This is a genomic window from Mesorhizobium sp. M0938, from assembly GCF_040319125.1.
GTDB lineage: Bacteria > Pseudomonadota > Alphaproteobacteria > Rhizobiales > Rhizobiaceae > Mesorhizobium > Mesorhizobium robiniae.
This window is the reverse complement of sequence record NZ_JAMYNS010000031.1, coordinates 1-41,989: the sequence shown is the minus strand read 5'-3', so window position 1 is coordinate 41,989 and position 41,989 is coordinate 1. Positions and strand designations below refer to the sequence as shown.

At 58.4% G+C, this 41,989-nt stretch carries 24 protein-coding genes and 17 pseudogenes; 25 read left to right on the top strand and 16 right to left on the bottom strand.

Going from position 1 to position 41,989, the window contains the following annotated elements:
- Nucleotides 1-240 precede the first annotated feature (240 nt).
- A pseudogene (locus NKH73_RS31200) lies at nucleotides 241-505 on the bottom strand (transposase); the annotation flags it as partial.
- A gap of 177 nt (nucleotides 506-682) precedes the next feature.
- On the opposite strand from NKH73_RS31200, the gene NKH73_RS31195 reads away from it, so the two are divergent.
- The 3 genes and pseudogenes from NKH73_RS31195 to NKH73_RS31185 all read left to right on the top strand — a co-directional run.
- Nucleotides 683-1,720: an IS110 family RNA-guided transposase gene (locus NKH73_RS31195; protein WP_352939058.1), complete on the top strand. Its 1,038-nt coding sequence runs from the start codon at nucleotides 683-685 to the stop codon at nucleotides 1,718-1,720.
- A 389-nt stretch (nucleotides 1,721-2,109) separates the two neighbouring features.
- Nucleotides 2,110-2,266: pseudogene (locus NKH73_RS32670) on the top strand (AAA family ATPase); the annotation flags it as partial.
- A 229-nt stretch (nucleotides 2,267-2,495) separates the two neighbouring features.
- Nucleotides 2,496-2,732, top strand: a pseudogene (locus tag NKH73_RS31185) (transposase); the annotation flags it as partial.
- Here the strand turns inward: NKH73_RS31185 and NKH73_RS31180 are convergent.
- A pseudogene (locus NKH73_RS31180) lies at nucleotides 2,729-3,717 on the bottom strand (IS110 family RNA-guided transposase); the annotation flags it as partial. The pseudogenes NKH73_RS31185 and NKH73_RS31180 sit on opposite strands and share 4 nt — an antisense overlap.
- A 75-nt stretch (nucleotides 3,718-3,792) precedes the next feature.
- On the opposite strand from NKH73_RS31180, the pseudogene NKH73_RS31175 reads away from it, so the two are divergent.
- A pseudogene (locus NKH73_RS31175) lies at nucleotides 3,793-4,116 on the top strand (IS66 family transposase); the annotation flags it as partial.
- Between the two features lie 86 nt (nucleotides 4,117-4,202).
- Here the strand turns inward: NKH73_RS31175 and NKH73_RS31170 are convergent.
- The 4 genes and pseudogenes from NKH73_RS31170 to NKH73_RS31155 all read right to left on the bottom strand — a co-directional run bounded on the left by NKH73_RS31170 (nucleotide 4,203) and on the right by NKH73_RS31155 (nucleotide 7,879).
- Nucleotides 4,203-5,006: an amino acid kinase family protein gene (locus NKH73_RS31170; RefSeq protein ID WP_352939050.1), complete on the bottom strand. Its 804-nt coding sequence runs from the start codon at nucleotides 5,004-5,006 to the stop codon at nucleotides 4,203-4,205.
- A gap of 810 nt (nucleotides 5,007-5,816) precedes the next feature.
- A pseudogene (locus NKH73_RS31165) lies at nucleotides 5,817-6,121 on the bottom strand (ectoine synthase).
- Nucleotides 6,122-6,128: 7 nt separating this feature from the next.
- Nucleotides 6,129-7,436, bottom strand: a complete 1,308-nt coding sequence (ectB, locus tag NKH73_RS31160) for a diaminobutyrate--2-oxoglutarate transaminase (protein WP_352939047.1) — start codon at nucleotides 7,434-7,436, stop codon at nucleotides 6,129-6,131.
- A gap of 185 nt (nucleotides 7,437-7,621) precedes the next feature.
- Nucleotides 7,622-7,879 (bottom strand): hypothetical protein, encoded by a 258-nt coding sequence (locus tag NKH73_RS31155; protein ID WP_352939044.1) that lies wholly within the window; start codon nucleotides 7,877-7,879, stop codon nucleotides 7,622-7,624.
- Nucleotides 7,880-7,935: 56 nt separating this feature from the next.
- On the opposite strand from NKH73_RS31155, the gene NKH73_RS31150 reads away from it, so the two are divergent.
- A complete protein-coding gene (locus tag NKH73_RS31150; protein ID WP_352939041.1) occupies nucleotides 7,936-9,108 on the top strand; it encodes an IS256 family transposase in 1,173 nt (390 codons plus the stop codon).
- 380 nt (nucleotides 9,109-9,488) lie between these two features.
- On the opposite strand, the gene NKH73_RS31145 is transcribed toward NKH73_RS31150, so the two are convergent.
- Complete coding sequence (locus NKH73_RS31145; protein ID WP_352939038.1) at nucleotides 9,489-9,623, bottom strand: DUF2604 domain-containing protein; 135 nt, start codon at nucleotides 9,621-9,623, stop codon at nucleotides 9,489-9,491.
- A 588-nt stretch (nucleotides 9,624-10,211) separates the two neighbouring features.
- On the bottom strand, nucleotides 10,212-11,564 hold the full coding sequence (locus NKH73_RS31140; protein WP_352939035.1) for a CapA family protein: 1,353 nt from the start codon (nucleotides 11,562-11,564) through the stop codon (nucleotides 10,212-10,214).
- 1,015 nt (nucleotides 11,565-12,579) lie between these two features.
- Here NKH73_RS31140 and NKH73_RS31135 point away from each other — a divergent pair.
- From NKH73_RS31135 to NKH73_RS31115, 5 genes and pseudogenes are all read left to right on the top strand, one after another.
- A complete protein-coding gene (locus NKH73_RS31135; protein ID WP_352939032.1) occupies nucleotides 12,580-13,791 on the top strand; it encodes a M20 family metallopeptidase in 1,212 nt (403 codons plus the stop codon).
- Between the two features lie 41 nt (nucleotides 13,792-13,832).
- Nucleotides 13,833-14,303 (top strand): Lrp/AsnC family transcriptional regulator, encoded by a 471-nt coding sequence (locus tag NKH73_RS31130; protein ID WP_352939029.1) that lies wholly within the window; start codon nucleotides 13,833-13,835, stop codon nucleotides 14,301-14,303.
- 249 nt (nucleotides 14,304-14,552) lie between these two features.
- Nucleotides 14,553-17,060 carry a GcvT family protein gene (locus tag NKH73_RS31125; RefSeq protein ID WP_352939026.1) on the top strand — a complete coding sequence of 836 codons (2,508 nt, stop codon included), beginning with the start codon at nucleotides 14,553-14,555 and terminating at the stop codon, nucleotides 17,058-17,060.
- A gap of 732 nt (nucleotides 17,061-17,792) precedes the next feature.
- Nucleotides 17,793-18,583, top strand: a pseudogene (locus NKH73_RS31120) (aldehyde dehydrogenase family protein); the annotation flags it as partial.
- 1,040 nt (nucleotides 18,584-19,623) lie between these two features.
- Nucleotides 19,624-20,907, top strand: a complete 1,284-nt coding sequence (locus tag NKH73_RS31115; RefSeq protein WP_352939064.1) for an NAD(P)/FAD-dependent oxidoreductase — start codon at nucleotides 19,624-19,626, stop codon at nucleotides 20,905-20,907.
- Between the two features lie 582 nt (nucleotides 20,908-21,489).
- Here NKH73_RS31115 and NKH73_RS31110 read toward each other — a convergent pair.
- Nucleotides 21,490-21,885, bottom strand: a pseudogene (locus NKH73_RS31110) (transposase); the annotation flags it as partial.
- Between the two features lie 162 nt (nucleotides 21,886-22,047).
- Between NKH73_RS31110 and NKH73_RS31105 the strand changes: the two are divergent.
- The 4 genes and pseudogenes from NKH73_RS31105 to NKH73_RS31090 form a co-directional block, all read left to right on the top strand.
- A complete protein-coding gene (locus NKH73_RS31105; RefSeq protein WP_352939023.1) occupies nucleotides 22,048-22,785 on the top strand; it encodes a helix-turn-helix domain-containing protein in 738 nt (245 codons plus the stop codon).
- Between the two features lie 92 nt (nucleotides 22,786-22,877).
- The gene (locus tag NKH73_RS31100) at nucleotides 22,878-24,146 is read left to right on the top strand and encodes a site-specific integrase (protein ID WP_352939020.1); all 1,269 of its coding nucleotides are present in this window, start codon (nucleotides 22,878-22,880) and stop codon (nucleotides 24,144-24,146) included.
- Nucleotides 24,143-26,143 carry a tyrosine-type recombinase/integrase gene (locus NKH73_RS31095; RefSeq protein WP_352939017.1) on the top strand — a complete coding sequence of 667 codons (2,001 nt, stop codon included), beginning with the start codon at nucleotides 24,143-24,145 and terminating at the stop codon, nucleotides 26,141-26,143. The genes NKH73_RS31100 and NKH73_RS31095 overlap by 4 nt, the downstream gene beginning before the upstream one ends.
- Before the next feature lie 198 nt (nucleotides 26,144-26,341).
- A pseudogene (locus NKH73_RS31090) lies at nucleotides 26,342-26,599 on the top strand (integrase core domain-containing protein); the annotation flags it as partial.
- Between the two features lie 18 nt (nucleotides 26,600-26,617).
- Here the strand turns inward: NKH73_RS31090 and NKH73_RS32665 are convergent.
- A pseudogene (locus NKH73_RS32665) lies at nucleotides 26,618-26,692 on the bottom strand (IS6 family transposase); the annotation flags it as partial.
- A 290-nt stretch (nucleotides 26,693-26,982) separates the two neighbouring features.
- On the opposite strand from NKH73_RS32665, the pseudogene NKH73_RS31085 reads away from it, so the two are divergent.
- Nucleotides 26,983-27,084: pseudogene (locus NKH73_RS31085) on the top strand (AAA family ATPase); the annotation flags it as partial.
- Between the two features lie 61 nt (nucleotides 27,085-27,145).
- On the opposite strand, the gene NKH73_RS31080 reads toward NKH73_RS31085, so the two are convergent.
- Together NKH73_RS31080 and NKH73_RS32660 are read right to left on the bottom strand one after the other, a co-directional pair.
- Entirely contained in the window at nucleotides 27,146-27,277 is a 132-nt protein-coding gene (locus tag NKH73_RS31080; RefSeq protein ID WP_352939014.1) for a hypothetical protein, read from the bottom strand.
- Between the two features lie 535 nt (nucleotides 27,278-27,812).
- Nucleotides 27,813-28,112: pseudogene (locus NKH73_RS32660) on the bottom strand (ATP-binding protein); the annotation flags it as partial.
- A gap of 307 nt (nucleotides 28,113-28,419) precedes the next feature.
- Here NKH73_RS32660 and NKH73_RS31065 point away from each other — a divergent pair.
- Nucleotides 28,420-28,599, top strand: a pseudogene (locus NKH73_RS31065) (DDE-type integrase/transposase/recombinase); the annotation flags it as partial.
- Here NKH73_RS31065 and NKH73_RS31060 read toward each other — a convergent pair.
- From NKH73_RS31060 to NKH73_RS31050, 3 genes and pseudogenes are all read right to left on the bottom strand, one after another.
- Nucleotides 28,575-28,718, bottom strand: a pseudogene (locus tag NKH73_RS31060) (IS6 family transposase); the annotation flags it as partial. The pseudogenes NKH73_RS31065 and NKH73_RS31060 overlap by 25 nt on opposite strands.
- Nucleotides 28,719-28,959: 241 nt before the next feature.
- Nucleotides 28,960-29,673 carry a GNAT family N-acetyltransferase gene (locus tag NKH73_RS31055; RefSeq protein WP_352939005.1) on the bottom strand — a complete coding sequence of 238 codons (714 nt, stop codon included), beginning with the start codon at nucleotides 29,671-29,673 and terminating at the stop codon, nucleotides 28,960-28,962.
- Nucleotides 29,674-30,127: 454 nt separating this feature from the next.
- Nucleotides 30,128-30,763: pseudogene (locus NKH73_RS31050) on the bottom strand (IS6 family transposase).
- 542 nt (nucleotides 30,764-31,305) lie between these two features.
- Here NKH73_RS31050 and NKH73_RS31045 point away from each other — a divergent pair.
- Nucleotides 31,306-33,456: a CocE/NonD family hydrolase gene (locus NKH73_RS31045; RefSeq protein WP_352939002.1), complete on the top strand. Its 2,151-nt coding sequence runs from the start codon at nucleotides 31,306-31,308 to the stop codon at nucleotides 33,454-33,456.
- A 481-nt stretch (nucleotides 33,457-33,937) separates the two neighbouring features.
- Here the strand turns inward: NKH73_RS31045 and NKH73_RS32655 are convergent.
- A pseudogene (locus tag NKH73_RS32655) lies at nucleotides 33,938-34,120 on the bottom strand (thiamine phosphate synthase); the annotation flags it as partial.
- A 144-nt stretch (nucleotides 34,121-34,264) separates the two neighbouring features.
- Here NKH73_RS32655 and NKH73_RS31035 point away from each other — a divergent pair.
- From NKH73_RS31035 to NKH73_RS31000, 8 genes and pseudogenes are all read left to right on the top strand, one after another.
- On the top strand, nucleotides 34,265-34,528 hold the full coding sequence (locus NKH73_RS31035) for a hypothetical protein (RefSeq protein ID WP_352938996.1): 264 nt from the start codon (nucleotides 34,265-34,267) through the stop codon (nucleotides 34,526-34,528).
- Between the two features lie 355 nt (nucleotides 34,529-34,883).
- A pseudogene (locus NKH73_RS31030) lies at nucleotides 34,884-35,364 on the top strand (transposase); the annotation flags it as partial.
- Nucleotides 35,365-35,678: 314 nt separating this feature from the next.
- Nucleotides 35,679-37,262: an ABC transporter substrate-binding protein gene (locus NKH73_RS31025; protein WP_352938994.1), complete on the top strand. Its 1,584-nt coding sequence runs from the start codon at nucleotides 35,679-35,681 to the stop codon at nucleotides 37,260-37,262.
- Between the two features lie 13 nt (nucleotides 37,263-37,275).
- On the top strand, nucleotides 37,276-38,214 hold the full coding sequence (locus tag NKH73_RS31020) for an ABC transporter permease (protein ID WP_352938991.1): 939 nt from the start codon (nucleotides 37,276-37,278) through the stop codon (nucleotides 38,212-38,214).
- A gap of 1 nt (nucleotide 38,215) precedes the next feature.
- A complete protein-coding gene (locus tag NKH73_RS31015) occupies nucleotides 38,216-39,100 on the top strand; it encodes an ABC transporter permease (protein WP_352938988.1) in 885 nt (294 codons plus the stop codon).
- Nucleotides 39,097-40,110 carry an ABC transporter ATP-binding protein gene (locus NKH73_RS31010; protein ID WP_352938985.1) on the top strand — a complete coding sequence of 338 codons (1,014 nt, stop codon included), beginning with the start codon at nucleotides 39,097-39,099 and terminating at the stop codon, nucleotides 40,108-40,110. The genes NKH73_RS31015 and NKH73_RS31010 overlap by 4 nt, the downstream gene beginning before the upstream one ends.
- Nucleotides 40,107-41,153, top strand: coding sequence for an ABC transporter ATP-binding protein (locus NKH73_RS31005; RefSeq protein ID WP_352938982.1), 1,047 nt, complete (start codon nucleotides 40,107-40,109; stop codon nucleotides 41,151-41,153). The genes NKH73_RS31010 and NKH73_RS31005 overlap by 4 nt, the downstream gene beginning before the upstream one ends.
- Before the next feature lie 370 nt (nucleotides 41,154-41,523).
- Complete coding sequence (locus NKH73_RS31000) at nucleotides 41,524-41,919, top strand: amidase family protein (RefSeq protein ID WP_352939061.1); 396 nt, start codon at nucleotides 41,524-41,526, stop codon at nucleotides 41,917-41,919.
- Nucleotides 41,920-41,989: the final 70 nt, after the last annotated feature.

Genomic DNA, 41,989 nt, shown 5'->3' with positions numbered 1-41,989 from the left:
AAGGCTCTTCCGGTCGCGTTCCTTGCGCTCGGTGTCGACCAAGCGCCCCAAAACAACCCGCAAGTAGGAGCAAGCTACGGTAAACACGCGGAAAATCGGCGTTTATGGACGGACACTAATTAGAAGAAGTCGATAGTCGACGATGATCTCGCAGCTGTAAGGGAACGCACGAACTTTCAACCGGCTGTTCCGATAGAGGAAACGAGCAGGCGCATTTCGATCATTGCGGACTTAAGCTAACAGGAGGTCGTATTTCAGACGCTCCATCAAGAGCCGTTCCGAGCGGATCGAATAGAAGGCGTGCAGCAGCATCGCCCTGAGCAGCTTTTCCGGTGGGATCGATGGTCGACCGATCGGCGAATACAGTGCAGCGAACTCGCGCTCCAGCGCCGACAGCGCCTCATTCACGATCGCCCGAATGCGGCACAGCGGATGATCGCGTCGCACCCGCGCTTCAAGGTCCACATAGCTGAACAACCCCTGACCGCTCGTCTCCACCGCGCACGATAAACTCCCACCTCTTGGTGGTCAGAGTGAATCACGAACCCGGGGCTGTCGCGAGCCCTTTTTCAACAGATGGGGTGATTGGGATCAGCCCCGAGCTGAAATGAGGCGGCTGCTCCTGTCGGGATGTGAGAACGTGGTCGATGTAGATCGCCACAAACATCAGGAAGGAGCAGCCATGAAGTATTTTGCCGGACTGGACGTGTCTTTGGAAGAGACCGCGATTTGCGTGGTTGACGAAGCCGGGCGGATCGTGAAGGAGGCGCGTGCGGCGAGCGAGCCGCAGGCGTTGAGCGAAGCGCTGCGGAAAGTCGATCTGCCGCTGGAGCGGATCGGGCTGGAAGCGTGTTCGCTGACGGCCTGGCTTCATGAAGGGATGTGCGCCGATGGCCTGCCCGCCATCTGCATCGAGACCCGGCAGGCCAATGCGGCGATGAAGACGATGCCGAACAAGACGGATCGGAATGACGCCCGCGCGCTGGCGCAGATCATGCGCACCGGCTGGTATCGACAGGTGCATGTGAAGAGCCGGCAGTGCCGTCTCTGGCGTTCCCTCCTCGTCGCCCGCCGCACGGTGCTGAACGAAATGCGTACCATCGAGAACGTGGTCCGGGCGATCCTGCGGGAGGCCGGCATCAAGCTGGGCACGCCGTCGCGAACCGCCTTCGCCGGTCGTGTGCGCGAGTTGGCCGGCACAGATCCGGTTGTCATGCCGCTGGTCGAGCCACTGCTGACGATCCTCGCCACAATGCTCGGAGAGTTCGCCCGCCTGACGAAGCAGGTCCTCGGTCTCGTTCGCAAGGAAGAGGTCTGTCGGCGGCTGATGAGCGTTCCCGGCGTCGGACCCATCACCGCGCTCGCCTTCCGGGCCACGATCGACCGGCCGGAGCGGTTCAGCCGTTCGAGGAATGTCGGCGCGCATCTGGGCCTGACCCCGGCGCGCTACCAGTCCGGTGAGACCGACATCCAGGGCAAAGTCAGCCGCTGCGGCGACGAGCTTGCCCGTACTGCCCTCTACGAAGCGGCCCACACACTGCTTGTGCGCAGTAAAAAGTGGTCGAGCCTGCGCGCGTGGGGCATGAACGTCGCCAAGCGGCGCGGTATGGCGCGGGCCCGGGTCGCGGTTGCCCGCAAACTCGCCGTCATCCTGCATCACATGTGGGTTGATGCGACAGAATTCCGCTACGGCAAGGAGCCCGGTCCCGTGTCGGCATGAAATGGACAACGGACAAATGAAGAAGGAGCGGTTTCGCCCAGAAGGGTGATCCGGATCGTTCCCGTGGGACGATGGGCAAGGCGATCTCGCTAGCAGGCACGATCCTGGGGCGAACTCTCCCAAGGTCGTTCAACAGATTGAGACGCCTCGCTCTACTGACCCCATCATGCGGCGGCCCTGCGCCGACCGCGAAGAGAAGCGAGTGACCCACGGAGCGACATCGTCCGGAAAAGAAAGCAGGAGGAGCTTGACCTCAAACCCCAATCAGAGAAGCCTGCTAGGCTAGCAGTCGCTCAAGGCACGCTGGCCAAGCCAGGTTCTTTCGATCCATTTCTTGAAATCCTCCGAAAACGGGGGGCGCTGCACGAGGCGTATCGACCATTTGAAAAATTCGGATCCGCCACGATCTCTCGGACCGAAGATGTCCGCGCGCTCGAGGCACTCGACCATGTCGAGCGACGCATCGAGCATGGGGAATTGTCGGCACTGCAGGCGATCGACATCCTGCTGTCGGAAGAACTGCCGCTGCGCGAGAACAGCCGCATGACTCTCGTAGCAAACGACGATCCCGCGATCGATCAGGGCCGATGTTCCCAGCCGTTACGGCGATTTTCGCGCAACCGAAGTCTGCGACGTGCTCGAGGTTCCACGATGCCGGTGGTGACGCTGTGCAAATCAATCATCGGCCAGATGCACTAACTCAGCCTTAGAGACCGTTTTGAAAATCGGCTGGCTATGGGTTCCGTCTGAGGCTTGGTTATGATTCAAGCTGTTGATGTGGACAGAGCAGAGCCGTGGGCGGATGGCCCAGATTGCCAAGAAGACCAAGCGCTACCCGTCTGATTTGACGGACGAAGAGTGGGAGCAGTTCGCACCGCTGATGGCCAAGCCTGGGCGTCGCGGCCGTCCGCGCGAGGTTGATTTCCGGGAGGTGGTCAACGCCGTGCGCTACCTGGTCCGCTCCGGTTGCGGTTGGCGGATGCTGCCGATCCATTTCGGCCCCTGGCACAGCCAGGCAAGCTCGACCATCGTCGTTCGCAGCCGCGGATTGCCTGCCTTCGACACGCCTTGTTCGTGATCGATCGTGCCGCTCTTCCATGGGGAAGGTGCCAGTCCCGCGTAGGCGGCCACCTGCCTGCGGTTGTTAAATGCCGGAACAGCCCTTCCGCATGGAGGATTGTCGCGAATTCCGGCCCGATACCCTTCAGCTTGAGCAACATCGCCGCCGGCGTCGAGGCGTCCACCGCCATGGCAGCGAGCAGCGCGTCGCGCTCGGCCTCCACCGCCTTGATCTGGCCGAGCAGCAATTCGAGACGGTCAAGCTCGCGGCCGATCTGGGCCTTCATGCGGGCCGGCAGGGCGCGGCCATCGCCGGTCCGCAGTTCTTCCAGGCGATCACGCCGGTCGCGGCGCAAAGGCTCGTAGTCGCGGATGCCCTGGCGGAAGAGCAGGCCTTTGATGCGGTTGACGTGCTCGACCCGTTCGGCGACCAGCACCTTGCGCTCGCGGTTGGTCCGGCGGCGATCCTCATTCTCGGGCGTCGGCACCCGGACCATCGAGCAGACGCGCGGCTCACCCCGCTTGACGGCCAGCAGGGCGCGGATCAGCGCCTCGCCATCGAGCCGATCCGTCTTGGCGCGACGGTGGCGGCGCGACACCGCGATCGATGCCGCATCGACGATGTGACTTTCGATCCAGTCCTCGCGGTTCAGCACCCGGTCGATCCAGAAGCCGTCCAGCCCCGCCTCCTGGATCACCACCAACGGATAAAGCGTGCCGGTGCGCGCCTCGGCCTTGCTGCGCAGCCCGGTGAGGCAAACGAGCAGCCCGGCACTGTCGCCGCCGGCGACCATGTGGCGCTACATCTTCTCGCTGCCCGGTACAATCGAGGTGACTAGCCAGGTCGATCTGGACAGCTCCAGCGAGACGAAGATTGCGCCAAGATCCACGCGGACAGCGGCTTGTAGCTCGGATTGATCGGCGGTCGAAAGATGCATGAAGGGCCTCCAAAGAGCGAGTTGCGATGGCCCACTCTGCCAGAGTGCGGGCCACGATCCACTCCCCATGGGATCTGCCGCCATTGTGACCGTACCGGCATCAACACGCCGGTCGTGACCGCGCCGATGCCCGCACAACCCTTGCCGGGCAGCATCGCCACGGCCGCTGGCCTTCGCGCTCGTTACAAATACGTCGACGGCACGCCGCTCTACCGCCTGGCGCAGGCCTTCGAGCGCGCGGGTGTTCCTGTCAGCCGTGGCGCTCTGGGCCACTGGGTGATCGGCTCGAGCGAAAAGCATCTCTCCCGCATCTATGACGCCCTGAAGCTGCGGCTCAGATCGCAGCCCCTCATCCATGGCGACGAGACGACTGTTCAGGTCCTGAAAGAAAAGGATCAGAGGCCGCCAGGCATCCGCTAGCGCTTGCACAGCAATGAACGTTAGGCTCTGGAGATTTAGGTCGCTTCCGATGGCCGAGACAATGCTCACCTTCTTTGTGACAATTCAGCCGTCGGAAAGCTTTCCTCTAGAGCCTGGACAGCGGGCGCGATTACCTCGGGTGCCGCAGAGAGATAATGCGTGATGGTATTTGCGTTTGATGCCTTAGTGACGACGCGGACGTCATAGCCTTTCAACTTCTTGAGAATCTCCGCATCATATTCGTTCACACCCACCATATCCTGCTCGAAAAACTCTAGGGCGTACACTCCTCTGAGGCCGGTGATAATCTCTGCCTGCGGTGTGTTAGAGACGTAGCCGCGCGTAATGACGGTTCCTTCGTCCCCAGGTTCGAAGGTATTCTTGAAATGAAGAGGTATATTCGCATGGCGCAGCTCCTTGGCTGCAGCCGGATGTATCGCCTCCACTTCGAGGTTAGAGAGATGATCGGCGACATCATAGTTGGTGTGGCCGATGGTGCGGACCCGTTCAATGCCGACAATCTTGGGGTCAGCTGTCGAAAGATGGTACTCCTTGTGGATTATTGCCTCCCTGGCGCCTGTGAGTACGGCGATCCGGGCGAATGTAAGCTCGGTGTAGCCACGGCCATAAATCTGCACCAGGCCACCTGGGCATCGGCTGTAGCCCGTGATGATCGGCAACTGCTTGCCGAGGTCGATCGCGGATAGCGCCGTCTCGATTCGCGCGTCAAGGCTCATTTCAGTTTCGTCAAGCCAGCCCGTGATGTCCACGAAGATTGCCTCCACGCCAAGTGTCCTGAGGAGCAGTGCCGTGTTGTGGGAACTGTGGGCTTCGCCCTGCGCGGCGAGAACCTCGCGCACCGTATCCAAGTGCTCTTCGAGCCTGAAGGGGCCATATGAACAAAGCCGCTGCAGATCCAATAGGCAGCTACGCACTCCTTCAATGCGGTCGCGAACAAAATCATCGGCGACGCGCCATCCGGCGAGCGGCCGAAGACTTCCGCATTGATCCTCCTCATCTCACGACGGACCTCTGCGATCGCTTCGACCAAAGCCGATCTTGATCTGTCGCCCGCAAAACGCGCATAGGCGCCGGGCTTGCCAGTTTTCTTGTACTCGAGGAGCAGATCGGTCATTCCACTATAAGCGGATATGACGAATATCCGGTTGTAGAGTCCGCTCCCCTTGCGTCCTCCGACTAGGACGTTCTCGAGTACGGCAGCGGTGTTGGAGATCGACGTGCCTCCAATCTTCTCGACAGAGTGGGCGCTAGGCTCGCGGTTAGGCAGGAGATTCAGCTCAAAAATCCTTTTCGGCGAGGTGGGTTGGTCAGTTGACAACCTGCAGCACCAGCAAGCCGCCCATAGCCGCTATTTCGCGGCAAGACGTCTTGCATGCGAGCTGACGCCCACACACTCTTCTCCTTCTGACGTCGCTCGCAGCGCTGCCATGCCCTGCGAAGGTTCTCCGAAACGCCAGGATGGGCGGTAGATCGAATCCACGCGTCGTCGTACTTTCCTGGTCTGAGGATGTGCTAGCGCAGGGGAAGCCACGACCTCTGGCATGACGAGCGACTGCGGAGAGGCGGAGGAGCCGAATACTCTCCATGTCCGACGCTCATTAACCTTCTCTGTGTAGCGACATCAGATCGCCTCAGAGTCGAGAGGATACGCGCCGGTCTCATCGTACACCTCGCTGCCGGCCAACGGAGGGACGAAGACGCAGGTGCTTATCGAACGCGTAAATGATGTTCGGTCGCACGACATGGACCTCATCCGCTTGGGAACCCTCGATAGAGCCCGTTCCCGAGATGCAGTAGATCGCCTCAAGGTGGTTCCCATAATGCATCTTGAGCCGGGCGTCCGAATAAATCCTAGTGATATGCCCATCCCATCGTTCTTGAGGAGCAACCGCACGCTTTCCCAACTCGTCGTCTCGACCCGCCGGGCTGTCAGTTTCTCCTCATTGAAATCCCTGACGATCATCATCACCTCAAGCTCCCGAGTTCACTGGGCTGCCGATCACGCTGTCGATAGCGTGATCGAGGATGTCGAGGCCTTGGCGAAGCTGATTCTCCCCAACGACGAGGGGTGGCAGGCATTTCACGACCTCGTCTTTGGGACCGGCGGTCTCGACGATGAGGCCCCTCTGGAATGCGGTCCTGACGACTTCACCGGCAATCTCGCCGGACTTCAGATCTATGCCCCGCATCATGCCACGACCCTTAGCTGACACGCGGCTTGGGTCGTATTTCTGCGCGATCTGATCAAGGCGGCTTTTAAGCAGATTGCCTTTCTCCTCGACGGACGCTGCAAAGCTGTCCGTTCGCCAGAAGTGCTCCAGGGCTGCCCGGGCGGTCACGAAAGCATGGCAATTCCCGCGGAACGTCCCGTTGTGCTCTCCCGGTTCCCACTTGTCGAGTTGTCGATCAATTAGGACGAGGGCCATAGGCAGGCCATAACCCGATATCGATTTGGCCATTGTGACGATGTCCGGTCGGAGACCGGCCGCCTCGAAGCTGAAGAACGCATCGGTCCGGCCAACACCCGCCTGAATGTCGTCTACGATCAGCAGAGCTCCGTGTTTGCGCGCAATGGCCGCCACCTTGCGCAGCCACTCCGTCCCGGCGACATTGAGGCCGCCTTCGCCCTGAACTGTCTCGACAATAACCGCCGCCGGGGCGTCCACGCCGCTGGAGGGATCCGAGAGCAGGCGGTCAAGGTAGTCAGCGGTGTCCACACTGGACCCAAGATAGCCGTCATAGGGTAGCCGCGTCACGCCGCCAAGAAGCTGGCCAGCGGCTGCGCGGTGATATCGGTTGCCGGTGCAGGAGAGAGCGCCAAGGCTCACGCCATGAAAGCCGTTGGTGAAGGCTATGATGTTGGGCCGACCAGTGATCTTGCGAGCTAACTTGAGGGCAGCCTCGACCGCGTTGGCGCCGGTCGGACCGGGAAACTGCACGACGTAGTCTAGTTGTCGCGGCCTAAGGATCGTCTCGTGGAATTCTCGCAGAAAAGACTCCTTAGCTTCGTTATATAGATCAAGGCCATGCGTGATGCCGTCGCCCGCAATGTAGTCTGCGAGCGCGGACTTCAGCTCAGGGGGGTTGTGCCCATAGTTTAAACTTGAGCAGCCCATGAGAAAGTCGAGATAGGCCGTCCCATCTCGCGCAAACAGCTGAGCCCCTCGAGCCCTCGCGAAAACGACGGGAAAGCTGCGGGCGTAGCTGCGAACTTCAGACTCAAGATGGTTGAAGATCGCGAATTCCTCCTCGCGATCCGGTGCACTTGGGTCAGTCATCGTTGCCTCCCTATTTGGGTATTGGTAGGTAGACCGGCGGGAATGCCTGCAAATGCGGTTCGTGGTCGAACCCAGGAGCTTGCCGGATTGGCGCGCCCAGGTCCTGAGCCACAGCTGCGAAGAACAACTTGGACGAACACCAGTGCCGCCTCGCGTCGCGTTTCACGAAGAGGACTTCTCAAAAGTCATGCCAATTGCGCCTTGGGAGCCTTAGAATATTCTTCTGAGTTTTGTTCAATGATTTGAACCGGAGTGCAGCAGGAAACCAAGGCGAAACAATGTGTCGCGGATCCAACAAACACGACAATGGTGTCGGTTGCCCGGCATTTTCTCAGGCATGGCGGGTCGTGCCCCGCTGAGTGGTGTAACTCGGCGGTGACGAAGCCGCTCGCGAGCGCGCCCTCAACAGCGCTGAAGCGAGCGAGCGTCGTAGCGGCGGTCATCGATGTTCCCGGTAGGGTCGGGTTGCTGACACCAACCTGATTCGAAGGAACCATCGATGACCGACGACATGATGAACCTGCGGACACTCGTGGAGAAGACCCCCGACGCCGATATCTTGCGCGAGATGATCGGCTTTGCCGCCGAGCGGCTGATGGAGCCGGAGGTGGGCGCCGCCACCGGCGCTGGCTATGGCGAGAAGAACCCGCTGCGCATGGCTCAGCGCAACGGCTACCGCGACAGAGACTGGGAGACGCGGGCCGGCACCGTCGAGCTGCGCATCCCCAAGCTCAGGAAGGGCTCCTATTTTCCCGGTTTCCTCGAACCGCGCCGCATGGCCGAGAAGGCGCTGACCGCCGTCATCCAGGAGGCCTATATTCAAGGCATCTCGACCCGTTCGGTCGACGACCTGGTCAAGGCGATGGGGATGAGCGGCGTCTCCAAGAGCCAGGTGAGCCGGCTGTGCGAAGAGATTGACGGCAAGGTGAAGGCCTTCCTCGACAGACCCATCGAGGGCGACTGGCCGTACCTGTGGATCGATGCCACCTACCTCAAGGTGCGCCGCGGCGGACGCATCGTGTCGGTCGCCGTCATCATCGCCGTCGGCGTCAACAGTGACGGCCGGCGCGAGGTGCTGGACATGGAGATCAGCACCTCGGAGGCCGAGCCGATCTGGACGGAGTTCCTGCGCAAGCTGACTCGGCGTGGCCTGCGCGGCGTCAAGCTTGTCGTCTCCGACGCCCATGAGGGCATCAAGGCGGCGGTCTCGAAGGTGCTGTGCGCCACCTGGCTGCGCTGCCGCATCCACTTCATGAGGAACGTGCTGGCCCATGCCGGCAAGAGCGGCCGCCCTGTCGTCTCCGCCTTCAGCGCCACCGCGTTTGCCCAGGAGACGGCCGAAGCCGCAAGCGGCAATGGCGCGCCGTGGCCGACCAGATCCGGCCCAAAGGTGCCGAAGCTCGCCACCATCATAGACGAGGCCGAGCACGACGTGCTCGCGTACATGACGTTCCCGAAAGAGCACCGCGTCAAGATTCACAGCACGAACCCGATCGAACGTCTCAACGGCGAGATCAAGCGCCGAACCGACGTCGTCGGCATCTTCCCCAATGACGATGCCATTGTCCATCTCGTCGGCGCGTTGCTTGAACAGAATGATGAATGGGCCGTGCAGCGGGCGCGCTACATGACTCTTGTGTGGATGCCAGCCGTTTTGCAAGGAAGATTTTGAACCTTTGAACGCGTGATCGAGTGCGGTCTTGTGTCAGGCCTTGATTTGTGGCCATGACGAGCCGCGGGCCGGTATGGTGATAGCGGATCAGGTCCAAATCTAGCCGGTCAAGACCGAAATCCAGCACGCCGCCGAACTTGGCCTCGTCGCCGCGCAGGGACGCGGAAAGGTTGAAGACATCATCGCCGCAGTCGAGGCTGACGTCGACGATAGCCTGCCGACTTTGGCAAAGGCAGCCTTGAGACCGCTCGTCGCGCAATTGCGCACAAACGGAAAAGCGATTGCCGAGCTCGACGCCGAGATCAAGGCTTGGCACACGCAGAACGAAATGAGCCGGCGACTGGCGACGATCCCCGGGATAGGTGTGCTGACCGCATCCGCTAGGTGCGAACGACGTGAAGCGGCTGGTGGGGATTGGCTTCGACCCGCGTGGGTTGGCCGTTCACCACAACGGTGATCTCGATATTTCCTGGGCCGCTGCCATGATTATCGCCCTTACCCGAATCCGTGGACATTGTCCTACTCCTGTGGCTTGCCAACGGGCCCTAAGGCGCTAGTGCCGACCTATTGGTGAGCGGACTGGCGGTCTTTGATCGTCCACTCGGCGCCCCGGACCGCGAGTACGGGAAAGACAGGGATAAGCTACCGAATTGGTGCTAATTTCTTTTTATGCGTGACTTGAGCCGCAAGTAAAGGGGCCGGAATATCTCTTCACAACAATAATGACTAGAGCAATGCAAAAATATTGGCGACATTGATGTGCCAGAAGGCGGTCTTTTTCCGCTCTAGCTGGATACGACAAGGCCTGGGACGCTCCAGCTTGTTCCATCTGAGAAGTGGCTGCGCGATCTGCGTGGGGCGAACGCAGCATGGCGTCGAAGATGTTCGATGAAAAACTGCCATCGTTCGACGAGGTCCTTGTCGCACTGTATTTAAAGGGGTTCTGCCTCAATCTTGCATTTTTAGGGCCATAGCCAACTCCGGGCGAGGGTCCCCCTGAACCGGCCTCGCGCTCCCCACCCATCCCCTCTGCGAAGACAAGTTTCGATTTATCGGCCAGTTTATCCTTGAAACACTGTTGAAGATAACACGGAGTAATCGACTCAAACTGCGATGAGACCGATATCACCGACGATTGTGATTTTAGTTCCGAAAGGCTTTGAAAGACTTTGCAGCCGTTCGAGAATGGACTTCGATTGCTGAGAACTTGCAAGGCTCGGTATTCCGCGTTTTGCCAATCGTTTGGAATGTCCCAGCTCCACAGGGTACAGCCGGAGTTCCTTGAGCTGGTTGCGTTCAAACCTCGTAACCGTGATAATGCTCTCGTAGAAGACCGGATCCGTAAAACCGGGAGCTGTGTCGTATCCACTTGTCATCTCGGCGACCGTCACCTCGGCGTCAGTATGAAGCCGTGGATCCTTCCCATAAGTCTCAAACATGTCGATACCCATTGGAGTTCGAAGGTCATCGATCATGAAGTTGGCGAGGCTGTAGAAAATGGGCCTGCCATTATAGACTTCAATGCCGCGAAGTTGATGAGGTCCATGAGCTACATAGGCGTCGGCGCCGGCATCAATCGCAGAGCGTGCGAATGCCTGTTCATAGTCTGCAGGCTGCTGGCTCCAATTGCCTGGCTCATGCCCGTGGTTCGCGAGAATGCAGAAATCGGAGTATTGCTTACCACGGCGAACATTCCGCAGAATGGTCTCGACATCCTTCGGGTTCGGCGCGTAGCTAAAGCCCGGAGTGCTGCCGGCAATATATGTCGTCTCGGCCAAAATGACTTTGTCGAGGTGCTGCTGGGACAGCTTGTAGCCTGGCAGAGCGTCCCGTACCCGCCTCAAATCCTCCAACATCGTTTGAGGTACGACCACATTTCTGGTGAGACGCAGGGGGTTTATGCCTGGCCTTCCCGGAGCCTCCGCTGCCGGATCGGCTGCCCTCGACTGAGGCGTAAATGTTGCAGCGCATGACACAAGGCCGACTCGACCACGGGGTGTTTCAAGGAAGCGTGCGGCGGCCGCTTGTGACAGATTCTCGCCAGCGCCCGCGTGGACTATGCCGTTCTTGTCGAGGGTCTCTATGGTTTCTCGCATGCCCTCGATCCCCCAATCGAAGGTATGATTGTTCGCATAGCTGACGATGTTGAATCCCATCTCCTTTAGGTCGGGACCGAGCGTTGGCAGGCTTGCGTGATAAGCGCCACCAAATTCCGCCTGTGGACTGCCCCTGAAGGATCGAATATCGAAGATATTCGTCTCCATGTTTCCCAACGTTGCGTCTGCATTGCGCAGAATTTCAATGACCTTATCAAATCCTGGGTGTCCGCCTTTCGTCAGCGGTCTTGTAACGATGAGGTCGCCGACGGCGACCATCGTGAAACCGTCATCCACGCTCGTTTCCAAAGACCCGACCAAGTCATAACTGTTTAAATGTTCTTCAGCCTGTGTCGTCACGATAGATCCTTTGAGAGAAAGAGTGTCAGAACGGACGCAACCTGCGCTCGCGTTTGCCTATAGAGAAAACGGCGTTTTGCCGTTCAAGCGACCCGCTTCCGGCTGATGGTTGTTCAGCCTCTTCCAAAGATGCTTGAAACGTCGGCACGCTCAATTAAACCCCAACCGATCGCCGCAATTCCGCATTCTAAGCGACCATCTCGCGGAAATTACCTATCGTTCGTCGTGATGTGAGAGATTTTCGCACACGCACCCCCGCGCGGGGTATTGGGGGACAGAGCGCGAAGCTGCTCCGGATCGCTCCTGAGAACCGGCGCGATGCGGAGCGGTTTTGCAGGATCGGGTAGCCATCATCGATGTCAGTGCGACGAGTTTCGCGAATCGGCGCGCAGCGGAAACTGAGATCGCGCAAAGGCTTGGCCATATAGATATTGTCCCATATTTGTGAACTGACCCCAAAAAGTTCGATGTTTGCGTGGCGGCCGGCTTCGACGAGATGGATGAAGTCACCGGCGATGGTTCCGCGGAATTGCTCGACGACGGCTCGATCGAGATCACATTCGCATACCACAACGGCGACGAAGCCATCCTCAAGGCAATACGACAGTATGCCTACCCATTGCTAGACGCGGTGCCGCGACTTCAGAGGCAAACGCGGCCTCAGGCAAAAAAGATGGCCGAGACAGCATCCGAACCTTTCGGTCGGTTGCCAATTCTACTAAGGGTCCACGAAACCGTTTGGCAAAGCCACTCTGTGGCAAAATGCGACATAATTCGCCCAATACCCTGGAAACGGCGCGGGGGCGCCGCGCTACTACGATGAAATACGCGGAATAAACGCACGTGCTCTCAATATAGTGATACCCATTCAAGCATTCAGGGAACAAACGTCGACTATGAGCAAATTCGCTGATGGTACGCTCAGCATCGCCTTTACTCCCAAAACTAGAGGCGATGGCCGCACTGTCGTGCATACTCACCGCGGTGCGGCACCTTCTCCAAACATGAGACTTGCATGGTTTCTCAGCTGACAACAGAACGGCTCGGCTCGGCGCTCGACAGCGCCGAGCGGGACGCCATCATCGAGCTTCGCCAGGCGATGCATCGGGAGCCGGAACTCTCCAACTGTGAGTGGAAAACGCAAGCTCGAATTCGAGAGATCCTTGACCGCCACGGGCTGAGCGGGTCCGTCCCTTTCCACAATACCGGCCTTTACGTGGATATCCACGGCCAGGCGAACGGCTTGTCGCGGTCAATCGCCGTTCGAGGCGACATTGACGCCTTACCTATCCAGGAGACGCGCGACGACGTCCCTTTCCGTTCACAAGTTCCAGGCGTCATGCACGCATGCGGCCATGACATCCACGCCTCGGTGGCGCTAGGAACAGCGTTGGCTTTGCACCGCCAGCGGAACCGTTTTTCCGGCAGGGTCCGAGTCTTCTTCCACCCAGCCGAGGAAGCGGAGCCGGTTGGAGGGCGCTCGGTCACGAGCGAAAACCTGCTCGGTGGTTTCGACCACGCTATTGGGATCCATATAAACCCTAACCTCCCGGTCGGTGTCTTCAACGCCCTGCCCGGTGCGGTGAGCAAGTCAGCGGACCAGTTCTTAATCACATTCATCGGCCAGATGGCGCACGGGGCCATGCCGCACAAGGGGGTCGATGCCATCGCCATTGCCGCCGCGTTTATCTGTGAAGTTCAGAAGGTCGTGTCACGCGAGTTCCCAGCCCGGGACGCAACGGTCATCACGATCGGCAAGATAAAGGGTGGAGAAGCGGCGAACATCATTTGTCCCGAGGTGACTGTAGAAGGCACGATCCGGACGCGGACGCGCGACCGAAGGCAAATTATCAACAAGAGGGTGGCAGAGCTGGCACACGGGCTGGCTGCACTTCACCACGGCCGAGCCCGCGTCGACCAGATCAGTGGAGAGCCTGCCGTAGTCAACCATCCTGGGCTCGTCGCGCGTTTTCAGAAAATCGTTGTGGAGGCAGAGGGCCAGACCGCACTGTCGACTGACCAGCAGGAAGAAGTCAGCGACGATTTTGGCTATTATTCGGAGAGGGTGCCTTCGATTTACTTCTGGTTCGGCAGCCGCGAGCCCGGCAATGAGTCGTTTCTGCACACACCGACCTTCGGCGCATCGGACAACCTTCTGGCTCCAACCACAGACGCGGTGGTCCGTCTTTGTTTGGACGTACTGGCAGACGATCCCACCACCGGTTAGAAGTCGCGAGGAGCACTTTTCCGCTACGTCAGGGGCATCTTTTGAGTACTGAAGACATCGATGATTACGACAGAAAAATCCTCGCGATCATCCAGCTGGAGGCCGAGCTTCCAGCGTCGACGATCGCCGAAGAGGTGAACCTGTCCGCCTCGGCGGTCCAGCGTCGCATCAAGCGCTTGAAGGACTTGGGGGTGATAGTCGCCACGGTTGCCGTGGTCGACGGCAAGAAAGTCGGCCGTCCGCTAGTGTTCCTGGCTGCCATCGAGGTTGAACGAGAACGCAAGGATTTGCTCGGCCAGCTTAAGAAATGGCTGCTGGGGGAGAGCTATGTCCAGCAGGCATTCTACACCACAGGAGCATCCGACCTGACCGTGGTTATCACAGCGAAAGATGTCGAGGAGTACGACCACATCACCCAAATGATGGTTGAGATGAACCCGAATATCAAACGCATCAACACAAGTGTCTGTCTGCAGCTCTACAAACGCGGAAGTGTAATCCCCACAGACTGACCGGAAGGCCGCCCACGCTTTTTTTGCAGCGACAAGGTTGGACGCGAAACTATCCGCAGAAACGGTGTCTGCCCGCCAGGCGCAAGCCGTAGGCCAAGTCCACGAACTTTCGGCGAGGGACGGCGCCTGATAGCCGCAACACCTGCCCTTTCGTCGCGGCCAAGGCTTTAACTCCGCGCGAAATATGCGGAATATCCGCGTGGAGGGCCCGCTAAATTTCGTCACGGTATATGCAGGAGGGCGCGCGAGTTGCAGCGGCCCTTCATTCAATCACAGGGTTCCATGACACATTTCCCATTCTTGCGCCCCCGCGCTACAGCAGCCCGTCACCATGAGATAGTTATTCTGGGAGGCGGCATAGCTGGCGCGAGCGTTGCGTATCATCTCGCGAAGCTGGGCAAGAAAGATGTTGCGATCTTGGAGCGGAACACGCTGACTTCAGGCACCACTTGGCATGCGGCTGGCCTGATCATGCAGACACGTGGCACACATTCGCTGACCGAAATTGCGAAATACAATGCTGAGCTTTATGACGCCCTTGAAGCCGAAACAGGCCAGGCTACCGGGCTGAAGCGCAACGGCACACTCGGCGTCGCCCGGACCAAGGATCGTCTCCACGAGACCGCCCGCAACGCGTCGGTCGCCAAGAGCTTTGGACTTGAAGCCCATATGATCTCCCCGGCGGAGGCCAAGGCGCTTTATCCGGCAATCGACGCTTCAATCATCGAGGGCGCGGTGTTCATCCCCCGGGACGGGCAGACAAACCCGATCGACACGTGCATGGCGCTGGCGGCGGGAGCGAAGCAGAATGGGGCCCGCATCTTTGAGAACCAAGAGGTAAAGGACCTTTGGCGGACGCCGGACGGTCTCTACCAGCTCCAGACCGACGATGGGGTCATCGAGGCGGAAACCTTGGTTTTGGCTTGCGGGCTCTGGACACGGGACCTGGCAGCGCGGTTGGGCGCACGCGTCCCCCTGTACGCGGCCGAGCATTTCTACGTGGTCACCGAACCTATGGACTTCATCCGGCCGACGCTTCCAGTCCTGCGCGATACCGATGGTCACGTCTACCTAAAGGAAGACGCAGGCAAGCTCCTGATCGGCGCCTTTGAACCTTGGGGCAAGCCTGTCGCGATGGAACGCCTACCGAAGGGGACGGCTTTTATTGAACTCTGGGAGGATTGGGATCATTTCGAGTTGCCGATGACAAAGGCAATCGAGATCCTTCCCGATCTTGCCAATGCCGGAATTGCGAAGTTTTTCAATGGACCGGAGAGCTTTACGCCTGACCTGTTGTTCATGATCGGTGAGGTCCCGGGACTGAAAAACCTATACGTTTCGGCCGGTTACAACTCTGAAGGTATCGAGTATGGCGCCGGGGCTGGCAGGGCGTTGGCCGAATGGATCGTCGCCAAATCCCCGCAGATGGACATTAGCTTCGTCGACGTGGCTCGGTTCCACCCATTCCAGATCAACAAGCGTTACCTGCATGATCGCACCGCCGAGGTGCTCGGCCTTCACTACAAGATGCATTGGCCCAGTCATCAGCGGGAAACCTCGCGCGGGGTCCGCAAGAGCGCCCTCCATGATCGTTGGGCGAAACTTGGCGCGAGTTTTGGTGAGGGCATGGGCTGGGAGCGTCCAATGTGGTTTGCCGGAGAAGGCCAGCCCATAGAGAATGTCTATTCGTATGAGGAACCTAACTGGTTCAAGCACACCGCTGAAGAATGCCGTGCCGCGCGTACCGATGCGGTGCTGTTCGACCAGAGTTCTTTCGGCAAGCACCTTGTCCAAGGCCGGGATGCCTGCCGCTTTCTCCAATGGCTCTGCGCCGGCAATGTCGACGTTGCAGTTGGCAAGCTCGTCTATACGCACATGCTCAACAAGAAGGGTGGCATCGAAACCGACGTCACCGTCAATCGGCTTTCGGACACCGAATACCTCATCATTTCATCAGCCACCGTCCATCCACGCGACACCGCCTGGATCCGCAAGCATATCACCAGCGAATGGAGCGTGACGCTCACGGACGTCACCTCGGCTTATGCAGTGCTGTCGCTCCAAGGGCCAAAATCCCGCGAAATACTGTCCAAGGTCACGGATATAGACCTTATGAACGAGGCCTTTCCGTTCGCGACGAGCCAGGAAATCGATGTCGGTTATGCGAGAGTTATCGCCAACAGGCTGACTTATATCGGAGAACTGGGCTGGGAGCTCCATGTTCCCACAGAGATGGCCCAGCATGTTTTCGATGTCCTGTGGGCGGCAGGAGCTGGGCACGGGTTACGCGCTGCTGGCTATCATGCGCTCGAGCACCTCCGCTCCGAGCGAGCCTATCGCGAGTATGAACTGGACCTTACCCCGGTGGACACCTTGCTCGAAGCCGGGCTCGGATTTACCATCGACTGGTCGAAGGCCGGTGGATTCCAAGGCAAGGATGCCACAGAAGCCCAAAAGGCAGCCGGGACACCGCGTAAGCGGCTCTTGTCGTTCAAGCTGCGGGATCCAAAGCCCCTGCTCTTCCGCGAGGAGCTCATTCGCTACAATGGCGGCATTGTCGGCTACATTTCCTCTGGGGTCCGGAGCTTTACCTTGGGCTCTTCGATAGGACTCGGCTACGTTAACCACGCCGATGGCGTCAGTCGGGAGTGGATCGACTCGGGAAGCTGGCAGATCGAAGTTGCTGGCAAGCTTTATGATGCAGACGTCTCGCTCCAGGCCTTTTTCGATCCGAAGGGCCTCAGAACCAAGGTATGACGGGCTCGAGGCTCTCAGAGAGGCTTAGAGAGGCTTAGAGAGGCTTAGAGAGGCTTAGAGAGGCTTAAGACGAAAGTAAGCAGACGTCTGTTCAGCCTCTGTCTAGGTCTCAGATTTTCCCTACAGGCTTTTTCTTCAGCAGTCGGCCTCACGGCTTGCCAACGAAGTGCTCGAATCGGAGATTTACGATTGGCGAATTGTGTCTGACGACGGACACCCTGTGAGATCGAGTAGCGGGCTTACGATCTCCGTCGATGCGTCGCTCAAGGAGGAACGCGGCCTTCGTGGCAAAATGGGCTTTTTCCCCTCGGTCGCTGTAATTTGCAGGGGTAGCTACCCCCTTCCCGTAAATCGAGCCGTGCATGGCTGGTTGCGGGGATGCCGGGCTGGAAAACGTCTCTGGTTGGAATCGCGAGCGGGGTTCTTCAGCATCGCCCAGACCGGTCTGGCGGATGGACGATGATGTGCAGTGCACTGGGAACAGTTCCCTTCATTCGTCGAAGATTTCCAAGTGTTGCAGCGGTTCAATCTGCTTATGAGATCGACGGAGACACGTGAGGCTTGCTGGAAGCCTTCCTTGGCGGGTCATTGCACGACAGACAAAGATAAAATGGAGAAATCCGCAGAAAATGCCCGGTTCGCAGGAAAACGCCTAGATGGCCTGGAATTGCGCCGCCACCAACCGCTCGCGCGGTTAGTTTGATGTAAAATCGAAAACTGACGGAGTTACACATGAAAGGTTCAGCAACCGGCGCACTAAGGGGGCTCAAACGGCAGGACCTTCTGCAAAAATACGCCTATATTGCTTGGCTCTCCAGGGCTGAGACACTCGCGGTGCTGGACCCGACTACTGACGAGGAACTGGCTCTGGTGGCAGCCTGTGACACCTCTGACGTGGACAACGCAGTCAACTTTGCGAAAACCGCTTTTCTGCGTTGGCGCGATGTACTTCCTGTGGAACGGGGCGCACACCTGCGGAAATGGGCCGCTGGGATGCGTGAGAATGCGGAAGACTTTGCCGCGATCATGACCGCCGAGCAAGGCAAACCCTTGGCCGAGGCGCGAGGTGAAATTTCATATGCCGCTAGCTTTCTTGATTGGTTTGCAGCGGAGGGCGAGCGGGCATATGGCGAGACCATTCCGAGCCATCTTGCCGGAAGCCAGTTGGTCGTGCGGATGCAACCGATTGGAGTGACCGTCGCAATCACGCCATGGAATTTCCCGTCGGCAATGATCACAAGAAAAGCTGGGGCCGCGCTAGCTGCAGGCTGTACCATGATCGTCAAGCCCGCCCCGGAAACACCCTTGTCAGCTCTGGCGCTGGCTGTCTTGCCGAGGAGGCAGGAGTGCCAGCCGGCGTGTTTCAAGTGATCACGGGAGAGGCTCCCCTGCTTTCAAAACAGCTGTTGGATCATAGCGATGTGCGGGCATTCTCCTTCACGGGCTCGACCGAGGTTGGTCGTATGCTGCTCGAGCAATCGGCAAAAACCCTCAAGAAGGCTTCACTTGAACTTGGCGGCAATGTTGGGGCGGGACGTGTATAGCTGGCAGGTCATTTCAGATGACGGCAACCTGCGGCCTCAAGTTATGGGTTATTGGTTTGCGCCGATTCTTCGTTATTATTCGAACGTGAAAAAGCTCGTCGATCGATCTCACCACCGGCTGTCGTGGTTGTCGGCGACCGCAATGCTCCTAGTCCGCACAAACAGCTTGATGCCTGGCTACGAGAGTGTTGGAACCGTCGCGGCAGCCCCGTAGGGATAGGTAGCGGTACGATTGTGCTTGCTCGGGCGGGACTTGCAGAAGGGCGGCGTTGTGCGGTTCACTGGGAGCAATTTCCTATGTTCTCTGAACGGCCGAGTGTGCTAGCCGCTCAAACCGCTTTCGAGCGGTACGGGCAATTACACACTTGCGCCGGGGGCGACGCCCCCTTCGACATGTTTCTCGGCATGGTTGATCAGCATCATGGGACGACAGCCGTCAACCGTATTTGCGAAAAGGCTATCGCGTGCAGGACCCGTGCAGCGGGTGACCGCCAACGTCTGCCCCTTCATTCTCGAGTGCAACTCAACCATCAGGCGGTCATCAAGGTAATTGAACAGATGGAGGCAAATCTCACGGAGCCGTTGCTACTGGACGACTTAGTAGGATCGGCCGGCCTTTCCCGCCGACAAATCGAGCGGCTGTTTAGGCGGAACTTGGATGTTCTCCGAGCCGCTATTATTTGGATCTTCGTTTGGAACGTGCGCACCTGCTGCTGATCAGTTCAGCCTTCCGGTCGTTGAGATCGCGATGGCGTGCGGCTTTGTTTCCGCATCGCATTTCTCAAAAGCGTACCGGAGCGCGCCGGAGCTCTCACCCAGGATTTCGGGTCGACGAGCAGGCGCTGTCGATCGGGGTTGCCGACCTATGTTCCTGCCCAGTTTTCTTGATGCTGCTCACCTGGTGTTCGACAACCCTGGAACCCGTCTCTCTGAAACTCCATGAATTACGTCGAAGACGAACTCAATTTCCTTTTGCTGCTAAAGGCCACCCTTATGGGCGAGGGCTTGAAAGGACGAAAATGCTGAACAACAGTCTTTCCCATGGGCTTTGGGAGCGGAGTGCACCAGACGCCCCGCAGACGAGCATCCTCAGATATGCCCATAAGCGAGATGTGGCCGTGGTTGGCGGCGGATACACGGGTCTCTCGACGGCACTGCACTTGGCGCAAGCCGGTGTAAAGGTCAGCGTCCTTGAGGCGGTGGAAATTGGCTTTGGCGCCTCGGGGCGCAACGCTGGCTTGGTTAATGCCGGCTTATGGATGAAGCCCGAGGATGTGAAATCAAGTTTAGGCGCACCTTTTGGTGAAAAGGTCTTGCAGCTTCTCAGCGACGGGCCTGCCGAGGTGTGGTCTCTGATCGACAAGCACGCCATCGACTGCCAGCCTGTGAGGAACGGGACGCTTCATTGCGCGGTCGGCGAAACAGGACTAGATGAACTCCGGGAACGCGAGCGGCAGTGGCAGGAACGGGGCGCCCCCGTGAATCTCCTCAACGTACAGGAGACCGCGACACGCATTGGTACGGGCGCCTATTCAGGATCGCTTCTTGATTTGCGCGCCGGAACTATCCAACCACTCGGTTATGCGCGAGGACTTGCTCGCGCGGCTATCTCCGCAGGAGCCAAAATATACCATTCAAGTGGGGTTGCCGGAATCGAGCGATCAAACAGCAAGTGGGCAGTACACACAGCAGGAGGCTCGGTAGAGGCCGACTGGGTCGTAGTTGCAACGGATGCTTATACAAAATCTCCCTGGAAAGAGCTCAGGCATGAGCAGATACATATTCCTTATTTCAATGTCGCAACCCGGCCGCTTCCGGACAAACTACAGAAGTCCATTCTCCCCAACCGCGAGGGCTGCTGGGACACTAAGAAAATCTTGAGTTCGTTTCGGCTGGATCGCGACGGACGGTTAATTTTCGGCAGTATCGGCGCGCTCGGGGGTACGGGTTCCAGGATTCACCGATCATGGGCTAAGCGCGCCATTCACAAGCTTTTCCCGCAAATTTTGGACCTCGAACTGGAGTTCGAGTGGTATGGAGCGATTGGAACAACTAGCAACCACCTGCCTCGTTTTCACCGCTTCGCACCAAATGTAGTCAGCATCTGCGGCTATAATGGCCGTGGAATTTCGCCAGCGACGGTCTTTGGACGTGTTCTGGCCGACCATATTCTCGGGAATGTCGGAGACGCGGATCTGCCACTTCCTGTCACTACCCCGGAAACCACGGCTTTCCGCACGCTCAAGGAAAACTACTATGAGGTGGGTGCCCAATTGGCACACTTCGTCGACGCTCGGTTCTGAGACGACACGGTTGTGGCCTTGCGCGCGGTAGCAATCTTTAGCCACCTTCCGGGCCGATCCTCGCCCCCTGGCCGCATCTGGAGCCCCATTCCCGACGGTATCCCGCACGCGCACAATGGCGCTCGGCCATCTGCTTTTATGCACCTACGGCGCCCCCAAAAGCCAAACCCCTGCGTTGATGGGCCGCCATTCGTGTAGATCGGTCCATTGAATACGCTACAATTGTGCGCCATCATACAAAGTAACAAGGACTTCCAAAGGCGCACCCGCCCGTCAGCGATCTCCGGCTGGGCGTTCAATTTTTTGCTGAGAGTCACTCACATTAGGCCCCTGGGGGTTCTGTGAATCGGCCCTTTAATTGCGGGTGGTTGTCAATCCGAGTTTCGCTCTGTCATCGCCGGGCTCATGGTCCTTTCCGAGGTCGAATGCCTCATGATGATGTTCGGGTTGGGCGCCTCAACGTGTGCAACGAAGTTCGAAGTCGACGTCAGCCGATCCAACGAGGTCACCACAACCACCGTCCCGGCGGGTACATCACGGGTTCCGGAAACAGGCCCGCGATTGGGATCGAGCGCGGATCTGTCAGGCCATCTTTTCGCCGCCCCACTCAAAGCTGGTGCCGTCAACCCAGAGGCAGTGGAGCAGAACCGCGATCTTGCGAGCAACCGCCACTTTCGCCTTTTTCATACCGATCCGCTTTGACAGACGAAGGCCCCACGCCTTCAACGAAGACCATTTCTTCGTTCGATGCATGAGTACGCTTGCCGCCTCGTAGAGATAGGTTCGCAAGAGGCGATCTCCCCAATGAGATACGCGGCCGTTGATATCTGTTTCCCCAGATTGTTTTCGCCGCGGTGTCAGACCAAGGTAGGCGCCGACGTCACTGGCCGAGGAAAAGCGCGAAGGATCATCGATCGTGTGGCGGTAGGTCAACGCCGTCAAGACGCCGACGCCAGGAACCGTCATGAGCCGGCGCGTGGTGTCATCCTCACGAGCTGCGAGCTGCGGATTCCAGGGAATGACCGGACGGGATTCCGATCAAAATCCGGACGGCATTCCGATTTGAAGCCGGACAGCATTCCGATCAATTACGGGACGGTTTTTCCGTCCTGACGATGCCCTTGGGTCAGCAACCTTGGCATGAACCTCCTCTGTATTCACGAGGGGACTTTCATGCCGTCAAAGAGAAGGCTGACCATGCGACACATACGACAGATGCTGCGGCTCTCTGCCGGCGGGACAAGCGTACGCGAGATCGCGGTGATGCTCGGGATCGCCCGAAGCACGGTGCAAGATAATCTGGATCGGGCAAAGGCTGCTGGGTTGATCTGGCCGCTGCCAGGAGAACTGACGGACGATGCTCTGGCGCATCGGCTTTTCAGCAGGGCTGGCCTCAAGCAGGGGCAGCGGCGACGTGAAGAGCCGAGCTGGGCTGAACTTTCCATCGAGATCAAGAAGCCCGGCGTGACGCTGCTGATCCTCTGGGAGGAATATCGCAGCGTCCATCCCGATGGTTATGGCTACAGTCGTTTCTATGAGCTATTCTGCGGCTTCGAGCAGCGCCTTTCGCCGACGATGTGCCAGGAGCATGCTGCCGGGGACAAGGTCTTCGTGGACTATTCCGGCAAGAAGGTGCCGATCGTCGATCGCAAGACCGGCGAAGTCCGCGAGGCGGAGTTGTTCTTCGGCGTTCTCGGCGCGTCAAGCTACACATTCGCCGAGGCGACCTGGACCCAGACATTGCCGGACTGGATCGGTTCGCATGGGCGGATGTTCGCCTTCTTCGGCGGCGTGCCCCGCCTGATAGTCTGCGATTTTGTTCCCGGGAACAAAATCGAGCTTTTGTGTCCAACGCCATTATGTGGCGAACGGAGTTAAAACCCGCATTTGCGAACCTTATCGTTGCACTAGTGGCAACATAACGGAGCGCTCATGGCATGGTGATCTCGTTGTTTACTTAGGAGATTGTCATGCTGGAGAAGTACTACATCCGCCCTTCTACTATCGATCGCATTCAGGAGTCGTGGATCGCCTCCACAGTCGAACAATACGTCGGCTGGATGGCAGAACGCCGCTATACGGATCGCAGCGTGTCTCGCCGGATTCCCATTGTGGTGAGTTTCGGCGAGTTCGCAAAAGCTCAGGGAGCCCGCGAAGTTGAGAACCTACCTGATCACGTCGAGCCATTCGTGCAAGCGTGGATTGGTGAGCATGCTCGACGACGCTCGCGCCGGCGACGCAAGCAGATCGGCAATGAAGTACGCAATCCCATCCGCCAGATGCTGAAGCTGGCGGTCTCCGGCTACATTGGTCGGGGTCGTTCCCATAAGCCGGACAACCCGTTCGAGCGTCAGGCGCCGGGGTTGTTGAAGTACCTGACCGAAGAGAAGGGGCTTCGTCAGAGTTCGATTTACCAGTACCAGTTTAGTTTGCGTCAGTTCGCCACCTATCTTGAGCGCATCGGCATCGACGACCTCGCAAAGCTTTCGCCAACCGTGCTCAGCGGGTTCATTGCCGAATATGCTCCGCCACGAGTTTCCTGGTCGACGGTGCGCAATGCGTGCGGGGTGCTACGGGTCCTTCTGCGCTACCTCCATCGTGAGGGGGTTCTGGCCAAGGATTTCAGTTCGCTTGTCGAGTTTCCGCAGTCGTACCGGCACGCTGGTGTTCCGCGATCGATCAGTTGGGAACAGGTCGAGCAAGTGCTGGCAGGTATCGACAGACGGTCCACCTCCGGCAAGCGCGACTTCGCAATGATGATGCTGCTTGCAACCTATGGACTGCGGGCTGCGGAGGTCGCCACGCTCACGCTTGATGACATTGACTGGCGCCACGAACGGCTCAAGATCCGGGATCGCAAAGCAGGCAATACCACCACTTATCCGCTCTCGGCGGCGGTGGGGGCTGCGATCATCGAATACCTCAAAAACGGGCGACCTGCCACGACATGCCGCAAGGTATTTATGCGCTGCTGTGCTCCACACGCCCCGATAGGCTCCGCGGCGGTTGTCTCTCGCGCCGCCCATTTCATCCGCAAAGCCGGCATTAGCGTGCCACGCGCCGGTTCCCATGTCCTACGTCACAGCTGTGTGCAGCGACTGCTAAACGCCAATTTTCCGCTGAAGCACATCGGTGACTACGTTGGCCACCGCAGCGCCTCCTCCACCCAGATCTACGGGAAGATCGCTGTCGAACAGCTGCGCGAGGTTGCACTCGGCAATGGGGAGGACGTGCTGTGAGCCACGATGGACGTTTCCAGAGTTTTCTCCGCCACGAGATTGAGCAATTCCTCGCCCACAAGCGCTCGTTGCGACGGCGCTATGATGTCGAAAAGAAGACGCTCGCGCTGTTCGATGCCTACTTGTCGAAGAACAACATTGGTAGCCTTGCCGAGATAACCCCGGCACTGGTGGATGAGTTTCTCCTCTCGCGTCCAAGGTCGCGCCCGAGAAGCTATAACCACCTGCGCTGCACGGTAGGGCGACTGTTCTCATATCTCGTCGATCACGAGAAGCTCGCCCAGACACCGTTGAGATCCCCACCACGGCGCGGAAGATATCAGCGCACGCCATTTATCTTCGACACAGACGCAGCCACTCGGTTGCTCGCTCTTGCCAAGGCGCTTCCGAGCCATGGCGGTACGATCGAGCGTGGCAACACATATTTCGTACTGTTCGCTGTCCTTTACGGACTGGGATTGCGTGTCGGCGAGGCCTGCCGGCTATGCCTCAAAGACGTAGATCTGGAACGGCGGCTGCTCGTTATCCGGGAGACCAAGTTCTACAAGAGCCGCCTCGTCCCATTTGGGCCGAAGCTCGGAGCACTCCTGGGCCAGCATCTGCATCAACGCCAGACTACGGCGCTCGCAACCAATACTGCGGACGATCAGCCGCTGTTTTGCTTGCGCGGAGGTCGCCCAGTCAATCCTGGGACCGTCAGCCAGACCTTTCACGCTATGGTCCCGAGCCTAAATCTGCGGATCCCACCCGGCATTTCGCCTCCACGCCTGCACGATCTGAGACACTCGTTTGCCGTTGGCACACTCACGCGTTGGTACAGGCTCGGCCTCGATCCGCAGACGAAGCTTCTTGCGCTCTCGACTTTCATGGGGCACGGCGACATCAGTTCCACTGCGGTGTATCTGACGCCGACCCCGGAGCTTCTCGAACACGCCAACCGACGCTTCCGTGCCTTTGCCGCGGCAACGCTCGCGGAGCGATCGGTCATGACCCTCTCCCTCGGTACACTGGTCCAGTCATTTTTTGCTGATCATCTCCCGGTTCAGAAGGGGCTGCGGCTCGGTTCGATCCGCAGTTATCGTGACACGATCCGCCTGTTCCTGTGCTTCGTGTCCGAGCAGCGTGGCCGCAGAATTACTGCACTGGCCCTTGATGACCTGACGTTCGAATGGAGTCTGGCATTCCTGAAGCACCTGGAACAAGAACGCGGCAACTCGGTACGTACTCGCAATCAACGTCGCGCTGCACTGAACACCTTCTTTGCCTACCTCGCTGTGCGTGCACCCGAGATGCTGGCGGTTTGTCAGCAAGTCGCGGCAATTCCCGTCAAGCGCACATCACTGCCCGATACGCACTTCCTGGAGCGGGAGGAGGTAGCGGCCTTGTTTCGTTCGCTGCCTCGGCAAGGGCATCTCGCGCTGCGCGACCACACACTATTGCTCTTCCTCTACAACACGGGCGCCAGGGTACAGGAAGTTGCGGATCTTCGTATCGAGCACCTCGAACTCAAGCCGCCGGCCAGAGTCCACTTGCACGGCAAAGGTGACAAGTGGCGAACGTGCCCGCTTTGGGATGAGACATTGAAGCATATCCAGGCACTCTTGGCCCAGCGCCGCGCAGCGCCAGGCGAGCCAGTCTTTTGCGCTCCGAAGGCTCGTCCTCTAACGAGGTTCGGGATCTATAAGATTGTCCGACGACACGGTGCATCCTTCGATACACACGGGCCGAAATCCAGACGTGTCAGCCCGCATCTATTCCGGCACACCGCTGCCTGCCACCTACTGGAATCCGGTGTCGAAGTTAATGTCATACGCAGTTGGCTCGGGCACGTCAGTCTCGACACGACAAACCGTTATGCCGAGCTGACGCTGCGCGCCAAAGCCGAGGCGCTACGCGCCTGCGAAGTGAGTGGTGGTTCAGGTATTTCAACGGTACCCCGACCACGTGTTGCCTGGAAGGACGACAAAACCCTCCTCGACTGGCTCAACTCGCTGTAGCGCATTATGTGTCCTCTCGCCCGCGGCCCACCTTCGAAAGACCGGCTCAAACCGTTGGCAGCCACATAATGGCGTTGGACACAAAAGCCCGACAATCTGAAGTCCGGCGTCAGCCGAGCAAGCTTCTACGATCCCGAGATCAACCGTAGCTATGGGAGAATGGCATCTCACTATGGCGTCGGCGTCCTCCAGCCCGGCCGCGACGAGCTCTTGAACGAGAGCCTGTTCTTCGGCCTCGACCACGCTCGAAGCGCCATCGCCGAATGGAGGGAGGACTTCAACACCGCCAGGCCACATTCCTCGCTCGGCTACCAGACCCCAGCAGCCTATGCCGAGGTCATCACCGCAACCGGCTTCGACGCTGTGCCGATCGAAGGCTCCGCCCCTCCGCCGGTTGCTCAACCCGCGCCACAAGGCGTAACAGAAACGGCCAAGGCTCTAATCGCCACTGGATGACAGTTCAGTGGCAGGTCAGGTGCCGCAGGAAACGATCGCCTCGTGGTTGGTCTGGCTCCCTTCGATGACGACGCGATCCGGTCGGCCATGACGGCGAGGCACGCCTTCAATCCGAATCCGTCACTGGCCGAGTAGTTCGAATTCTCGCCGCCTGATTTACCTCGCGTCAGGCCTCTCTGCGCCCCTATTCAGCCGTTGCAACAAAACCCGGCAGACTGGCAAATCAGCAACCTGATCATTGCCCCTTCAGGGACAGTCGATTATGGGATCAATTTTGCACATGATAACGTAATTGCTGCCATCGCTCCTTTTGACGGACGGCAAAAGCCGCCGACCATTGAGATCAAGGAGGCCGCAGTGAAGCAATATGTCGGATTGGATGCGTATTGGACCGGCTTGTTCACAATGCCTATCGCATCGAACTCAGCGGCGAGAGCCTGCGAAAACAGAAAGCCGTGACCACCAATCAAACTACCCTGGCTTGACGCACACAACCGGTTCAGGTCAAAAACCTGCACCACCCAGGGGCACACTAACTGTCCGGCTTCAAATCGGAATCGTGTCCGGCATGAAATCGGAATACCTGTCCGGCTTCAGATTGGAATAGCCGTCCGGCATCACCGGAATACGTGTCAGGCCGAGCTCGCGCAGCATATCGATTGTGGGATTGATCAGCATCGTTCGTTGTCTCCTCAATGAAAGTAACCGGGGCCGCGCAGATTGGCGTGCTCCATGACGGCGGCGGGTTCGGTGGACTGACCCGCGCGCTTTTGGGTGTAGATGAGCGAGGCGATCGTCTTGCAGGTCAGGCCGCCGATCTCGACGGCGCGCGCCGAAACGGTCGGCGCGCTCGCGGCTGATGTCGCGATAAAGGCGCAGGATACCCAGACATGTTCTGAAGCCCCGCTCAGGATGCGGCCGGCTGGCGAGGATGGCGGTGATAAGCCCTTCGGTTTGCGGTCCGATCGATGCGCCCCAGCGCCGGAAGCGATCCGGTGTCCATTCCGCATAGCGGCGGTGCGAGCTCGGCATTGTGTGTGGGGTTCGTTCCATAGCGCTTGCCGCCATATCGGCGCTGATGCACAGCGATGCGGTGTCGCAGCGGGAGACGAGCGTTTGCGTCGTCGATGAGGGTGGAAGGTCTGTCTTCCAAGGGAAAGTGAAGTCCGATCCGGGAGCACTGACCGAGTTGCTCCGCAAACGCGCACCGCACGCAGGAAAGCCAGCTCTTTCCCACGCCGGCGGGTCCAATCAACAGCAGGCTATGGCGCTGCCGGATCCAGTCGCAAGCGGCGAGCTTCAGGAAGAGATTGCGATCGAGGCCGCGGGCGGCGCGGAAGTCGACATTCTCGATCTGGGCGTCACGGCGCAGCTTTGCGGCACGAGCCCTGGCTTCGAAGCGTCTCTGGCGGCGCGTGGTCGCCTCGCGCTCGAGAAGCAGCGCGAGCCATTCGCCATGTTCGAGGCTTCTGGCTTCCGTTTGCATCTCGAGTTCCTGATAGGCGCTGGCCATGCGCAAACAGACGTTCTTCTCGCTCGCCGAGGCCAATGCCGCGATCGCCGTCGTGCATCACGAGCAAGGCGTCGTACCTGCCGGTCCAGCTTTTCCTGTTCCGTGCAGGCCTGTTCATGGACGGTCAGAAGCGGCTCGATCACGCCGCGATGGAAGATCTCGATCATCCGTGCTGTCGCCCGGATATCGACCTGCCGACGGTTGAGGCCGTGCGGCACGGAATAGAAGAAGCTTTGGAACTCGACATGGTAATCCGTCGAGACCCGCGCAAAGCGGCCTCTTGAAGCGCTCGAGCAACAAGGGCGAGAAACGCAAGCGTAGCGTGACCGCCAAATGGGATGTCGACGAGACCTACATCAAGGTCCGCGGCCAGTGGATGTATCTCTATCGTGCCATCGACAATGTCGGTGACACAGTCGAGTTTTGGTTCAGCGAGCAGCGCGGCTTGCCGGCGGCCAAGCGCTTCTTCAGAAAGGCGCTGGAGCGAACGGTCCATCGGTGGATGGTCGTGTGATCGACCGTAATGCCGCACTCGGCCATCATCTCCTCAAGATCACGCTCGCTCAGATTGTAGGCCAGGTACCAGCGCACGCAATGCAGGACCACGGACTATGACGGCCTTTGAACATTGCAATCCTCCGATAATGATCGAAGTCCTTGCCACAGCTTTGGTAATAAAAAGACAACGGATCCGATCCCGCTTACCTGCTGATGGAGGTTCCGACAGGAGATGAATAGTCAGCTTCGCGACCGACTGCGGGCACGATTTCGAGCACCAGAGCCAGACGTGCCCTCACTATTTAAGCCCAAACCGCTCCTACTGTGCGCCGCGCAAACCCAGGAGAAGCTACCGGTCTCCCTCGGCCAGGATGTAGGCACGCTCGGTGCAGTCAAATCCGCTTATCCGATAGCCATTTGAGAAGGCGTCGCGCAGGCTTTCACGAAGCGCAAGCGTTGCGGTCAACGTCCTCTTCTTGTCATGTGGCATCAACGCTTCCACATCCCGAGGAAGTCGAATGCGCAGGCAATCACCGACTTCTTCATCCGCGAAGCGACGCTCCGATTTCGCATTGACGATATAGTGATCAAGGAACCAGTCAACCAGTAGACGATCGGACGGCAATTCTTCATTGATCCCGCCACTCGTACCGTAATAATCGACCAGATACTTTGTAGACCCGGCTCCTAGCCGGTTAATATAGAGGGCTGCATTGACTGCTTGCATTGGATCGAAAGTCCAGCGCACATGCCGGAAGCCGCGAGTTAGACACCACCGCCGTTCATACCATTTTAGCGCTAAGCCAATGCCGCGTCCCCGCATTTCCGGCAGTACCGCCAGCGCGTGGCAATATTGGATGCCTGGCGTTGCGCTAGGAAATCCGAAGACAAACCCGACGAGGCTGCTGTCGACAAAGGCACCCGCGGCAAGTCCGCCTTCTGCCTGAACTACCATAATCATTTCGCCGGACGCACTGGCATCCCCCCAGACAGCTCGCTGCAGGGCCTCGGCAGCGCGAAACTCCAGCATACCACATAGATCGCGAAATTTCGTCGTTTTCATTTCTAAAGCCACGGACAGTGATCATATTCTTTGTTGTCATCGTCGACTGCTTCATGGAAACCCGTCCACAGTACCGAGCAAGGCAGAAAATCGAAATTTTCGTTGCATAACCACATTCATCGAGAGGGGTTTATTCTACGGAGAAATAGCTACGAAAATTGCTCTCGGGCTTACCTTGTCACCAGCAAAACGACCATACTAGATAGAGGTGCGCATGCGTCCTCCAAATCGGGCCATCCAACGGTGCTTTGCCGCGAATTGGGATCCTTTTCCGATGAAATTCATCACCGACGCTCGATCCATTCGTTCCCAAGGATCGCTGCGGTGCTCTGTGATTCAAGGGTGATGCAAAGAAACGCAATTTGATAGGGACTTGCAATGGTTTTGTTGCAACGGCTGAAGAGGGGCGCAGAGAGGCCTGACGCGAGGTAAATCAGGCGGCGAGAATTTCGAACTACTCGGCCAGGGACGAATTCGGATTGAAGGCGTACCTCGCCTGTCGCTTGCGCATCATTTCGATGCCGGAAAGGAGGTGGTGCCGATGGCCGTCGATTTGAATCCGAGCATCGGCCGGACTCGGCGCTTGATGCGCCGATCGTCCTGCTCGATCCGATTGTTCAAATACTGGCTCCGGCGGATGCTGATCAGCTTCAGCCGGCCGCCGGGCGCGATCCTGCAAGCGATTTGTGGTGCCGCAGGAAACGATCGCCTCGTGGTTGGCCTGGCTCCCTTCGATGACGACGCGATCCGGTCGGCCATGACGCTCCAGCGCCTTTCTGAAGAAGCGCTTGGCCGCCGGCAGGTCGCGCTGCTCGCTGAACCAAAACTCGACTGTGTCACCGACATTGTCGATGGCACGATAGAGATACATCCACTGGCCGCGGACCTTGATGTAGGTCTCGTCGACATCCCATTTGGCGGTCACGCTACGCTTGCGCCTCTTGAAGCGCTCGAGCAACAAGGGCGAGAAACGAACGGTCCATCGGTGGATGGTCGTGTGATCGACCGTAATGCCGCACTCGGCCATCATCTCCTCAAGATCACGCTCGCTCAGATTGTAGGCCAGGTACCAGCGCACAGGGCAGTTCAGCGGGAAACATCAAGGTAGCACCCGCTGCGCCAAGCGGAGTATCAGTTGGCCATCTGTCTGATAACATTTAGTCATACGGTACATAAATTTTTGTCCGGTTGCTTTGTTGCATCCCAATCTCTAGCGTCACGTAAACAATTAGCACAAAAGTAATTTATGAAGTATAGCTACGGGGATGGATAGTGAATACACGATCTTGAGAGTCGTTTTGATATCCCATCCATGGACCTGAGCTCATAGAACTGCCGATCCAAGTTGCTGCAGGAATAAACAGTACTGCGATAGCGGGGGTATACGAAGGTTTTCAAAAGCGGCGCCGATTGGGTGCAACCGCGAGACCGCGAATCATCGGAAGATCCGATGCAACATGGTCGGGAGTTTCGATGTCTTTCCGCGAAATTAGATTCTGATTGTTGTGGTTGTATCATCGCCGACGAAGTGGACGCAGACGCGCGCCTTGTCGCTCGACCTGTTATGTTGGGCCTGAGCGAGTGAGGTTTGAATAAGCAATTTTGAATAAGCAATAACGAAGGAAGCGTTGAATGAGCAATAACGGGGAAACCGATCGGATCTCGGTAACTCAACGCGCGGTCTCTAAGGACGTGGACGTAGTGCTTCCTGGCAGAGTCAGTGCCGGCCCATCTGTCACCACGGCGGTGAGCGCCCAAACCTCATTGGCCAAGGCGCGAACAGGCCCACGCACGGTGCGTGAAATCGAAAACTTTTGGATTCCGATGTCCGACGGTACTAAGATCGCGGCGCGCATGTGGCTGCCGGAAGATGCCGAGCAAAATCCGGTACCAATCCTAATGGAATATGTCCCCTACCGCAAGCGCGACAGCAGACGCCTTTATGAAGAAACCTTCCATCCGTACTTAGCCTCCTTTGGATATGCTTGTGTGTGCCCGGACATTCGCGGATCTGGGGATTCCGAGGGTCTGCCGCAGGATGGGTGGGTCAGGCAGGAGCAGGACGACGGGGTCGAGATCATCGCCTGGCTCGCCAAGCAAATCTGGTGTACCGGCAAGGTAGGTATGTTTGGGATTTCCTGGGGCGGTTACAGTGCGCTGCAAGTGGCTGCACGACGTCCACCTGAGCTAAAGGCGATCATCACTGTTTGCTCGACTGAGGACCGCTATTCCGAAGAGCCCTACACCGGTGGTTTGATCAACGAGGACATGTTCGGGCTTGCATGGGGTGCCCGATGGAACGCATTTCCTGCGCGTCCTCCCGATCCGGCTATCGTTGGAGACCGCTGGCGCGACATGTGGATGGAGCGCCTCAAGAACATGGACTTCTATGTCGGGGACTGGGTTAGCCACCAGCACCGTGACGCGTTCTGGAAACACGCATCGGTCCGCGAAAACTATGGTGCCTTTGAATGCCCCGTCTATGCGGTGTGTGGCTGGTTCGATCCCTTTCACCGTACAGTTCCGCGCATGCTCGCCAACCTCAAATGCCCGCGCAAAGGGCTTGTCGGCCCCTGGGGGCACCAATATCCAAACTCCGGCGAACCGGGCCCCGCAATAGACTGGCTACCCGAAGCCCTGCGTTGGTGGGATTACTGGCTTAAGGATATCGATACGGGCATCATGGCCGAGCCGATGTACCGCGTATGGATGCAGGAGGAGCCTGCAATGCGCGGCGTACACCAGACTCCCGGCCGGTGGGTGGCTGAGGATACCTGGCCGTCGCCTCGCATCAGGCCGCGCAAACTCTATCTCACCAAAGACGGACTGGAGAATGATGCCGGCGCTGAAGCGGCGCGTCTTCTCAAACCTCTGCAGACGGTCGGAATAACGGCGCCTGGTTGGTATTTGAGAAGCGTCGAGGATGCGCCGATCGATCAGCGTGTTGACGACGCTCGCTCGCTGACATTCGATTCCGACCCGCTCGATGGGGATTTCGAGATACTGGGCGCGCCTGTGGTCACCATCGATTTAGCGGTGGACAAGCCGGTTGCGCTTCTGTCCATCAGGCTCAATGAAGTCGAGCCCGACGGCCAATCGAAGCGAATCACTTATAACGTGCTGAATCTGACCCAACGGGACAGTGATGAGTTTCCCGAACCTCTGGAGCCCGGCAAGCGCTATCGCATTCGCTTGCCTTTGCAGGATTGTGCCCATGTCTTCAAATCGGGTAGGCGCATTCGTGTTGCCGTGTCGACCTCACATTGGCCGTCATATTGGCCGTCGCCAGAGCCGGTGGTCCTGACGGTTTATGCGGGTCGATCCGAGCTCGAGCTGCCGGTACGACCGCCGCGGGCCGACGATAAGGAATTGAAGCCTTTCGGCCCGGCTTTCTCGCCAGAACCCACATCCGGACACACGGTGTTAGAGGACACGCCAGAGCCAACCAGAGTAACTGAATGGGATGCCGCGACTAGCAAACTTACGATACGTAACGCCCAGGGCGACGGACGATCCAGGATTGATGCCACAGGCACTGAAATGTGGTCGACAGAAAGCGAGGTGAAGGAAATACTTGAGCATGATCCGACGGGCGCCAAGAGCGAAGCGCAGTACATTACGACGTTCAAACGTGGCGACTGGGACTGCCGAGTCGAGAGCCTTCTGCGCGTCAGCTTGACCAAGGACGATTTTTTGCTTGTGAGTCAGATTAAGGCCTTCGAACACGACATCGAAATATTTTCCAAGACTTGGAATCGTACGATCCCACGCATGCTAGTCTGATATCCAGGTGTTGGATGACGGAGGAGGATCACCAAAGTGAAGGATCCTCTTCGAAGCGGCGCTGGAGGCACCACTTGAGGGCGAGGTGCCTAGCCCTATCAATCTGTCGAGTGGATGCCGCGTTCCACCGGCGATGCCCGCTTACTGTTGAGCTCTGGCGCAAAGAGTTGCCGCCCCTAAACTAATGCCGATGCCAGACGGGCGCGTCGCGGCCTGCCAATGCGCTTGCGGCACGGCGGCAAGCAAACGCTTTTCCCTGCCGCAGCATGTCTTCGTCATCCACAGCCAAGTCCGATCTGGCCAGGACCGCCAGCTCGATGAGATTGGCGTGACGACACGGGAAAGCGGCATCAGATCAAGCTTTCCAAGGCCGAGCGCACGCGCTTGCAGAAGCTGCCTGCCGGATGAGGAGGCGAGCACCGGGATGAGTATCGCCGGCACTTACGGATTTTCGCGCACATGCGGTTCGCGACTCAGCGCCGTCGGTCTTTTCGATCCAATCTCGCCTGCGCGCTTCGGGATCGGCATTCAACGTGATGCCGGCGACCACAGCCGCGCTGTCCGCGCCAGCCTCGAAAACGCCGTTGAGCCGACCGGGTTGAGGCCGCCGATAGACCAATGTGATCGGCGCGACCCGGTGCTTCCGCCCGCTGATGCGTTCAAGATGGGGTATTCGGCCTGGTACTCGCCCCCATCGAGTTGGTATGAGGCCGTGCTGCGCTTGGGTGATAGTTAAAACATGGTCTGCACGCAACAGCCACAAGCATCAGGAAAGGAACGCAGCGTGAGGCATTTTTCGTGAGGGAAGGTGGTCAGCCATCCCGATGACCTGATTGCAGTTCTGAACGATGCTGCCTCGCGGATTGAACGGATCGGGCTTGAGGCCGGCCCTTGCCAAGGCTGGCTTGCCGGTGATCTGATCGAGACCCGGCACATCAAGTCATTCCTTAAGTTCCAGCCGAACAAGAGCGATCGAAACGATGCGTGCGGGATCGCGCAGATGATGCGCGTCAACCTGTACCGCCTGGTAAATGCGAAGACGCTAACCAGCCAAAGCGGCGGGCGTTGTTGACGGCGCGCAAACTATTTCAGGAAAAGGCCATTTCAGGAAAAGGCCCTTGCCGAGAACGATCTTCGCGGAGTACTCTGCAACTTCGGCCTCAAGATCGGCGCTGTCGGAAGCGTGAAGTTTGACGCGCGCATTCGCGGCTCGTCGCAGATATGCCGGGACCTGACGGATTGTTGAACCGCTACTCGACACGCGGGCAGCTGCGAGACCATTTTGCCACCTTACATCGCAAGCTGGCGATGATCACCCCGGGATGACGAGGTCAGCCGGCGATTAATGACAGTGCGTGGCGTCGGCCCCGTGGTGGCGCTGGTCTATACGGCCGGCGCGGTTCCGGAATTCTAGAGCAGTGGGGCCGAACGACAGACATGCCTCGACCACCGGTCGGATGCAAGGCTCTATCGCAAGGCAAGGCAAGGAGGCCAAGCTGTGCTTTCCGGTACATGGCTTGATGGAGAACCGCCACCGGCCTGATGGTCGACCCCCGCTTGACACTGTGCGCCGGACATGCCGAGCGGGTGGCCGTACTGCACATGATCGAACCTCGAGCAGTGCGGCCACAGGCGATCACGCTCGACGCCGACAAGGCCTACGACGCGGGAGACATCGTCAATAAGCAGCGCTCGATTAGGGTGACGCTGCATGAAGCGCAGAACGAGCGCACGACGCGGCATGGCGGATCAACCGTCAGCCAGCGCATCAGGAAGCGCATCGAAGAGGCATTCGGTTGGATCAAGATTGTGGCCGGCCAGCACAAGACCAGGTTCCGCGGCCGCAACCGTGTCGGATGGGCCTTCACCTTCGCATCCGCCGCCTACAATCTGGCCCGATGGCGAAAATCGCCTTCGGCGCACTCAAGGGCTTCCTCTTCCAGCCCGATTCGCGCCAGAAGAAGGCCCCGCGAGGCAAACCAGGCAATCAATGCCTCCGGCTCGCTTCCTACCCTGGTTGCGGAGCGCGCCACTCAAGCGCCGTACCGAAGTGAGCGGCCCGGTTGGCGGCCCGTTACCCCATCTAGACCTATAGCACCCCATTTTCCGATAACATTTATTCGTCCGGGGCATAACTTTTTGTTCCGTTGTTTTGTTGCTCCCGCGTCGCTACCGTTCATGTTGCCTATCGGCTAAACAAAACAATCAGAACGGGAACGATCATGAAACATATCATGGGCAATGTGAGCCGCAGGTCCTTTCTTAAGACCGGCGCCGTGCTTGGCGGGGGTGTCCTCGGTGGCGGCATGCCGTTGTCGCAAGTCATTTGGGCAGCCGAAGGCAAGGTGCTCAGAGCATGTTCCGATGGCGACATCACCAAACTTGATCCCGCTTTCTACAACCGACAGGTAGAGGTGGACGTGATGAGCTGCATCTATTCGAAGCTCATACGCTACAAGCCGGGCTCCGAGTGGGGTTGGGAACTGGACGCGGCAGAAAGCATCGAGCAGGTCGACCCGACTCATATCCGCTTCCGCCTGAAAAAAGGTATTAAGTTCACTGGCGACCACGGCGAAATGGCCGCCAAGGACGTGAAGTTCTCATTTGAGCGTATTTTCAAACATAAGTCCTTTCTTGCGCCTCAGTGGGGTTCGCTCGATCGTGTCGAGCTGGAGGACGACTATACTGGCGTGATAGTATTCAAGACGCCGTTTGTACCTGTTTGGCTCCTTTCGCTCACCGATGCTACCGGTCACGTCCTTTCCGAAGATGCGGTAATGAAGGCAACCAAGGACGGTGGCGATTTCGGCCTCAAGCCGCCAGCTTTCTCTGGTCCCTATGTGCTCGCCGACTGGAAGCCCAACCAATATATACTCTTGACCCGCAATCCGGAATGGTCGGGACCGAAGCCGGGCTTTGACGAAATCCGCGTTGTGCCAGTCGACGACCTCAAGGCCCGGGAGCGCGCCTATCTGGCAGGCGATGTGGATTTCACTTCTATCAGTCTGGATTCGCTTGCAGGCTTCAAGAGCAACCCGCCCGCCGACACCAAGGTCGAGGAATGGCCCTCGCTCTGGTATTACTGGATCGGCATGAACATGGATCACCCGAAGCTGAAGGACATCAATGTCCGGAAGGCGATCCAATGGGCGATCAATGTGCCACAAATTCTGGATGCGGCATTTGCGGGCCAGGTCAACGTGGCGACAGGCACCATTGCTCCGGGGCTGGTCGGGCACCGGGCCAAGGCGCTCGTTCCGCCAGAAGGCGATCTGGCAAAGGCAAAGGAATTTCTGGAAAAGGCTGGCGTGAACAATCTGACCTTAAGTATCGATTGCACAAGCGATAGCCTTAACTCAACCATAGCTCAGACCGTGCAAGCACAATTGTCCCAGATCGGCATTTCGGTCGAGGTCAATATTCGAGATAACAGCTCATTCTGGACGCTCGGCATGGAGTCGGAAGGTGAGCGCTGGAAGGACTTGCAGCTCATCGTAAATGGGTTCATCGGTTTGCCGGATCCAAACTACAATACTAACCCGTTCTTGCAAAATCAAATCGGCATCTGGAACTGGGAGCGCTTCCGTAGTGCCCGTTACGATGAGCTTGCAGCCAAGGCAAACACCATCAACGACCCGGACGCGCGGGGGAAACTGTACCAGGAGATGCAGGACCTCATGGAGGACTCCGGCTGCTACCGGTTCCTAACCAATGGGGCCAATCCAGTCATGTATCGTACCACGAAAACGCTGGCCTCAACGCGCCCGGACGGTGCCCCTCTCTTTTACGATTTCCAGCCAGTCTAGGCTCTACGGAATCATGTGGCTCTATTTCCTGAAGCGCACTGTCCTCGCGGTCGCAATCGTTGCTATCGCGGTGACGCTTCTGTTCCTGATGATCCATGCCGTGCCCGGCGATCCAGCAATAACTTTGCTCGGTCCACGGGCGTCGCCAGAGATGATTGCACAGATACATCAGCAAATGGGGCTCGACAAACCACTTGCCGTCCAGCTCGCCATCTTTTTTGGCAGGGTGTTCCATGGCGATCTCGGCTTCGACGCGTTCAGCCAGAGGCCTGTTAGGGAGATCGTCTTCGAGCAATTACCCTATACGATCGAACTGATCTTCGTCTCGATCTTATGGGCGGTCGTGATCGCAGTGCCACTCGGCTGCTACTCGGCGATAAGGCGCAACTCCTTGGTCGACCAGGTAGCCGGCGTCGTGACGGTCGCGGCGATCGCAATTCCTTCCTTCGTTGTGGCGGTCTACGCGCTGCTGATTTTTGCTGTGACCCTACGCTGGTTGCCAGCGATCGGAGCCGGCAGTGGATTCCGAGATGGCCTAATCTACCTCATCCTCCCAGCCTTCGCCATAGGGATTGGCTGGGTCGGCTACATCTCCCGACTGGTGCGCGCCTCGATGCTTGAGGTCCTCGGGGAAAACCACGTGCGGATGGCTCGCTCCTTCGGGATCTCGGAATGGCGCATCGTTGCGCGCTACGCGCTGCCACTCGCGATCCTGCCAACAGTAACTATCCTCGGGGTAGGCATCGCATGGCTGCTTTCGTCCGCCGTCTTTATCGAGGTGGTGTTCGCCCGACCTGGCATCGGCAAGTTGATCGTGGATGCCGTCAATACGCGCAACTATCCGATTGTTATGGGCGTCGTGCTCGTCACCACGTTCCTTATCGTTGTCGCCACGATGCTCTCGGATCTTGTCAACGCATTCCTCGATCCGCGAACCCGGGAAAAGCTTTGACATGGTGAGTGTGGAAAATATTCGGCCCGAACCCAACGATGCGGTGGCGACAGGCACCTTTTTGCGGCAATTGCGCAAGAATCGTCTGGGCGTGCTTGGAGCCTTGCTCGTCGTGCTCGTTTTTGTTAGCGCGTTCTTCGCTCCGCTGATTATCACGCATGATCCGATTAAAATTATGGTCGGACCTCGTCTGGCCCCACCGTCATTGGATTTTCTGCTGGGCACGGACCAATTGGGCCGCGATACATTCTCGCGCGTCATCATGGGCGGCCGCATTCCGCTCCTTGTCGCTTTCGCCTCCCTCGGCAGTGCGCTGGCGGTCGGCGTCGTGCTTGGTCTCATCGCAGGCTTCGGGCCGCGTTGGCTGGACAATTTGCTCCTGCTTGTCTTCGATACGATCCGCTCGTTTCCGGGCATCATCTTTGCCCTTGCAATCATCGCTCTTGTAGGCCCGAGTCTGGCCAGTATCATTTTTGTCATCGCAATAACGTCGGTGCCGATCTATGCGCGCGTCCTGCGCACGCAGGCACAGGCCCTGCTGAGCAGTGAGTACATAGCTGCGGAGCGCAGCATGGGCGCAGGCACGGCGCGCATCCTTGGCGTCCATGTTCTGCCCAATGTGATCGGCCCCCTTCTCATCCTCGTGAGCATGGATGTGCCGGCCGTCATCGCCTGGGAAGCAGGGCTCAGCTTTCTCGGGATGGGAGTTCGGCCCCCGACTCCTGACTGGGGAGCAGTCCTCAACGATGGCTATAGCTACATCAACCAGACCCCTTGGCTGGTGATCGGTAGCGGCATCCCAATCGTCCTCGCAACATTAGGCTTCACATTCCTGGGTGAGGCGTTGCGCGACATATTTGATCCCAAGCTGCGGAAAGACCTATGAGGCGCGATGATCTGATACAGCATACGTCCGCCCCGCTTCTTGAGATCCGTGACCTAAGTCTCGATTTCGGCACACCGCGTGGGCGTTTCCGCGCCCTGCGTAACGTTTCGCTCGATGTCCCGGCCGCACAGGTGGTTGGCATCGTCGGTGAGAGTGGATCCGGGAAGTCGACGCTCGCCTATACAGTGATGGGCCTCCTTTCTGAAAATGCAGATGTGACGTCCGGCAGCATCCTGTTCGAAGGCAAGGATCTGCTCAAAATCCCCGCTCAGGCGCGTCGGAGCCTGCTCGGCGATCGTCTCTCGATGATTTTCCAGGATCCGATGACCGCGCTCAATCCGGTGCGGACCATCGAGAACCAGATGATCGATATCCAGCACCACGGACAAGGAAGCCGGGGCAAAAAGCGCGCTCGTGCGCTCGAGATGCTTCACCGTGTCGGAATTCCCGATCCCCAAAGCCGTATCTGCGCCTATCCTCATCACTTCTCTGGCGGCATGCGTCAGCGTGTTTGCATTGCCATGGCGCTGCTTGTGAAACCAGCGCTCCTCGTCGCCGACGAGCCAACCACTGCGCTTGATGCGACGCTGGAAGTGCAAATCATTCATTTGCTCAAGGATCTGCAAACAGAAATTGGTTGCTCGATTCTCTTCGTCTCCCACCATCTCGGCGCGGTGGCTGAGTTGTGCGACCGGGTTGCAGTCATGTATGCGGGCGAAGTGGTGGAGCAGGGCGCCGTTCGGGACATCTTCCACAATCCTGCTCACCCCTACACGCGCGCGCTGCTTGAGTGCGATCCCGGGCGCATCAAAAAAAGCACACGAACTTTGCCGACCATTCCCGGCGAGGTGCCCAGTCTTTTGGGCAGCAAGAAGGGCTGCATTTTTCGCACCCGGTGCCCCCAGGCATTCAATCGTTGTGTGCAAGAGGACCCGGTCGAGTATCGTATCGGCATGGACCAAGTCGCCCGATGCCATCTCCTTGGTGAAGAGCGGCTGGTGCCGGCATGACTGCGCTGCTTCGTGTTGAGGACTTGCGGGTCCGCTTCCGCACCATGGGTCCGCTGAAGGCGCTCGCAACCGGGACGAAAGCCCCTTTCATCGACGCTGTATGCGGTGTGTCATTTGAAATCCGCAAGGGCGAGACACTCGCCCTTGTCGGTGAAAGCGGCTCAGGCAAATCCACCATCGCCCGCACGATCATCGGCTTGCAGCGGGCCGTGAGCGGCAGCATCTGCTTCGATGGACAGGAAATTGAGGAACTCAGCGGGACGGAACGCAAGCCCTACCTGCGGCGCATGGCGATGATGTTCCAGGATCCCGTCGGATCACTCTCGCCAAGGCTGACCGTGCGATCGCTCTTGACAGAACCTTTTCGCATCCATGGGATAAAGCCTCGCGATGCCGGAGGCGAAGCGGAGCGTCTCCTTCGATTGGTCGGCTTGCCGGCTGATTTTGCTCGCCGCTATCCCCATCAGCTTTCCGGAGGTCAGGCCAGGCGCGTTGGTATCGCGCGTGCTCTTGCGCTTAATCCGGACTTGATCATTGCCGATGAGCCGACAGCGGGCCTCGATGTCTCAGTGCAGGGCGAGGTGCTCAATCTTCTCGCGCGCCTTCAAGACGAACTCGGCATGGCGATCCTGATCATCACGCACAATCTTAACGTGGTCCGTCACATGACCGATCGTATGGCGATCATGTATCTCGGCCGCTTTATTGAGGTCGGCTCGACCGAGCGTATCTTCGATCAACCGCGCCATCCCTACACCGAGGCGCTGCTTGCGGCCAATCCCGAGCCTGACCCGGATGCGGTGCTGAACCGGATAGAGCTCAAGGGTGAGGTGCCAAGCCTGATGAGGCGACCATCCGGCTGCGAGTTCCACACTAGGTGTCGTTACGCGCAGGATATCTGCAGCCGCGTCTTCCCCGAACCTTCAACAAATCCGAATGACGCGGAGCACAGCTTCAGATGCCATTTCCCGCTCAAGCGTGAAATCAATTCCGGTTTAGTGGGTCACACCCTGTCTCGGTCGGAACCAAATGATTGTGACTAAGTAAGCCTTGGATGTGCAGGCAACATTGCATTGCCGTCACTGCAGAAGTGCGGAACGCGCAACTTTTCGCTCTCTGAAAAGTAGGTTGCACCTTTACTTCGGTCACACGACCGCGGCCTGAATCGATGGTGGTCAAGCATCGCCGTTAAGGCGACAGGGCTGTTGCAGGGTGTGGCGAGGTCGGGCCAAGCTACCCGCCCATCGGATGGGCGAACCGTAGGCTTGTTATTAAAGGAAGTCGTATGAAGCTCCATGAATATTCCAGTTTTGACGCCACCGGGCTCGCGGAATTGGTTCACCGCGGTAGAGCTTGTCACTTGTCAGGCTCGCACGTGAGGCCAACGATCGAATTAACCCTACGCTCAACGCGGTGGTAGAGTTCTACGAGGACGCGGAATCGGTACCTTTCTCAGATGAAGGGCCGTTTGCGGGTGTACCCTTCCTACGGAAGGATCTTAGCTTCACCGAGGCTGGGAGGCTTTACGAATGCGGAAGCCGGCTTTATCAAGGCTTCCGGCCTGACCTCGACAGTTATTTTATGGAGCGGGCGCGTACTGGAGGCTTGCGGATTGTAGGACGCACCACAACAACCGAGCTTGGTGCATCCGGCCTCAGTGAAACTGCCATGTATGGGATTACGCGGAATCCCTGGAACCTAGATCGGACAGCAGGCGGCTCATCCTCGGGTTCGGGCGCGGCGGTTGCCGCTGGCGTCGTGCCAGTTGCGTCGGCTAGCGATGGCGGCGGATCTGTACCCATCCGGTGAAGACCGCAGACGTGTATCCGGCGGCCATGAGCCCCTGAGCACCGCGGTGCCGGCGTCAAGCTTTCTTTGG

Bases quoted from the DNA above. Each gene is read 5' to 3' on its own strand.
- NKH73_RS31135 (WP_352939032.1), top strand. From the start codon at position 12,580: ATGGTTTCTCAGCTGACAACAGAACGGCTCGGCTCGGCGCTCGACAGC.
- NKH73_RS31045 (WP_352939002.1), top strand. From the start codon at position 31,306: ATGAGCAATAACGGGGAAACCGATCGGATCTCGGTAACTCAACGCGCG.
- NKH73_RS31115 (WP_352939064.1), top strand. From the start codon at position 19,624: ATGCTGAACAACAGTCTTTCCCATGGGCTTTGGGAGCGGAGTGCACCA.
- NKH73_RS31150 (WP_352939041.1), top strand. From the start codon at position 7,936: ATGACCGACGACATGATGAACCTGCGGACACTCGTGGAGAAGACCCCC.
- NKH73_RS31155 (WP_352939044.1), bottom strand. From the start codon at position 7,879: ATGACCGCCGCTACGACGCTCGCTCGCTTCAGCGCTGTTGAGGGCGCG.
- NKH73_RS31145 (WP_352939038.1), bottom strand. From the start codon at position 9,623: ATGTCCACGGATTCGGGTAAGGGCGATAATCATGGCAGCGGCCCAGGA.
- ectB (WP_352939047.1), bottom strand. From the start codon at position 7,436: ATGACTGACCCAAGTGCACCGGATCGCGAGGAGGAATTCGCGATCTTC.
- NKH73_RS31020 (WP_352938991.1), top strand. From the start codon at position 37,276: ATGTGGCTCTATTTCCTGAAGCGCACTGTCCTCGCGGTCGCAATCGTT.
- NKH73_RS31055 (WP_352939005.1), bottom strand. From the start codon at position 29,673: ATGAAAACGACGAAATTTCGCGATCTATGTGGTATGCTGGAGTTTCGC.
- NKH73_RS31080 (WP_352939014.1), bottom strand. From the start codon at position 27,277: ATGCTGATCAATCCCACAATCGATATGCTGCGCGAGCTCGGCCTGACA.
- NKH73_RS31015 (WP_352938988.1), top strand. From the start codon at position 38,216: ATGGTGAGTGTGGAAAATATTCGGCCCGAACCCAACGATGCGGTGGCG.
- NKH73_RS31105 (WP_352939023.1), top strand. From the start codon at position 22,048: ATGAACCTCCTCTGTATTCACGAGGGGACTTTCATGCCGTCAAAGAGA.
- NKH73_RS31025 (WP_352938994.1), top strand. From the start codon at position 35,679: ATGAAACATATCATGGGCAATGTGAGCCGCAGGTCCTTTCTTAAGACC.
- NKH73_RS31195 (WP_352939058.1), top strand. From the start codon at position 683: ATGAAGTATTTTGCCGGACTGGACGTGTCTTTGGAAGAGACCGCGATT.
- NKH73_RS31005 (WP_352938982.1), top strand. From the start codon at position 40,107: ATGACTGCGCTGCTTCGTGTTGAGGACTTGCGGGTCCGCTTCCGCACC.
- NKH73_RS31100 (WP_352939020.1), top strand. From the start codon at position 22,878: ATGCTGGAGAAGTACTACATCCGCCCTTCTACTATCGATCGCATTCAG.
- NKH73_RS31010 (WP_352938985.1), top strand. From the start codon at position 39,097: ATGAGGCGCGATGATCTGATACAGCATACGTCCGCCCCGCTTCTTGAG.